This window comes from Paenibacillus sp. FW507-14B1B (genome assembly GCF_058781425.1).
In genome coordinates, this window is the sequence record NZ_JBYSWS010000008.1 from 1 (window position 1) to 55906 (window position 55906).

At 44.6% G+C, this 55906-nt stretch carries 68 protein-coding genes, 1 rRNA gene, 1 pseudogene and 1 other annotated feature (1 of these 71 cut by a window edge); of the genes and pseudogenes, 68 read left to right on the forward strand and 2 right to left on the reverse strand.

Annotated elements, in window-relative coordinates:
* A 5S ribosomal RNA gene (gene rrf / locus AC3WJJ_RS24295) occupies positions 1 to 77 on the forward strand; the annotation flags it as partial.
* A 73-nt stretch (positions 78 to 150) separates the two neighbouring features.
* On the opposite strand, the gene AC3WJJ_RS24300 is transcribed toward rrf, so the two are convergent.
* On the reverse strand, positions 151 to 966 hold the full coding sequence (locus AC3WJJ_RS24300; protein WP_492544620.1) for a DUF4362 domain-containing protein: 816 nt from the start codon (positions 964 to 966) through the stop codon (positions 151 to 153).
* A 343-nt stretch (positions 967 to 1309) separates the two neighbouring features.
* On the opposite strand from AC3WJJ_RS24300, the gene AC3WJJ_RS24305 reads away from it, so the two are divergent.
* From AC3WJJ_RS24305 to pssA, 12 genes are all read left to right on the forward strand, one after another.
* Entirely contained in the window at positions 1310 to 2257 is a 948-nt protein-coding gene (locus AC3WJJ_RS24305; RefSeq protein ID WP_492544622.1) for an ABC transporter ATP-binding protein, read from the forward strand.
* Complete coding sequence (locus AC3WJJ_RS24310) at positions 2250 to 3011, forward strand: DUF2705 family protein (protein ID WP_492544624.1); 762 nt, start codon at positions 2250 to 2252, stop codon at positions 3009 to 3011. Before AC3WJJ_RS24305 ends, AC3WJJ_RS24310 begins: the two co-directional genes overlap by 8 nt.
* 53 nt (positions 3012 to 3064) lie before the next feature.
* The gene (locus tag AC3WJJ_RS24315) at positions 3065 to 3448 is read left to right on the forward strand and encodes a GntR family transcriptional regulator (protein WP_492544626.1); all 384 of its coding nucleotides are present in this window, start codon (positions 3065 to 3067) and stop codon (positions 3446 to 3448) included.
* A gap of 17 nt (positions 3449 to 3465) precedes the next feature.
* The gene (locus AC3WJJ_RS24320; RefSeq protein ID WP_492544628.1) at positions 3466 to 4164 is read left to right on the forward strand and encodes an ABC transporter ATP-binding protein; all 699 of its coding nucleotides are present in this window, start codon (positions 3466 to 3468) and stop codon (positions 4162 to 4164) included.
* Positions 4164 to 4907: a hypothetical protein gene (locus tag AC3WJJ_RS24325; protein WP_492544630.1), complete on the forward strand. Its 744-nt coding sequence runs from the start codon at positions 4164 to 4166 to the stop codon at positions 4905 to 4907. The genes AC3WJJ_RS24320 and AC3WJJ_RS24325 overlap by 1 nt, the downstream gene beginning before the upstream one ends.
* Positions 4908 to 5200: 293 nt before the next feature.
* Positions 5201 to 5662, forward strand: coding sequence for a CtsR family transcriptional regulator (locus AC3WJJ_RS24330; RefSeq protein ID WP_422658486.1), 462 nt, complete (start codon positions 5201 to 5203; stop codon positions 5660 to 5662).
* 27 nt (positions 5663 to 5689) lie between these two features.
* A complete protein-coding gene (gene mcsA / locus AC3WJJ_RS24335; RefSeq protein ID WP_422658485.1) occupies positions 5690 to 6208 on the forward strand; it encodes a protein-arginine kinase activator protein McsA in 519 nt (172 codons plus the stop codon).
* A 69-nt stretch (positions 6209 to 6277) separates the two neighbouring features.
* A complete protein-coding gene (mcsB, locus tag AC3WJJ_RS24340; RefSeq protein WP_492544633.1) occupies positions 6278 to 7345 on the forward strand; it encodes a protein-arginine kinase McsB in 1068 nt (355 codons plus the stop codon).
* 169 nt (positions 7346 to 7514) lie between these two features.
* The gene (gene clpC / locus AC3WJJ_RS24345; protein ID WP_492544635.1) at positions 7515 to 9965 is read left to right on the forward strand and encodes an ATP-dependent protease ATP-binding subunit ClpC; all 2451 of its coding nucleotides are present in this window, start codon (positions 7515 to 7517) and stop codon (positions 9963 to 9965) included.
* A gap of 205 nt (positions 9966 to 10170) precedes the next feature.
* The gene (gene radA / locus AC3WJJ_RS24350) at positions 10171 to 11538 is read left to right on the forward strand and encodes a DNA repair protein RadA (protein WP_422658482.1); all 1368 of its coding nucleotides are present in this window, start codon (positions 10171 to 10173) and stop codon (positions 11536 to 11538) included.
* Positions 11539 to 11551: 13 nt separating this feature from the next.
* Positions 11552 to 12628, forward strand: coding sequence for a DNA integrity scanning diadenylate cyclase DisA (gene disA / locus AC3WJJ_RS24355; RefSeq protein WP_422658481.1), 1077 nt, complete (start codon positions 11552 to 11554; stop codon positions 12626 to 12628).
* A 52-nt stretch (positions 12629 to 12680) separates the two neighbouring features.
* Positions 12681 to 13409, forward strand: coding sequence for a CDP-diacylglycerol--serine O-phosphatidyltransferase (gene pssA / locus AC3WJJ_RS24360; RefSeq protein WP_492544638.1), 729 nt, complete (start codon positions 12681 to 12683; stop codon positions 13407 to 13409).
* A gap of 209 nt (positions 13410 to 13618) precedes the next feature.
* Here the strand turns inward: pssA and AC3WJJ_RS24365 are convergent, their stop codons facing one another.
* Complete coding sequence (locus AC3WJJ_RS24365) at positions 13619 to 14014, reverse strand: nucleoside triphosphate pyrophosphohydrolase family protein (RefSeq protein ID WP_422658479.1); 396 nt, start codon at positions 14012 to 14014, stop codon at positions 13619 to 13621.
* Between the two features lie 292 nt (positions 14015 to 14306).
* Here AC3WJJ_RS24365 and AC3WJJ_RS24370 point away from each other — a divergent pair, with 292 nt between their 5' ends.
* The 55 genes and pseudogenes from AC3WJJ_RS24370 to rpsK all read left to right on the forward strand — a co-directional run.
* Entirely contained in the window at positions 14307 to 15395 is a 1089-nt protein-coding gene (locus AC3WJJ_RS24370) for a PIN/TRAM domain-containing protein (protein WP_492544640.1), read from the forward strand.
* Positions 15396 to 15477: 82 nt separating this feature from the next.
* On the forward strand, positions 15478 to 16164 hold the full coding sequence (ispD, locus tag AC3WJJ_RS24375; RefSeq protein WP_422658477.1) for a 2-C-methyl-D-erythritol 4-phosphate cytidylyltransferase: 687 nt from the start codon (positions 15478 to 15480) through the stop codon (positions 16162 to 16164).
* Positions 16165 to 16265: 101 nt separating this feature from the next.
* Positions 16266 to 16754 (forward strand): 2-C-methyl-D-erythritol 2,4-cyclodiphosphate synthase, encoded by a 489-nt coding sequence (gene ispF, locus AC3WJJ_RS24380; RefSeq protein ID WP_422658476.1) that lies wholly within the window; start codon positions 16266 to 16268, stop codon positions 16752 to 16754.
* Positions 16755 to 16791: 37 nt separating this feature from the next.
* Positions 16792 to 18255: a glutamate--tRNA ligase gene (gene gltX / locus AC3WJJ_RS24385; RefSeq protein WP_492544643.1), complete on the forward strand. Its 1464-nt coding sequence runs from the start codon at positions 16792 to 16794 to the stop codon at positions 18253 to 18255.
* Between the two features lie 429 nt (positions 18256 to 18684).
* Positions 18685 to 19383, forward strand: coding sequence for a serine O-acetyltransferase (cysE, locus tag AC3WJJ_RS24390; protein WP_422658474.1), 699 nt, complete (start codon positions 18685 to 18687; stop codon positions 19381 to 19383).
* Positions 19384 to 19406: 23 nt separating this feature from the next.
* Positions 19407 to 20813 (forward strand): cysteine--tRNA ligase, encoded by a 1407-nt coding sequence (gene cysS, locus AC3WJJ_RS24395; protein ID WP_492544697.1) that lies wholly within the window; start codon positions 19407 to 19409, stop codon positions 20811 to 20813.
* A complete protein-coding gene (locus AC3WJJ_RS24400; protein ID WP_422658473.1) occupies positions 20810 to 21253 on the forward strand; it encodes a Mini-ribonuclease 3 in 444 nt (147 codons plus the stop codon). Before cysS ends, AC3WJJ_RS24400 begins: the two co-directional genes overlap by 4 nt.
* 89 nt (positions 21254 to 21342) lie before the next feature.
* Positions 21343 to 22092, forward strand: a complete 750-nt coding sequence (gene rlmB / locus AC3WJJ_RS24405; protein ID WP_422658472.1) for a 23S rRNA (guanosine(2251)-2'-O)-methyltransferase RlmB — start codon at positions 21343 to 21345, stop codon at positions 22090 to 22092.
* A 5-nt stretch (positions 22093 to 22097) separates the two neighbouring features.
* Complete coding sequence (locus AC3WJJ_RS24410; protein WP_492544646.1) at positions 22098 to 22619, forward strand: NYN domain-containing protein; 522 nt, start codon at positions 22098 to 22100, stop codon at positions 22617 to 22619.
* A 162-nt stretch (positions 22620 to 22781) separates the two neighbouring features.
* A complete protein-coding gene (sigH, locus tag AC3WJJ_RS24415) occupies positions 22782 to 23426 on the forward strand; it encodes an RNA polymerase sporulation sigma factor SigH (RefSeq protein ID WP_422658470.1) in 645 nt (214 codons plus the stop codon).
* Between the two features lie 338 nt (positions 23427 to 23764).
* Complete coding sequence (gene rpmG, locus AC3WJJ_RS24420) at positions 23765 to 23914, forward strand: 50S ribosomal protein L33 (protein ID WP_006212941.1); 150 nt, start codon at positions 23765 to 23767, stop codon at positions 23912 to 23914.
* A gap of 20 nt (positions 23915 to 23934) precedes the next feature.
* A complete protein-coding gene (secE, locus tag AC3WJJ_RS24425) occupies positions 23935 to 24126 on the forward strand; it encodes a preprotein translocase subunit SecE (RefSeq protein WP_013312170.1) in 192 nt (63 codons plus the stop codon).
* Positions 24127 to 24147: 21 nt separating this feature from the next.
* Positions 24148 to 24681 (forward strand): transcription termination/antitermination protein NusG, encoded by a 534-nt coding sequence (nusG, locus tag AC3WJJ_RS24430; protein WP_492544649.1) that lies wholly within the window; start codon positions 24148 to 24150, stop codon positions 24679 to 24681.
* A 67-nt stretch (positions 24682 to 24748) separates the two neighbouring features.
* Positions 24749 to 25174, forward strand: coding sequence for a 50S ribosomal protein L11 (gene rplK / locus AC3WJJ_RS24435; RefSeq protein ID WP_208917593.1), 426 nt, complete (start codon positions 24749 to 24751; stop codon positions 25172 to 25174).
* Positions 25175 to 25247: 73 nt separating this feature from the next.
* Entirely contained in the window at positions 25248 to 25940 is a 693-nt protein-coding gene (gene rplA, locus AC3WJJ_RS24440; protein ID WP_422658468.1) for a 50S ribosomal protein L1, read from the forward strand.
* 69 nt (positions 25941 to 26009) lie between these two features.
* Positions 26010 to 26167, forward strand: a sequence feature (ribosomal protein L10 leader region).
* A 53-nt stretch (positions 26168 to 26220) separates the two neighbouring features.
* Entirely contained in the window at positions 26221 to 26724 is a 504-nt protein-coding gene (rplJ, locus tag AC3WJJ_RS24445; protein ID WP_422658467.1) for a 50S ribosomal protein L10, read from the forward strand.
* Positions 26725 to 26789: 65 nt separating this feature from the next.
* Positions 26790 to 27155 carry a 50S ribosomal protein L7/L12 gene (rplL, locus tag AC3WJJ_RS24450; RefSeq protein ID WP_422658466.1) on the forward strand — a complete coding sequence of 122 codons (366 nt, stop codon included), beginning with the start codon at positions 26790 to 26792 and terminating at the stop codon, positions 27153 to 27155.
* 166 nt (positions 27156 to 27321) lie between these two features.
* On the forward strand, positions 27322 to 27930 hold the full coding sequence (locus tag AC3WJJ_RS24455) for a class I SAM-dependent methyltransferase (RefSeq protein WP_492544652.1): 609 nt from the start codon (positions 27322 to 27324) through the stop codon (positions 27928 to 27930).
* Positions 27931 to 28275: 345 nt separating this feature from the next.
* Positions 28276 to 31821, forward strand: coding sequence for a DNA-directed RNA polymerase subunit beta (rpoB, locus tag AC3WJJ_RS24460; RefSeq protein ID WP_492544654.1), 3546 nt, complete (start codon positions 28276 to 28278; stop codon positions 31819 to 31821).
* A gap of 89 nt (positions 31822 to 31910) precedes the next feature.
* Positions 31911 to 35525 (forward strand): DNA-directed RNA polymerase subunit beta', encoded by a 3615-nt coding sequence (gene rpoC / locus AC3WJJ_RS24465; protein WP_492544656.1) that lies wholly within the window; start codon positions 31911 to 31913, stop codon positions 35523 to 35525.
* A gap of 169 nt (positions 35526 to 35694) precedes the next feature.
* Positions 35695 to 35946, forward strand: coding sequence for a ribosomal L7Ae/L30e/S12e/Gadd45 family protein (locus AC3WJJ_RS24470; RefSeq protein WP_422658462.1), 252 nt, complete (start codon positions 35695 to 35697; stop codon positions 35944 to 35946).
* Positions 35947 to 36079: 133 nt separating this feature from the next.
* A complete protein-coding gene (gene rpsL / locus AC3WJJ_RS24475) occupies positions 36080 to 36499 on the forward strand; it encodes a 30S ribosomal protein S12 (protein WP_422658461.1) in 420 nt (139 codons plus the stop codon).
* Positions 36500 to 36547: 48 nt separating this feature from the next.
* Positions 36548 to 37018, forward strand: coding sequence for a 30S ribosomal protein S7 (gene rpsG, locus AC3WJJ_RS24480; protein ID WP_422658460.1), 471 nt, complete (start codon positions 36548 to 36550; stop codon positions 37016 to 37018).
* 44 nt (positions 37019 to 37062) lie between these two features.
* The gene (fusA, locus tag AC3WJJ_RS24485; RefSeq protein WP_492544659.1) at positions 37063 to 39144 is read left to right on the forward strand and encodes an elongation factor G; all 2082 of its coding nucleotides are present in this window, start codon (positions 37063 to 37065) and stop codon (positions 39142 to 39144) included.
* A gap of 95 nt (positions 39145 to 39239) precedes the next feature.
* The gene (gene tuf, locus AC3WJJ_RS24490) at positions 39240 to 40430 is read left to right on the forward strand and encodes an elongation factor Tu (protein WP_492544661.1); all 1191 of its coding nucleotides are present in this window, start codon (positions 39240 to 39242) and stop codon (positions 40428 to 40430) included.
* A 260-nt stretch (positions 40431 to 40690) separates the two neighbouring features.
* Positions 40691 to 42031 (forward strand): protoglobin domain-containing protein, encoded by a 1341-nt coding sequence (locus AC3WJJ_RS24495; protein ID WP_492544663.1) that lies wholly within the window; start codon positions 40691 to 40693, stop codon positions 42029 to 42031.
* Positions 42032 to 42288: 257 nt separating this feature from the next.
* The gene (gene rpsJ, locus AC3WJJ_RS24500; RefSeq protein WP_006037947.1) at positions 42289 to 42597 is read left to right on the forward strand and encodes a 30S ribosomal protein S10; all 309 of its coding nucleotides are present in this window, start codon (positions 42289 to 42291) and stop codon (positions 42595 to 42597) included.
* Between the two features lie 42 nt (positions 42598 to 42639).
* Positions 42640 to 43263, forward strand: coding sequence for a 50S ribosomal protein L3 (rplC, locus tag AC3WJJ_RS24505; protein ID WP_492544666.1), 624 nt, complete (start codon positions 42640 to 42642; stop codon positions 43261 to 43263).
* A 26-nt stretch (positions 43264 to 43289) separates the two neighbouring features.
* Positions 43290 to 43913 (forward strand): 50S ribosomal protein L4, encoded by a 624-nt coding sequence (rplD, locus tag AC3WJJ_RS24510; protein WP_379244034.1) that lies wholly within the window; start codon positions 43290 to 43292, stop codon positions 43911 to 43913.
* On the forward strand, positions 43913 to 44206 hold the full coding sequence (gene rplW / locus AC3WJJ_RS24515; protein WP_208917606.1) for a 50S ribosomal protein L23: 294 nt from the start codon (positions 43913 to 43915) through the stop codon (positions 44204 to 44206). Before rplD ends, rplW begins: the two co-directional genes overlap by 1 nt.
* 29 nt (positions 44207 to 44235) lie before the next feature.
* Complete coding sequence (rplB, locus tag AC3WJJ_RS24520; RefSeq protein WP_422658455.1) at positions 44236 to 45066, forward strand: 50S ribosomal protein L2; 831 nt, start codon at positions 44236 to 44238, stop codon at positions 45064 to 45066.
* A gap of 69 nt (positions 45067 to 45135) precedes the next feature.
* On the forward strand, positions 45136 to 45411 hold the full coding sequence (gene rpsS, locus AC3WJJ_RS24525; RefSeq protein WP_208917608.1) for a 30S ribosomal protein S19: 276 nt from the start codon (positions 45136 to 45138) through the stop codon (positions 45409 to 45411).
* Between the two features lie 35 nt (positions 45412 to 45446).
* Positions 45447 to 45779, forward strand: a complete 333-nt coding sequence (gene rplV / locus AC3WJJ_RS24530; RefSeq protein ID WP_379244026.1) for a 50S ribosomal protein L22 — start codon at positions 45447 to 45449, stop codon at positions 45777 to 45779.
* Between the two features lie 13 nt (positions 45780 to 45792).
* A complete protein-coding gene (rpsC, locus tag AC3WJJ_RS24535) occupies positions 45793 to 46458 on the forward strand; it encodes a 30S ribosomal protein S3 (protein WP_422658453.1) in 666 nt (221 codons plus the stop codon).
* 2 nt (positions 46459 to 46460) lie between these two features.
* Complete coding sequence (rplP, locus tag AC3WJJ_RS24540; protein ID WP_379244024.1) at positions 46461 to 46895, forward strand: 50S ribosomal protein L16; 435 nt, start codon at positions 46461 to 46463, stop codon at positions 46893 to 46895.
* Positions 46885 to 47082, forward strand: coding sequence for a 50S ribosomal protein L29 (gene rpmC, locus AC3WJJ_RS24545; protein WP_007132561.1), 198 nt, complete (start codon positions 46885 to 46887; stop codon positions 47080 to 47082). Before rplP ends, rpmC begins: the two co-directional genes overlap by 11 nt.
* A gap of 44 nt (positions 47083 to 47126) precedes the next feature.
* Positions 47127 to 47393: a 30S ribosomal protein S17 gene (rpsQ, locus tag AC3WJJ_RS24550; protein WP_036589437.1), complete on the forward strand. Its 267-nt coding sequence runs from the start codon at positions 47127 to 47129 to the stop codon at positions 47391 to 47393.
* 36 nt (positions 47394 to 47429) lie between these two features.
* Positions 47430 to 47798, forward strand: a complete 369-nt coding sequence (gene rplN / locus AC3WJJ_RS24555; protein ID WP_422658452.1) for a 50S ribosomal protein L14 — start codon at positions 47430 to 47432, stop codon at positions 47796 to 47798.
* A gap of 56 nt (positions 47799 to 47854) precedes the next feature.
* Entirely contained in the window at positions 47855 to 48208 is a 354-nt protein-coding gene (gene rplX, locus AC3WJJ_RS24560) for a 50S ribosomal protein L24 (RefSeq protein WP_492544671.1), read from the forward strand.
* Positions 48209 to 48238: 30 nt separating this feature from the next.
* Positions 48239 to 48781 carry a 50S ribosomal protein L5 gene (gene rplE, locus AC3WJJ_RS24565; RefSeq protein WP_422658450.1) on the forward strand — a complete coding sequence of 181 codons (543 nt, stop codon included), beginning with the start codon at positions 48239 to 48241 and terminating at the stop codon, positions 48779 to 48781.
* Between the two features lie 39 nt (positions 48782 to 48820).
* A complete protein-coding gene (locus AC3WJJ_RS24570) occupies positions 48821 to 49006 on the forward strand; it encodes a type Z 30S ribosomal protein S14 (protein ID WP_013312154.1) in 186 nt (61 codons plus the stop codon).
* A 33-nt stretch (positions 49007 to 49039) separates the two neighbouring features.
* Complete coding sequence (rpsH, locus tag AC3WJJ_RS24575) at positions 49040 to 49438, forward strand: 30S ribosomal protein S8 (RefSeq protein ID WP_007132557.1); 399 nt, start codon at positions 49040 to 49042, stop codon at positions 49436 to 49438.
* A gap of 29 nt (positions 49439 to 49467) precedes the next feature.
* The gene (gene rplF, locus AC3WJJ_RS24580; RefSeq protein WP_422658449.1) at positions 49468 to 50010 is read left to right on the forward strand and encodes a 50S ribosomal protein L6; all 543 of its coding nucleotides are present in this window, start codon (positions 49468 to 49470) and stop codon (positions 50008 to 50010) included.
* Positions 50011 to 50123: 113 nt separating this feature from the next.
* The gene (rplR, locus tag AC3WJJ_RS24585) at positions 50124 to 50492 is read left to right on the forward strand and encodes a 50S ribosomal protein L18 (protein WP_422658448.1); all 369 of its coding nucleotides are present in this window, start codon (positions 50124 to 50126) and stop codon (positions 50490 to 50492) included.
* 26 nt (positions 50493 to 50518) lie between these two features.
* Positions 50519 to 51016: a 30S ribosomal protein S5 gene (rpsE, locus tag AC3WJJ_RS24590; RefSeq protein ID WP_422658447.1), complete on the forward strand. Its 498-nt coding sequence runs from the start codon at positions 50519 to 50521 to the stop codon at positions 51014 to 51016.
* 12 nt (positions 51017 to 51028) lie between these two features.
* Positions 51029 to 51214 carry a 50S ribosomal protein L30 gene (rpmD, locus tag AC3WJJ_RS24595; RefSeq protein ID WP_422658446.1) on the forward strand — a complete coding sequence of 62 codons (186 nt, stop codon included), beginning with the start codon at positions 51029 to 51031 and terminating at the stop codon, positions 51212 to 51214.
* Between the two features lie 42 nt (positions 51215 to 51256).
* Positions 51257 to 51697: a 50S ribosomal protein L15 gene (gene rplO, locus AC3WJJ_RS24600; RefSeq protein ID WP_422658445.1), complete on the forward strand. Its 441-nt coding sequence runs from the start codon at positions 51257 to 51259 to the stop codon at positions 51695 to 51697.
* Positions 51697 to 52995: a preprotein translocase subunit SecY gene (gene secY, locus AC3WJJ_RS24605; protein WP_422658444.1), complete on the forward strand. Its 1299-nt coding sequence runs from the start codon at positions 51697 to 51699 to the stop codon at positions 52993 to 52995. Before rplO ends, secY begins: the two co-directional genes overlap by 1 nt.
* A gap of 82 nt (positions 52996 to 53077) precedes the next feature.
* The gene (locus AC3WJJ_RS24610; RefSeq protein ID WP_422658443.1) at positions 53078 to 53722 is read left to right on the forward strand and encodes an adenylate kinase; all 645 of its coding nucleotides are present in this window, start codon (positions 53078 to 53080) and stop codon (positions 53720 to 53722) included.
* Between the two features lie 5 nt (positions 53723 to 53727).
* Entirely contained in the window at positions 53728 to 54480 is a 753-nt protein-coding gene (gene map / locus AC3WJJ_RS24615) for a type I methionyl aminopeptidase (RefSeq protein ID WP_422658442.1), read from the forward strand.
* A 9-nt stretch (positions 54481 to 54489) separates the two neighbouring features.
* Positions 54490 to 54796 (forward strand): annotated as a pseudogene (locus tag AC3WJJ_RS24620) (KOW motif-containing protein).
* A gap of 2 nt (positions 54797 to 54798) precedes the next feature.
* A complete protein-coding gene (infA, locus tag AC3WJJ_RS24625; protein ID WP_028559500.1) occupies positions 54799 to 55014 on the forward strand; it encodes a translation initiation factor IF-1 in 216 nt (71 codons plus the stop codon).
* Between the two features lie 154 nt (positions 55015 to 55168).
* Positions 55169 to 55282: a 50S ribosomal protein L36 gene (gene rpmJ / locus AC3WJJ_RS24630; RefSeq protein ID WP_003333770.1), complete on the forward strand. Its 114-nt coding sequence runs from the start codon at positions 55169 to 55171 to the stop codon at positions 55280 to 55282.
* An 18-nt stretch (positions 55283 to 55300) separates the two neighbouring features.
* The gene (gene rpsM, locus AC3WJJ_RS24635; protein WP_054956044.1) at positions 55301 to 55669 is read left to right on the forward strand and encodes a 30S ribosomal protein S13; all 369 of its coding nucleotides are present in this window, start codon (positions 55301 to 55303) and stop codon (positions 55667 to 55669) included.
* Positions 55670 to 55688: 19 nt separating this feature from the next.
* Positions 55689 to 55906: the 5' portion of a 30S ribosomal protein S11 gene (gene rpsK, locus AC3WJJ_RS24640; RefSeq protein ID WP_054956043.1), read on the forward strand. It continues 178 nt past the right edge of the window; the window shows 218 of its 396 coding nt (coding positions 1-218); it begins with the start codon at positions 55689 to 55691; the stop codon falls past the right edge of the window.

Here is a 55906-nt window from a genome sequence, read left to right on the forward strand (position 1 = left end):
CGAACACGACCGTTAAGCCTTCCAGCGCCGATGGTACTTGGACCGAAGGGTCCCGGGAGAGTAGGACGTCGCCAAGCACAATGAAAGCCATTGTTGAGTAATCAACAATGGCTTTTTTTATTTGTTTATTCAACATCTTCTGGAATATTTCTATTCATAGCCTCCTTTAACTGGAGGCAATTGCTTGTAAATGTCTTTATCTCTGACGATATCGATGATTTTATTGATGAGTGAAGTCATTTGCTGCCCATCTTTACTCTTATCGCATTCCGACCATTCGTAATGAAGAACTCGATTACCAGAATAAACAGTGAGGTCGTATGCGATATGAGGTTTTTTGTTACAGGATGTAGTTAATTGCTTTTCTTCCATGTAGTTGGCAAGCACCATATTCTTATATATGGACTGACGTTCTTCTGAACTGAATTGGAAATCAGAGACTTCTACGGTTTCGCCGTTCTGTAGATCTTTAGTCAACGTCTTCTTTAGTGTGTTGATTTGATTGCCTAAATGCACTCCATATTTCAAAACAAAATCAAAGGAGTCTATCTCCTTCACATCATAAGGAATCTTAAGTATCTGGATATCGTCTTCCTTACCGTTACATCCTGTGAGTACATATTCTAAGTAGGTATCTTCTTCGTTTCTTTGTAGCCTGTCACAGGTGAACTTGGAAACCATCGGTGTGCTGTAATCGTCCTGGGTGTTGTCATACTTCATTTGAATCTGATTTCCTTGATACTTTAATACATAAAAAATGGGATCACCTTCAATTGTATAATGTACGACCTGCAGGTTTTCTCTATTTTTTTCTATAAAAGCGTTTAGATTATCAATGTTCTTTATATCTCCGTGTCTATTGATGACATCCTCTTCTTCATTAACCTCAGAACCAGAACATCCAGTCAGTATAAATAGCAGTATTAGAATGGAGTGAACGAGCCCTTGGATACGCAATTTATACAAATATAAGCCCCCTTTTGATATTTAATGTTTCATTATTTCTATAGACGACAACAATTGGATTAAAGTTACAGTTAATAAATTATAAGGGTCAAACTACATGACAATAAAGATCACGAATACATCTCTGTGAAAAGCGTCCATGACTTTTTAATAAGATTTCTGTACAGAAGTATCGACGGTTTTCCTTCTGAGCCAAGGGAACTGTATTAATTCAGCGTGCTTAATTGCACCAGTTCTCAATAATAAACCTCCATGTATGAAAAAAACAGCTCACTACACTTTACAACAACACTATCCTAGTGTACTATTTAACTATAACACTAATGCAAAAGGGAGTGTAGCAATGAGTTTAAACAAAGATAAGCCAAATTCAGTGGTTCTAAGTGCAGATCATATCACTAAGACAATCGGAGCTAAGAACATTGTAGATAATTTATCTTTTGATATACAACAAGGTGAAATTGTTGGTCTTCTAGGACCGAACGGAGCAGGGAAGACGACAACCATACGAATGATTGTTGGTCTTATAAAAATGTCTCAAGGGGATGTCATTGTGCGTGGGCACAGTGTTAGACACCAGTTTGTGAAAGCGATACGTCATATCGGTGGGATTATCGAAAATCCAGAGTTTTATCCGTATATGAGTGGATACGATAATCTGAAGCAGTATCAGCGAATGGCTGAAGGAATTAAAGAGTCAAGAATTCATGAGGTCATCAAGCTGGTGGGATTACAGGATGCTATTCACAAGAAAGTTCGGGCCTATTCCCTAGGAATGCGGCAAAGACTTGGTATTGCCCAAGCACTTCTTCATGAGCCATCTATTCTTATCTTGGATGAGCCAACGAACGGATTGGATCCAGCAGGTATTCGGGAAATGCGGGATTACTTGAAACTGATTGCCAGAGAAGAAGGGATCGCCATTCTGGTCTCAAGTCACTTGTTATCTGAAATGGAGCTTATGTGCAGCAGGGTGATCGTGATACAAGAAGGTAAGCTTGTAACGGAGCGTCCGATTGGTAGTGAGCCGCAGAATGATCTCGTTACCGTTAACTTCCGAGTCAGTAGTACACAGGATGTTCTGGAAGCAGTACACACACTGGATGAGGTTAGAGTGATTGGTGTTGAGCCGAATCGAAGTGAAGTCACCCTCCAGTTGAAAGATGAAAATATACCTCAGATCATCAAGATTTTGGGTGATGCAGAAGTGTCGATATACCGGATTGAGGAAACTAAGCAATCATTGGAAGAAGAATTTTTGAAATGGACAGGAGGCAATCGGATTGCGTAGCTTTGGAAATCTTGTTACTAATGAATGGTTGAAGATGTTCAAAAAGAAAAGCTTTTTCATTCCTTATGCTTTAGTGGCTGCGATGATTATTTTTGTAGCTTATATGTTAAAGTCGTTCTCAGGTGGAGATGCCGGCACAGGATATGAATTTGCCAAAATGGTTGTTGCTTCTAAAGGAATGGGTCAAGTATTAACGATGCTAGCAATTGTTGTGACCGCTGGATCGGTAGCTAAGGAACATAGCTTTGGAACAATTAAGCTTCTACTGATTCGTGCACAAAGCCGAACCAAAATTCTTGCGTCGAAGTATGTCGTTATCTTGCTATATATTATTTCACTTATAGCATTTGCGCTTGTTGTCGGGCTTACCACTGGCACATTGATGTTCGGTACAGGTGAAGGATCAACGAATTTACAGGATGTGTTTATAGCAGCAGGATATGGTTTCGTATATACCCTCATGTACGTCTCATTTACATTCGCTGTTGGGATTGTAACGAGGTCAACTGGACCGGCAATTGGGATTGGGATGTTCATGGTTGTTATTGAAAGTCTAGTAACTCAATTGCTTGCAGGGTATTCATGGGCGAAGTACTTACCATTCTTGAACGTAGATCTCTCGATTTATAATGATGGTTTAGGTTCCTTGCTTCCCGGCATGTCGCTGACGTTCTCTGCCATCGTACTTGCTGTGTATCTCCTCTTGTTTCTTGTCACGGGCTTTGTTACGTTTAAAAAACGGGATGTCGCTTGATGAACTGAAAACAACTAATTAGAGGAGAGCGGCGGAAAGGAGCAAAACCGATAGTGAGCATAGAATTTGACAATAATCTGCCGATCTATTTACAAATTATGAATTATTTAAAAAGAGAAATCGTAAGAGGAGGGCTAAAGCCTGGCGATAAGATTCCATCCGTCCGGGAACTGGCAGCCGACCTTCAGATTAACCCCAATACGGTGCAACGCACCTTTCAGGAACTAGAACGAGAAGGTATTGTTGAGACTAGGCGCGGATTGGGCAGATACGTGACGAGTGAGGGATCTAAGATCATGACGATAAAAAAAGAAATGGCCAGTGAGCTGCTGGAGCATTTTATCCGTGGTATGCAGGAATTGGGCTTTAAAGAGCAAGATATTATGTCTATTGTGGCTGAGGCTGTTAAGGAAGACGTTAATCAGGAATCTAGATAGGAAGGAGGAGAATTTAAATGGAGAGTCTAATTCAATTTCATAATGTATCTAAGAATTACGGTGGCAAAATAGCATTACACAATGTAACTATCGACATTACTGAGGGTAAAATTATCGGTCTACTTGGAACGAATGGCAGTGGTAAGAGTACGATGATGAAAATTGCGGCAGGACTTGTTCATCCCTCAGCCGGAAAAGTGACTATTAAGGGTAAACCCGTTGGATTGGAGACGAAATCGTTGGTTTCTTTCATGCCAGATCGTCCGCTCACAGAATCATGGATGAAAGTATCTGATGCGATCAAGTTTTTTCAGGACTTCTATGCTGATTTTGATGTAGAGAAGGCACATAATATGTTGAAATTCATGAACTTGAATTTAAACGATAAGATCAGCTCATTATCCAAAGGAATGAATGAACGACTCCAGCTGACACTGGCACTTTCACGCAATGCTTACGTGTATATGCTGGATGAGCCGATTGGAGGCGTTGACCCTGTCGCACGTGGCAAAATCCTCAATGCGATTGTGGAGTTCTATAATGAGAACAGCAGTATCATCATATCAACACATCTAGTGAGAGACATTGAGCGTATTTTTGATGAAGTGGTCTTTATACGGAACGGTGAGATCGTTATGCACGAGGAAGTAGAGAATATTCGTCTAGAGCATGGTAAAAGCATTGATGAAATGTTCAAAGAGGTGTTCGCAGAATGATGAAACTGTTGAAATACGACTGGAAACGAAATTCGAATGTAATTCTTGGTCTTATGACCGTTCTGTTGATCTCAGAAACACTGTTTACATCGATCGGTTATATACGAGGATGGGAATTATGGCTCTTGGTGCCCTTGAGCATGCTAGCTTATGGTATAGTGAGTACGATCCTACTGGTAATTATCTGCAGAACATTTGATCAGAATATTAAGTTATATAATCGCCGCCTCTTACCTATTCGATCTATATGGACTATCGTATCGTCGTTAATACAGACCTGGATCAGTACAGTGATTGTTATGATATTGGTGATTATTCACTTATGGATATTCTGGAACATAGGAAGCATAGGTGAAATAATAAACCTCCCCCGTTTAATTACTTCGGATTATGTATTAATGGCATTGGGTGGCGGCTGGAAATATACATTTGTTATGATAACTATCTTTTTCTCGATCGTAGTAGCTCGTGCAATTCGCAAGCAGTGGGGGTTATGGTTCAGCATCGTGCTCTTTTTTGTCATTCAAAATGTAATACAGTGGATGGAGTACAAAATCTTCACTTCAGATAGTGGATGGGTGGGTCAAACATTCTCCATTCGAATTGAAGAGGGAGGGACTGGAACTCCAATTACCAATGAGACTTTTCAAATCCCATGGGGACCGTTTATATTTGAAATACTTCTCGCCGGAGTACTTATATATGCTATGGTTAAACTGATCGATCGTAAGGTGGAAGTATAATATTCATCATCATATGTAAGACCTTGCTAGAATAATGGCGGGGTCTTTTTATTTTGGTTGATGGAGTGGTATGCGGAATATTTTCACTTTTTAACGGTTAGACTGAAAGAGAAGCCCCCTTGGCAAAATAAAAAATTGTGTTATAATAAATTTAAAGTCAAAGAAAGTCAAAGTCAGCAATAAAGGATTCAATGAAGCGCCAAGTTGGTTAAAATTAAAGTATCGGCAAGACTCTGTGAGGACGTGTAAGATCAATACGGCTTAGCGTTTCAAGCAGTGGAGGATGAATAATCATGCGTAATATCTCTGATATTATCGAACAATATTTGAAGGGTATTTTGCAAGAAAGCTCGGAGGGTACAATTGAGATCCAGCGTAATGATCTTGCGGAGAAATTCTCATGCGTTCCTTCCCAGATTAATTATGTTATTAGTACCCGTTTTACATTAGAGAAGGGGTATTTGGTGGAAAGTAAACGTGGCGGAGGAGGCTATATACGTATTCAGCGTATTGAGTTGCCGAAGCATACAGCTCTTCACCATCACTTGCATCATTCGATAGGAAATCTCATTGATCAGACAGTAGCAGAGGGGCTGATTTACCAGCTCGAAGAATCACGGTTTTTGACGATGCGTGAAGCTTGCCTCATGCGGGCAGCAATCTCAAGGGAATGTCTGAACGTTAAACTTCCTTACCGAGATGAGCTTCGTGCCAGAATTATGAAGGCGATGCTTGTTTCTTTGTTGGGTAAATGAGTCTTTGTTAAAAGGAGGGTCATGAATATGGTGTGTCAAGAATGCGGTAAACGGCCGGCGACGCTCCATTTCACCAAGATTGTAAACGGAGAGAAGACGGAATTCCATTTCTGTGAAACTTGTGCCCGTGAAAAAGGGGAATTGATCCCTGGGACGTCGAATGGTTTCTCTATTCACAGTCTTTTGTCAGGTCTGCTTGATCTCGATCCTACGGGAAAAGGTCAAACTCAGGGTTCTAGGGGACCTCAAGCACCCCGTTGTGAGGAATGCGGTATGACCTATTCACAATTCAGTAAGCTTGGCCGTTTTGGCTGCAGCTCTTGTTACAAATATTTCTCTGATCGCTTGGATCCACTTTTCAAAAGGGTTCACGGTAATACCACACATGTAGGTAAGATCCCCAAACGAAGTGGTGGTAAGATCCAAGTGAAACGTAAAATTGATGAGCTTAAGAAGGAACTGCAGTATAAAATCCTTCAAGAGGAGTTTGAAGAAGCTGCTGAAATCCGTGATCAGATCCGTGAGCTCGAGAAGAGTATGGCTTAAGTCTATGGACTACAATACTGCACTTGAAGCGAGCATTTTGCAAAATGCTGAAGGTAGGAGGAATGCGTGATGTCGAATCTTCGGTTTACCGAACAAGCGCTGAGCGAATGGATGCGCGGAAACGGTCAGGATTCTGATATAGTCATCAGCACCCGGGTTCGGGTGGCGCGCAATTTGCAGCATCTTCCTTTTCCGCTGCTTGCGACAGGCGAGCAGTCGGGAGAAGTGCTTGAGCGCCTGACAGGTGTTTTAAAGGATCAGGAAGAATTACAAGATCTGGGTCCTTTTCATACCATTCGTTTAGATGAGATTGATGGATTGGATAAGAGAGTGTTGGTTGAGAAGCGACTCATTAGTCCAAGTCTCGCTGATGAATCGAGAAATGGAGCGGTGATACTTACGGAAGATGAATCGGTAAGTATCATGATTAATGAAGAGGATCACCTACGAATCCAGTGCTTGTATCCGGGCTTCCAAGTGCATGAGGCTTGGGAGAGAGCAACGAAGCTAGATGATTTGTTCGAAGCCAAAGTTGATTATGCTTTTGACGACAAAAGAGGGTATCTTACAAGCTGCCCTACAAATGTCGGAACAGGGCTTCGTGCTTCTGTCATGATGCATCTGCCTGCGCTTGTGATGACTCAGCAGATCAACCGCATTTTGTCAGCTGTCTCTCAGGTGGGACTGACGGTACGTGGCATCTATGGTGAGGGCAGTGAGGCTGTAGGGAATTTATTTCAGATTTCCAATCAGATTACACTAGGGCAGACTGAGTCTGAAATTATAGAGAATCTGCACAGTGTCGCAATGCAAATCATAGAACATGAGAAGAATGCTCGTGAGCGATTAATTAGCGAATCGAAACTTCGGATTACCGATCGCGTGATGCGATCATACGGTATATTATCTTATGCTGAGGTTATGGAGTCGAAAGAAGCAGCGCAGCGATTATCTGATGTAAGGCTTGGCGTTGATCTCGGTCTACTTAATGGCCCACCAAGTTCAGTTATGAATGAACTTAATGTCATGACCCAGCCTGGTTTTTTACAGAAAAAATTTGGTGAAACGATGAATCATAATGAACGTGATGTATACCGTGCAAAACTGATTCGCGAAACCCTTAGTAAGGAACAATGAAACATATCATAGATGGAAATTTTGCAAAAATCGAAGAAGCGGTTTAAAATCAACGATATATAGATTGGTAAGATTTATCACGAACTATATATTGCATTCTAGAGCGTTTTGAAAATCGATTTTTCATTATTCCGAGAAATAAAACAATCATTCGTGGAGGTGCAATACTATGATGTTTGGCAGATTTACGGAACGTGCGCAAAAAGTGCTTGCATTAGCTCAAGAAGAAGCTGTGCGTTTGGGGCACAACAACATAGGCACAGAACATATCCTGCTGGGACTCATCCGTGAAGGAGACGGCATTGCCGCTAAAGCGCTGATTGGTCTTGGCTTAGGGCTTGAGAAGATACAGGATGAAGTAGAGACATTAATCGGTCGCGGACAAGAGCAACCGACGAATATTGCATATACCCCAAGAGCAAAGAAAGTAATTGAACTCTCAATGGATGAAGCTCGTAAGCTTGGCCATACGTATGTTGGTACAGAGCATATTTTGCTAGGTCTGATTCGGGAAGGTGAAGGTGTTGCAGCGAGAGTACTGAACAATCTGGGTATTAGCTTGAACAAAGCTCGCCAGCAGGTTCTTCAACTACTTGGAAGCAGCGAAGCGGTATCAAGTCATCATGGGCAGCCGCAAAATGTAAACACTCCAACGCTGGACAGTCTTGCTCGTGATCTGACTGCCATTGCAAAAGAAGGCAACCTTGATCCGGTCATTGGTCGGAGCAAGGAGATCGAGCGAGTGATTCAGGTACTCAGTCGTCGTACGAAGAACAATCCGGTTCTGATCGGTGAGCCTGGTGTAGGTAAGACGGCAATTGCTGAGGGTCTTGCTCAAAAGATTATCAATAACGAAATCCCAGAAACACTTCGTGATAAGCGGGTAATGACGCTGGATATGGGATCAGTTGTTGCAGGAACAAAGTATCGTGGTGAGTTTGAGGATCGCCTGAAGAAGATCATGGATGAAATTCGTCAAGCGGGAAATATCATTCTGTTCATTGATGAGCTTCATACTTTGATCGGTGCTGGTGGCGCTGAAGGAGCTATTGATGCTTCTAATATCTTGAAGCCGTCTCTTGCACGGGGCGAGTTGCAATGTATCGGAGCTACTACGCTGGATGAATATCGTAAATATATCGAGAAGGATGCAGCTCTGGAGCGCCGGTTCCAACCAATTACGGTGGATCAGCCTTCTCCAGAGGAAGCTATTCAGATCCTGTATGGACTGCGTGATCGTTATGAAGCCCATCACCGGGTGAAGATTACCGACGAGGCGATTGAACAGGCTGTAAAATTGTCTGACCGTTATATTACGGATCGCTTCTTACCGGATAAAGCGATTGATCTAATTGATGAAGCGGGTTCTAAGGTAAGACTTCATACGTATACGATTCCGCCGAACCTGAAGGATCAAGAATCTCATCTGGAGGATATCCGCAAGGAGAAAGATGCAGCTGTTCAGAGCCAGGAATTTGAGAAAGCAGCGGCATTGCGGGATACCGAACAGAAGCTAAGAGAAGAGCTTGAAATCACGAAGAATCAATGGAAAGAAAAACAAGGTCGGACTGATTCTGAGGTTACTCCAGAAGATATCGCAGACGTGGTTGCGAACTGGACTGGTATCCCTGTGAATAAACTCAGAGAGGAAGAAACCGAACGCCTGCTCAATATGGAAGAACTACTTCATAACCGTGTGATTGGTCAGGATGAAGCAGTTAAGGCAGTGAGCCGGGCAGTTCGCCGGGCACGCGCTGGACTTAAAGATCCAAAACGTCCAATGGGCTCGTTCATTTTCCTTGGACCAACAGGTGTAGGTAAGACTGAGCTAGCAAGAGCATTGGCTGAATCGATGTTTGGTGATGAGAATGCTGTAGTTCGTATCGATATGTCGGAATACATGGAGAAACACTCCACATCCCGTCTCGTTGGGGCGCCTCCAGGATATGTTGGATACGAAGAAGGTGGGCAGCTCACTGAGAAAGTTCGCCGTAAGCCATACTCTGTCGTTCTTCTCGATGAGATCGAGAAAGCGCACCCGGAAGTATTTAATATCCTGCTTCAAGTATTGGAAGATGGACGTCTTACTGACTCCAAAGGCCGTGTGGTTGATTTCCGTAATACGTTGATTATCCTGACTTCCAATGTAGGGGCAGAAGCGATTAAACGTAACTCTACATTAGGATTTACAGCTGCAACCGATGCAGGTAGAGATTACAACAACATGAAGGATAAAGTGATGGATGAGTTGAAGAAGAGCTTCCGTCCTGAGTTCCTGAACCGAATTGATGAAATTATCGTATTCCACTCCCTAGAAGAGAAGCATATCGCTGAGATTGTATCGTTGATGTCCGATGAGCTTCGCAAGCGTCTGCGTGAATTTGAAGTAGAATTCGAGCTGACGGATAAAGCGAAAGCATTCCTTGCTAAGGAAGGATATGATCCGGCATTCGGGGCTCGTCCGCTGCGTAGAGCTATTCAGAAGCACATTGAAGACCGCTTATCTGAGGAACTCTTGAAAGGAAATGTCTCGAAGGGCGATGAGTTGCTTATCGATGAGGAGAACGGTGAATTAACCGTCAAGAAGACGAAGCAATCTGCAACTGCTAAATCTGAATAAATAAGATTTTATAGAGTACCCCGCTGGTTTACTGCCTGCGGGGTCTCTTTTTATAGAGTTATCCTGAATTGGCCTGACTTTTATGGGGAAACTTTTTGATTATTCTTTACGATGAATTAGAATAAATGGTAAACTTTGATTAATGCCTGATTTTGCAGGGTTTTGACGAATATAGGCAAAGGATGCGCATCATAAAGGAGAGGTCATGGCAAAAACAAAAACAAAATTTTTCTGTACTGATTGTGGTTATGAATCACCGAAATGGTACGGGAAATGTCCCGGCTGTCAAGCCTGGAATTCAATGGTGGAAGAAACAGAGACAGTCATCAAGACACAGGGGATGAATTCTCCTCTTTTTCATAGTAAAGAAAAGCCCGTTTCGATCATAAATATAGAAAGTGGTAAGGAACCGAGGATCGAGACCGGTATTGCTGAATTAAACCGTGTGCTTGGTGGGGGGCTTGTCCCTGGTTCACTTGTGCTGGTAGGCGGCGATCCCGGAATTGGGAAGTCAACTCTGCTGCTCCAAACGTCTAATCAATTGGCAAGAAACGGACTTCGAGTATTGTACATTTCCGGCGAAGAATCGGTGCGTCAGACCAAGCTACGTGCAGACCGTCTTGGTGCACTGTCATCAGAGCTATTCGTCCTGTGTGAAACGAATCTGGAGACAATTGAAGAAGCGATCGAGAACGTGCAGCCTCAATTTGTTGTAATTGACTCGATCCAGACGGTTTATCAGCCTGATGTATCCAGTGCGCCTGGAAGTGTTGCTCAAGTTCGTGAGTGTACAACAAGGTTTATGCGTCTGGCTAAGGTCAAAGGGATTGCTACCGTGCTTGTAGGGCATGTGACGAAGGAAGGCGCCATAGCTGGTCCAAGATTGCTTGAGCACATGGTAGACTGTGTATTATATTTTGAAGGGGAACGGCATCATACGTATAGACTCCTTCGGGCGGTGAAGAACCGCTTTGGGTCAACGAATGAAATTGGTATTTTTGAGATGGGAGAAGAAGGCTTACGTGAAGTCGGTAATCCCTCAGAGTTGTTCCTGTCAGAACGTCCACTAGGAGTGGCTGGTTCAACGGTAGTTGCAAGCATGGAAGGCACAAGACCCGTATTGGTCGAACTTCAAGCTCTCATCTCTTCAACGCACTTCCCTTCACCGCGAAGAATGGGGACTGGTGTCGATCATCACCGAATGAACTTAATTATAGCTGTGCTGGAAAAACGGATGGGAATGTTCTTACAAAACCAAGATGCATATTTGAATGTTGCTGGTGGGGTTAAACTAGATGAGCCTGCGGTGGATTTAGCGATAGCCGTTAGTATCGCATCAAGCTTCCGGGATATGGCGACCAAGCCGTATGATGTTTTCTTTGGAGAGGTTGGTTTAACAGGTGAAGTCCGTGCCGTTTCAAGAGCGGAGCAGCGAGTGAAGGAAGCAGAAAAGCTTGGATTCAAAAGAGTGATTATGCCTGAGAAAAGCCTAAAGGGCTGGAAGCATCCAAAAGGCATACAAATTATTGGAGTCAATACCGTGGCAGATGCACTAGCGGTTGCGTTAGATTAGGGGGCATACTAAAGTGAAAGAAACGAGCCAACTGGACAAAATGAATGATCTGCTGAAGCTAGTGGCGCCGGGGACGCCATTCAGAGATGGGCTTGAGAATGTACTGCGGGCTAAGACCGGCGCGCTGCTCGTCGTCGGTTACAGTCCTGAAGTTATGGAGGTCGTCGACGGTGGCTTCTCCATCAATTGCGACTTCTCACCTAACTATCTGTATGAGCTTGCGAAGATGGATGGGGCAATTATTTTAAGTGAAGATCTTAAGCGGATTTTATATGCCAACACGCAGCTTATCCCGGATTCTTCGATCTCCTCTTCTGAGACGGGAATCAGGCACCGGACTGCAGAGCGGGTGGCAAAACAAACCGGGAAATTGGTTGTTTCCATCTCACAGCGTCGAAATATTATTACATTGTATCAAGGGTCATTACGATATGCCCTGAAGGAAATTGGCGTTATTTTGACCAAAGCAAACCAAGCTATTCAGACTCTTGAAAGATACGGCGTGGTTCTTAATCAGTCATTAACAAATCTCTCCGCTTCTGAGTTTGAAGAACTGGTCACCATTCCTGAGATCGTAAATGTTATTCAGCGTGTGGAGATGGTGCTACGCATTAAGAAGGAGATTAAGCGCTATATCAATGAGCTGGGGAATGAAGGCCGTCTGATTAGTATGCAGATGGATGAGCTTGTTAGTAACATTGAAGAAGAAGCTTGGTTGCTTTACTCTGATTACGCTCGTGAGTATAGTGAAGATAAAATCCGTGAGATTATTCTGTCTCTGAAACGTCTGACGGATGATGAGCTTCTCGATATTCATCATATTATTAAAATTTTAGGATATCCTTCCTCGGCAGCTGCTTCTGAAGAAGAGATCATGCCACGTGGGTATCGTATTCTAAACAAAATCCCACGTCTCCCCAATGTTATCATTCGTAATTTAGTGGATCGGTTTGAAGATTTACCAAGTATCATGGCCGCGACAATTGACGAATTGGATGAAGTTGATGGTATCGGTGAGGTTCGTGCGCGTACTATTAAGGATGGATTGAAGAGATTGCAAGAGCAAGTATTCATTGACAGACAAATGTAAATCTCATACAATCGATGAATGTGATGTAAAATTTAACGAGGTGAATATACAAATGACGAAGTCAATTCCGAACATGTTTACTCTAGGTAACCTGTTTCTCGGAATGATTGGCATTATCTTGGCGACGAATGGCAAGACCAGTATGGCCGCCATCATGATAATTATTGCCATGCTTCTCGACGGTTTGGATGGCCGCGTTGCTCGTGCACTGAATGCGCAGAGTGAATTCGGTAAAGAGCTTGATTCTTTATCTGATGTGATCTCTTTTGGTGTTGCGCCTGCGCTTATCATGTACACGGTTGCTCTGTCGGATATGAACAATGCATTTGCGTGGACAGTCACAGCCATCTTCCCGATGTGCGGTGCTCTGCGTTTAGCTCGATTTAACGTTCGTCCAGGAATTCCTGGGTATTTTATCGGCTTGCCAATTCCAGCAGCTGGTGGTGTACTTGCAACGCTGGCTCTGTTTCATGAAGAGATTACAGCTCCTTATATGATCATTGCAATGTTACTGCTTTCTTATCTCATGATCAGCGGTGTCAAGTATCCAAACTTCAAGAAAATTGGGCTTCCGAGAAAAGCGATCAAATATACTCCCCTAGTGATTATTGCTGCGGTTATGGTGGCTGTGTTCCTTCCAGAACAAACCTCCAAGTTGATTTTTGTTCCGCTTGTTATCTATGCGGGTTACGGTTTGAAACAGAATTTCCGTAAACTTAGCCGTAAACATCGTGAAGAAGAACGTAAATCGGATGAGGCCTATCATTCCTCAGATCGTTAATGAATACACAGAGTGAAGCAGACTCTTATGTTATCGAGAATGTTTCGGTTTAGTAGAAAAGTGGCCCAAGAATGGGCCGCTTTTTTTATATGGTAAGGTAATTCATCTATAAAAAAAGCATTTAAATCGCTGCTAAAGAGCAGAGATCTAAATGCTTTTTTTTGTTATATAGTTGGTGAAATCCTAAATTTACAAAATCCTCAAGAAGATCAAGACAAGTTAAACAAGCCTAGAGTTGAGCACTTCTGAGACTCTTTAATAACCACTTCATCTAGCTGAATATCCAGCAGATTAGCCATAGCTGACATATAGAACAAATTACGGCCTAGCTCAGAACTAATGGCTTCACGACAATTCTCACACAACTGGCCATCAACATGAGTACCTGCGAGTTCTTTGGCTTGTTCGAGATCTGCACCCATATCGAAGGTTTGCTTCGTGGCGTGAAGTTCGATACAACCGCATTCCGTAATAGCTTTGGTTACAGCACGATTAACGGAAGCATTGCTTTGACCGGTTTTAGACAGGACATCCAAAAGACTGCGGTGACGTAGCAACAATTCGGAAACTTGATCCTGAAAAGCCTGTAAGCTAGGAGCGCTCATGATTATTATCCACCTCGATATCGATATTATGAATTGTGTTCATTATATTCCAGCCGTTCAGGGAATTTCAACCGATAACAGAGCACTGGAGAGGCTAGAATGGTTGATATTCTCGTACATACAGCTTAACACACACTCTCTTGAATGCATCCCATTTTTTCTTTTATTCCAAAAAATTATTCTTACTAGCTTTAATTTTAGAAAAATAACTTTATCACGATTACGGCTTGGCAAATTGGACCATACTGGAAATTATACAATGAATAATTTTAATAAGGAGGTGCGGGAACCCATGTTAAAAAAAGCTATCTTAGCATTTACAGTACTGTGTGGAGCATGGTGCGGGTATACGTTATATCATATGGTGGAAAGGTCGTTCCCCGAACTATTCTCGGTTTTCGGTCAAGGTGTTTTTGCTGGAGGGAGCAGCGTCTCTGCACTGCTTGGAGGACTGCTATTCGGTATGATTGCTATGCTTGTAGCTGACAAATTTGACGGCAGGCTACAAAATGTCATTTCCTCTTTCTCACGTATACCGATGACGGATCTAGCAGCAGGCACGATAGGACTACTTGGAGGTTTGCTGTTGTCTCTGTTGTTATCGCCTAGTCTTACTTGGCTTGGGCAAGCGGGACGCTTGCTTCAGGTTGGCATTACGCTGCTTGGGGGATATGTGGGTCTACGTATTGGGCTCGAAAAGAAGGAGGAGCTTGCTTCGCTCTGGATGTCAGGGAAATGGAGCCAAGCTAACGAACCGGAAGGTCGAGGAATTGAAGAGCATAAGATATTGGATACCAGTGTGATTATTGACGGCCGAATTGCTGATATTTGCAAAACAGGATTTATCGAAGGAACGATTGTCATTCCAGAATTTGTGCTTGAAGAATTGCAGCATATCGCTGATTCCTCGGACCTGCTAAAGCGTAATCGTGGACGACGAGGATTGGATATTTTGAATAAAATTCAGAAAGAGTTGGATGTAAAAGTCCTTATTTATGAAGGAGACTTCGAGGAGATTTCAGAGGTGGACAGCAAGCTGGTTAAATTGGCGAAAGTACTTCAGGGAAAAGTTGTTACTAACGATTTTAATCTGAACAAAGTATGTGAGCTACAAGGGGTATCTGTACTCAACATCAACGATTTAGCTAATGCGGTCAAACCAGTCGTACTGCCAGGAGAAGAGATCTTGGTACAGATCATCAAGGATGGGAAGGAACACGGTCAGGGTGTAGCCTATCTGGATGACGGAACGATGATCGTAGTTGAAGGTGGAAGAGAATATATAGGGGCGATGATGGAAGTACTCGTTACGAGTGTACTGCAGACTTCAGCGGGCCGAATGATCTTTGCAAAACCGAAACTGTTGGAAAAAGCCCAGTAAACGGGGTATGATGGAGTATGTACATATCCGTTCCCGGCTGTAGCGATAGGTACAGTTGTTGGGTAGAGACAGGAGTTTTGGTATGAGTAAGAGCTTTGGTGTTGTCATCGTGGCAGCAGGAAAAGGTTCACGAATGGGGACCAGAGAGAGCAAGCAGTTCTTGCAGATCGAAGGTAGACCAATCGTTGTGCATACGATGGATATTTTTAACCAAGTGCCGTGGTTGCAGGAGATCATTCTGGTCACCGGACGTGATGATGTCAGTCGATGTAAGGCGTGGGTGAAGGAATATAGCTTGGACAAGGTGTCAGCAGTCATCCCGGGTGGAAGTGAGCGTCAGGAGTCCGTTTACCAAGGGATCAAGCAAATGAATACAGAATGGGTAATGATACATGATGGCGTTAGACCGTTTGTTACCCGTGAGGAGATCGATAACTGCCGGGATGTCGCACTTCGGGAAGGTGCTGCAGTTCTCGGCGTTCCTGTAAAGGATACGATCAAACAGGTGAACGAACAGGGGCTGATTACAGCTACTCCTGATCGTCATAGTCTGTGGGCTGTTCAAACCCCACAGGCTTTTCGTCTTTGTGACTTGCTGGCAGCCCATGAGTCCGCAGAGCGAGAGGGATACTCCGGGACTGATGACGCGATGCTGCTGGAAAGAGCAGGGCTACCTGTGGCAATTGCGGAAGGCAAATATACAAACATTAAGATTACAACGCCCGAAGACTTGGAGTATGCCGCATTTTTAAAATATAAGAAAGTATAAGCTAGGGGCTTATACTTTCTTATATTTCTCGTAGAATGGCTGCGAACTATACTAGATAAAGCCGTTTCTACTTGAAGAACACTTAAAGGAGAGATACAAAGATGATACGAGTAGGTCAAGGATTTGATGTACATCAGCTCGTGGAAGGAAGGCCGTGCATTATTGGCGGTGTTACCATTCCGTACGAAAAGGGTCTGGTAGGGCACTCTGATGCTGACGTGCTTCTTCATGCGATTACAGATGCTATTCTTGGTGCTCTGGGTCTCGGAGACATTGGTCGTCACTTTCCAGATACAGATCCGTTGTTTAAGGATGCAGACAGCCTGAAACTTTTGGAGCAAGTGTGGGAGATGGCGAAAGAAAAAGGTTACCGTCTTGGGAATGTGGATAGTACTATCATTGCTCAAAAACCAAAGATGGCACCGCATATTCCGGAGATGACTAAGATTATCGCGAAGGCACTTGAAGCAGACGAAGCACAAGTGAATGTTAAGGCAACAACAACGGAGCAATTAGGTTTTACAGGTCGAGGCGAAGGGATCGCTGCTCAATCTATTGTATGCCTTGTTCAAGGTATGCTATCATCTTGAAAGAATCTTTGAGAGAAGCAAAACGGAGGGGTTAGAAATGACCGAAGAAGTCCGTGTGCGCTATGCACCGAGTCCAACGGGACATTTACATATCGGCAATGCCAGAACGGCATTATTTAATTATTTGTACGCACGCAAACACAATGGTAAATTTATTATCCGTATCGAAGATACAGATGTGAAACGCAATGTAGCAGGCGGAGAAGAAAGTCAGTTGAAATATCTGAAGTGGCTTGGCATGGAATGGGATGAAAGTGTGGATGTTGGGGGCGAGTATGGCCCTTATCGTCAGACAGAGCGCCTCGATATTTACCGTAAATATTGGCAGGATCTTTTGGACCGTGGACTTGCTTATCGGTGCTACTGCACAGAAGAAGAGCTAGAGAAGGAGCGGGAGGAACAGACTGCACGTGGAGAAACCCCGCGCTATTCTGGTAAACACCGTGATTTGACAGAAGAACAGCGTCAAGCTTTTGAAGCAGAAGGCCGAGTTGCTAGCATTCGTTTCCGGGTTCCAGAAGATAAAGTATATACCTTTGATGATATGGTTAAAGGTACGATCTCCTTCAACACGAAGGAAACGGGTGACTTTGTCATTGTTAAGAAAGATGGTATTCCGACATACAACTTTGCGGTTGCTATTGATGATAACCTGATGAAAATTACCCACGTACTGCGTGGTGAAGACCATATCTCCAATACACCTCGTCAGCTCATGATTTATGAAGCGCTTGGTATGGAGCCTCCACGCTTTGGTCATATGACCTTGATCGTTGGAGAGAACCATAAAAAATTGAGCAAACGTGATGAATCGATCATTCAGTTTATCGAGCAGTATGATCAGCTTGGTTATTTGCCGGAAGCTTTGTTCAATTTCATCGCTCTGCTCGGTTGGTCTCCAGAGGGAGAGGAAGAAATTTTCTCTAAAGAACAGCTGATTGAAGTCTTTGATTCGAATCGCCTCTCGAAGAGTCCAGCAGTATTTGATACGAATAAGCTTGCTTATTTGAATAATACCTACATCAAGCAGGCAGATCCGAACCGTATTGCAGATTTGGCGATTCCACATCTTCAGCGCGCTTCACGTTTACCAGCAGACCTGTCACCAGAGCAGGATGCTTGGGCTCGTGCGTTGGTCGCTCTTTATCAAGAGCAGATGACATCGGCTTCTGAGATTGTTGAATTGTCTGCAATGTTCTTCCGTACTCACCTTGAGTTGGATGAGGAAGCTACTGCTATTCTTTCTGAAGAACAGGTTCCAACAGTCCTTTCGGCATTCCTGGCAAAATTGGAAGGCTCTGAGGAGTTTACAGCAACCAAGATTGCAGCTTTGATTAAAGAAGTACAGAAGGAAACGGGTTTCAAAGGTAAAGGACTCTTTATGCCAATCCGAGTAGCTCTTACAGGGCAAACCCATGGTCGTGACTTGAATCAGACGATTTGGCTACTAGGCAAAGACCGTGTGCTCGATCGTTTGCGTGCTCAGATCAAAGGCGCTTAGCAGAGTCAGACCTCTGTCTGATATTTTCTTGTCAGGAAACGGTCTTTTGGGTAATATATAAGAAAGTACAAATTGAAAAGCTAGGATCAGGAGAAGTACGTGTAATGTAAGGCACGATCCAGAGAGGATAACCGGGAGAGGACAAGGTCACTTGATTCTTCCAGGCTGTGAGTTATCCCGTTGCCGAAAGCGGAAATGCGCCTGTGAGCTGTATGGTTGAAGCGGTCATATACCGTTAGATCATGCCGGCCGTCACCGTTAAAGACTTGAAGTTGAACCGTGCTATCTGTCCCTTATCCATGGGAGGAGTTTGCCGGTTTTAAGCAGAGTGGAACCGCGTGTTTGACGCCTCTGCAGCGAGAGCTGCAGGGGCGTTTTTTATTATTGTAATGGATCTATGATGGGGCGAACTGGGGAGGGGGATCGTTCATGTTCAAGCAAATGAAGTCGGATATACGGACTGTGTTCGAGAATGATCCGGCTGCCCGAGGACTTTTTGAAGTTGTGTTTACGTATTCGGGCCTACATGCTTTGTGGGCTCACCGAATTGCCCATGCTTTGTTCAAACGGCGTTGGTACTCTTTAGCCCGTATTATTTCACAGTTTAGCCGGTTTATGACGGGCATCGAAATACATCCAGGAGCTCGGATCGGGAAGCGACTTTTTATTGATCATGGTATGGGTGTTGTTATTGGTGAGACATGTGAAATTGGTGATGATGTTGTTATCTACCAAGGTGTAACGCTTGGGGGTACTGGTAAGGAAAAAGGCAAGCGTCACCCTACCATCGGTAGTAATGTAGTCGTTGGGTCGGGAGCTAAAGTTCTTGGATCTTTCACCATTGGTGAGAATAGCAACATTGGTTCTAATGCGGTGGTGCTTCGAGAAGTTCCTCCGAATAGCACCGTTGTTGGTAATCCGGGAAAAGTGGTCAAACAGAATGGTGAGCGTGTACGTGACCGTCTTGATCATACGAATCTCCCGGATCCGATCGTTGATACACTGCGCAGTATGCAGAAGGAAATTGATGAACTGCGCAAAGAATTGACAACACAGAAAGAGCAACTAGCGAGCCCAGAGTTGAATCGCTCAGATGTTCCCATGCATAGAGATTTACAAAAGCGATAAGAGAAAGGATCGTGACCATACAAATGGCACTTCAAATTTACAACACGTTAACCCGTATGAAGGAGACATTTACCGCACAGGAGCCGGGTAAAGTAAGTATGTACGTGTGTGGCCCGACTGTTTACGACTATATTCATATCGGAAATGCACGTCCAATGATCTTTTTCGATGTGGTACGTACTTATTTTGAACAACAAGGTAATCAGGTCAATTATGTCGTTAACTTTACGGATGTAGATGACAAAATGATCCGTAAAGCAGAACAGACTGGAACCACAGTTCCAGAAGTGGCTGATCAATTTATCTCTGCTTATTTTGAGGATCTAGATGGACTCGGAATTCCTCGTGCCACAATGAATCCGCGTGTTACTGAGAACATGGATGATATTATTGAATTCATTCGTGAACTCATGGATAGAGATTTTGCATATGAGAATGGTGGCGATGTCTTCTATCGCACTCGTAAGTTTGATGATTATGGAAAGCTCTCACAGCAGAAACTCGATGAGCTTCAGTTCGGTATCCGAATTGAAGTCGATCAGCGTAAGGAGAATCCAGAGGACTTCGTCTTATGGAAAGCAGCAAAGCCAGGAGAGATATACTGGGAAAGCCCTTGGGGGAACGGACGTCCGGGTTGGCATATCGAATGCTCTGCGATGGCTCGTCGCTACCTTGGGGATACATTAGACATTCACGGCGGTGGACAGGATCTGCAGTTCCCTCATCATGAGTGTGAGGTAGCTCAGTCCGAGGCGTTAACAGGTAAACCACTTGCGAATTATTGGATGCACAACGGTTACATTCGTATAAATAATGAGAAGATGTCTAAGTCCCTTGGAAACGGGGTATTAGTTAAGGATCTGCGTGCACAGTATACAAAAGAGGCTGTCCGTTATTTTATGCTATCGACTCATTATCGCAATCCACTCAATTTCAGTGATGAAGTGATGGATCAAGCGCAGAATAGTATTGATCGTATTGCGAATGCAGCTGGTAACGTCCGTCATCGTCTTGAAACGGCAGTAGGGGCACCGGAAGGTAAGACAGGAGCAGAAGTTGCCGCTAAAATGGATGATGTTCTTGCTGAATTCCATAGCAAAATGCAAGATGATTTCAATACACCGGATGCAATTACGGCTATGTTCCAGTGGGCAACGGAAGCGAATCATATTCTCCAAAAGGCATCTGTACCAGCAGAAGACCTCCAGAAGGTGCTGACTGCCTTTGAAGAAATGAACGGTGTATTGCGAATTGTAAATTCGTCAGCAGAGGAACTTCTAGATGAAGAAATCGAACGCTTGATCGCTGAGCGAGTAGAGGCCCGTAGCAATAAGGATTGGGCACGTGCTGATGAGATTCGTGACCGTTTATCGGCAGAAGGTATCTTGCTTGAGGATACAGCGCAAGGTATGCGCTGGCGGCGCAAATGAGCGGTTTAGATCCTAAGGAAATGGGAGGGAGCTGGTTTCCGTTCCCTCCTTCCAAACCCGTCCGACTTATACCGCCGATCGTACTTGCTTACATTGGAGACTCAATTTATGAAATTGCGGTCCGTCAGTATTTAATATCGCTGCAGAATCTTCGTCCTCACCATTTACACCGTACGGCAACAAGTTTTGTCTCTGCGAAAGCACAGAGCCGCATTCTTGCGTTCCTTGATCCGGTACTGACGGAGGAGGAGCGGGATGTGGTACGTCAGGGTCGTAACGCTAAATCAGGCAGTATTCCAAAGAATGCTGATGTTTTGGAGTATCGACACGCGACGGCATTTGAGTGTCTGGTAGGCTATCTATATTACGCTGGGCATCATGAACGACTTCAGGAATTAATAAAGCAATCTATCGAGTTTATAGCAGATCCAGCTGAATAATAGCAGTAGATGGAGATAGAATAAAACTTAACCGCTAAGGCCTAATGGAGAATTACGGTCTTAGCAGGTATCGCAGGAGGAAGAAAGACATGCAAGAAGAAGAAGTAATCGCCGGTAAACATTCCGTAACAGAGGCGCTCCGTTCCGGACGCACAATCAATAAAATTTGGATAGCGGATAACGCGCAAAAGCATTTGATTATGCCAATTGTTGCTGAGGCCAGAAAGCTCGGCATCGTGATTCAGAATGTCGATAAACGTAAGTTGGATCAACTCGTTCCCGGTGTTCAGCATCAAGGTGTTGTTGCTCAGGCTGCACCGCATGCTTATGTAGAGGTGGATGATATTTTAAAGATTGCCGAAGATAAGGGAGAGGCTCCGTTCCTACTTATCCTTGATGAGATTGAGGATCCTCACAATTTGGGATCGATACTCAGAACAGCCGATTGCACGGGTGCACACGGTGTTATTTTGCCCAAACGTCGCTCGGCCCAGATAACTGCAACGGTGTCCAAGACCTCAGCTGGAGCTGTTGAATATGTTCCGGTGGCTAGAGTAACCAACCTTGCACAGACGATAGAGCAGTTGAAAGAAATGGGAGTATGGGTTGTAGGAACGGTTGTTGATGCAACGGAAGATATCTATGACACGAATGTGTTTAATGGACCCGTTGCGATCGTAATCGGTAATGAGAGTAAGGGAATGGGCAGATTGATCCGTGAAAAATGCGATGTTCTTGTTAAGCTCCCGATGAATGGTCAGATTAATTCACTGAATGCTTCGGTGGCTGCCGGTGTCGTCATGTATGAAGTACTCCGCCGTCGCCATCTTCAAGGTTAGATAAGATGGCCGATTGGCGGGATGTGCTGCTGGTCGATGGATATAACATGATCGGCGGCTGGCCGTTTCTCGCGGAGCTTGCTAACATCGGCATGCAGGAGGCAAGGGATGCTCTTCTTGAAAAGCTGGCTGACTACCAAGCGTTCTCTGGTCTTCGGGTTATTGCGGTTTTTGATGCTTACCGGGTTCCGGGTCTCGGCAAATCTTTTACCCAAGGGAAGGTGCAGGTATACTTCACGAAGGAAAAAGAAACTGCTGATGAGTGCATTGAGCGTCTTGTTGTCGATTTCAGCCACCGCCGGCGTAAAATTTATGTCGCTACGAGTGACTTGATGGAACAGCATATTATATTTGCTCTCGGGGCTCTGCGCATCTCAGCTAGGGAACTACTTACTCAAGTAGAGCAGAGTGAACGAGAGGTATCTCGCAAAATTAAAGAGGATCAGGCCAAGTCCAAGAGGAATACCATAGACAATAAATTGTCGCCTGATGTTCGGCTCATGTTTGAACGTTGGCGAAGAGAATGATTTTTTGAAATAATGACACCCCAAAGAAAACCCTTACATTTCTTCTATGATCGGTTTAAATTAGTCATGACGTGGTTGACGGTCTTATATACATCATATATACTTGACATATATTTCAAGCGAGTGACGGGGTACCGTGCGTTCCGGGCCGGAGGGATTCTATTGAGTGTCGACCTCAAGGAAATCATGATGTCGGGGTATGATTTGATAAGTGATGAAGACATTGTCGAGGCGGTCCGTGAAGGTGACAGCGGGGCGCTTGAATTTTTGATCAACAAGTACCGGAACTTCGTACGTGCTAAGGCTCGATCTTACTTCTTAATTGGTGCAGATCGTGAGGATATCGTACAGGAGGGCATGATCGGCCTTTATAAGGCGATTCGTGATTTCAAAGGGGACAAGCTCTCATCGTTTAAAGCTTTTGCTGAACTATGCATAACAAGGCAGATCATTACAGCAATTAAGACAGCCACGAGACAGAAGCACATTCCATTGAATTCCTATGTATCGTTGGACAAGCCGATTTATGATGAAGATTCAGACCGAACACTGCTAGATGTTATATGTGGTACGGCTGTAAGTGATCCGGAAGAATTACTTATTAATCAAGAAGAGTTTGTTGGCTTGGAAGATAAGATGTCCGAGATCCTAAGTGATTTGGAACGGAAGGTGCTGATGCTTTATTTGGACGGACGTTCCTATCAAGAGATCGCTGTGGATTTAAGACGTCATGTTAAATCGATTGATAATGCTCTCCAGCGGGTAAAGCGAAAGCTTGAACGTTATTTGGAGATTCGGGATAATTAGACTGATGTAGATGTGTGAAAGGCTCAGATCGGGCCTTTTTTTACTTCTTTTAAATATTCCATTGTTTCATTTGTCTGAAGTATGACCATAATGGTAAGTAAATGCAGCCTGCTTTCAGAGAGAAAAAGGCTTGAAAAGGCGTCAACCATGTGATAAAGTGTTTTAGGTAGGCCTAAATTCGCGTGTTTTATGAATGGAACGTTGTTACAGCATTGGAACAACGCTTTTGTTCATCTCGCAGGAATTTCAAAATGTCTGTTACAGGACAGGACGAATTTTCTACTAGGATTAATATCGGTTCTTCTGATGAAGAAGGACGTCTTCGGGAGGTGCAAATCATGCGGGTAATTATCACTTTGGCTTGTACAAGCTGCAAACAAAGAAACTACACAACCACAAAGAACAAGCGAAATCACCCCGACCGCATGGAGATGAAGAAATTTTGCAAGTTCTGTAACGAGCAAACTCCTCATCGCGAAACCAGATAGTTTTTGGAGGTGTAGTCGGCGTGAAACGTAGTTTCAAGTCTCTGTTTTCCTTTTTCTCTGAAAGCTGGGCGGAACTTAAAAAAGTTCGCTGGCCCAATCGTAAAGAACTGACGAACTATACTCTCATCGTTATCGGCACCATTGCGTTTGTCACAATTTATTTTTGGGTTTTAGACATCGGTATTTCCGCTGTGATCGAAGCGATAATTTAGAAGGGTCCCAGGTGGCTTGATATGGAAAAAAGATGGTATGTAGTTCATACCTATTCTGGGTATGAGAATAAAGTCAAAGCCAATTTGGAAAAACGTGTCGAGTCCATGGGCATGGAGGACAAAATATTCCGAGTTCTTGTTCCTATGGAAGAAGAAATTGTAAACAAAGACGGTAAGAAAAAGACCGTCATGCGTAAAGTTTACCCGGGATACGTCTTGGTCGAAATGATTCAAACCGATGATTCTTGGTATGTTGTTCGCAATACACCAGGGGTTACGGGCTTTGTCGGTTCGACAGGCTCCGGTTCAAAACCCACGCCTTTGCTTCCAGAAGAAGTTGAACAGATTCTGAAGCATATGGGTATGGATGAACCGAAACCGAAGATTGAATTCGACATCAAGGAATCAGTTCGTATCAAGGTTGGTCCTTTTGCGAATTTCGTGGGCTCCGTGGAAGAAATTTTGGCTGAAAAAAGTAAGCTTAAGGTTCACGTCAACATGTTTGGACGGGAAACCCCGCTGGAGTTGGATTATACTCAAGTTGAGAAGCTTTAAGCTTCGGGTTTCTTGTGGGAGGGCGTAAAGCGTCCGCTACCACTATTGATGCAAGGAGGTGTCTTACATGGCGAAGAAAATTATCAAGATGGTAAAACTGCAAATTCCTGCAGGTAAAGCAAATCCGGCTCCTCCAGTAGGTCCAGCATTGGGTCAAGCAGGTGTCAACATCATGGCATTCTGTAAAGAATTCAACGCTCGTACTGCTGATCAAGCTGGTTTGATTATTCCGGTTGAAATTTCGGTGTTTGAGGATCGTTCCTTTACTTTCATCACCAAAACTCCACCGGCTGCTGTTCTGCTTCGTGTGGCTGCCAAGATCGAAAAAGGATCCGGCGAACCTAACAAGAAGAAGGTAGCAACTGTTAAACGTGATGCGGTTCGTCAAATCGCAGAACAAAAAATGCCTGACCTTAACGCTGCAACTGTTGAAGCTGCAATGTTGATGGTTGAAGGTACTGCTCGTAGCATGGGTATCACAATCGAAGACTAATAGTCTTTAGACCGGGCTTGACCCGGAATATGTGGGAGGAAATTCCGCTAATACCACAAAGGAGGAAACAATCATGGCTAAACACGGTAAGAAATACCTTGAAGCTGCTAAGCTTATTGATAGCGAAGCGACTTATGAGCCTTTGGAAGCTGTAGAGCTTGTGAAGAAGGCTGCAGTTGCCAAGTTCGACGAAACTGTTGAAGTGGCAGTGCGTTTGGGTGTAGACCCACGTAAACAAGACCAGGCTGTTCGTGGTGTAGTAGTACTACCTCACGGTACAGGTAAAACGCAACGCGTTCTGGTATTTGCAAAAGGTGAAAAAGCGAAGGAAGCTGAAGCGGCTGGCGCTGATTTTGTTGGCGATCAAGACATGATCAACAAAATTCAACAGGGCTGGTTCGAATTCGACGTCTGCGTAGCAACACCTGACATGATGAGTGAAGTCGGTAAATTGGGTCGTTTGCTTGGTGGTAAAGGTCTTATGCCTAACCCTAAAGCTGGCACAGTTACATTCGATGTTTCCAAAGCTGTTCAAGAAATTAAAGCTGGTAAAATCGAATACCGTCTTGACAAAGCAGGTCAAATTCACGCTCCAATCGGTAAGGCATCCTTTGATGCGGCTAAACTCAATGAGAACCTTAAGGCTCTCTTGGATGCATTGAACCGCGCGAAGCCAGCTGCTGCTAAAGGTGTATACCTTAAAGGCATCGCTGTATCTTCGACAATGGGTCCTAGCGCTCGCGTGAACACAGCTGCTTACAAATAATATTTACCATTGACTTGCTTGTCTTGGTTTGATATTATGTAACAGTTGTGAGTCCATGTGACTGACCATTAAAGTTGAATATGCTTACCGTAGACAGTAGGTGCCGTTAGCTGGCTTAATTTCCTACCGAGGTGTTATGATAGAACGTCAGCAGTATGATCGGGCAACCGGCATAATGATGATTCATCAGGCCTTCGTGATTCTACGGAGGCTTTTTTAGTGCCCGTAGGATGGTGGCCTTACAGGTCCCAGCTAACCATACAATCAGGAGGTGTAGACATTGGCAAACGTAAAAGTGATTCAAGCTAAACAAGATGCGGTTGACGTTATTACTTCTAAGTTTCGCGAAAGCGCAACTGTAGTTGTAGCTGACTATCGTGGATTGAACGTTGCTCAAGTAACAGAACTGCGTAAGCAGCTTCGTGAAGCTGGCATCGAATTTCAAGTATTGAAAAACTCCCTGCTTCGTCGTGCGACAGCAGCTGCAGAGCTGACTGAGTTGGATGAAGCGTTGACGGGTCCAACGGCTGTAGCTTTCAGTACTGAGGATGTTGTTGCTCCTGCGAAAATCTTGAACGATTTCGCTAAGAAGAATGACGCTTTGGAATTGAAAGGCGCAGTAGTAGAAGGCCGTGTCATCGGAGTGGACGAAATCAAGGCGCTTGCGGAACTTCCGTCCCGCGATGGTCTGTTGTCCATGCTCCTCAGCGTGCTTCAAGCTCCAGTGCGGAACTTCGCGCTTGCAGTTAAAGCTGTTGCTGAGAAAGAAGAACAAGGCGCGTAAGCACCTTATTCACCAAGCAGTATAAAACAATAAAATCTTAAATATAAAATGGAGGTTCAACCCAAATGAGCAAAGAGCAAATCTTGGAAGCAATCAAAGGCATGTCCGTTCTGGAACTGAACGATCTCGTTAAAGCAATCGAAGAAGAATTCGGCGTAACTGCTGCAGCTCCAGTAGCTGTTGCAGGTGCAGGCGCTGGCGCAGCTGCTGAAGCTGAGCAAACTGAATTCGACGTAATCCTGAATGGTGCAGGCGCGTCCAAAATCAACGTTATCAAAGTTGTTCGTGAAATCACAGGCCTTGGCTTGAAAGAAGCGAAAGAACTCGTTGACAACGCTCCAAAACCATTGAAAGAAAAAGTATCTAAAGAAGATGCTGAAGCTGTTAAAGCTAAATTGGAAGAAGCAGGCGCATCCGTAGAAGTGAAGTAATTCCTTCTTAAATTGCAGCATGAAACAAACCCCTTGAATAATTGTTCAAGGGGTTTGTTATTGTAATGGACTGTTTTTTCGATTAGGCGGTTATACTAGAGTTAGAGGATAGTAGTTACATGATGCCGTACAAGCGGCATTCGATTTTTGCATTACGGAGGTTGGTATGCCGAATCAGCATTATTATTCTAACCAACCGGTGACTGGCCATGATAGGCGGGAGCTGGAAACAGTGCTGCGTGGCAGCAAGTTTAAGTTCATTAGTGACGCAGGTGTTTTTTCCAAGAGTGGTGTGGATTATGGAAGTAAGGTGTTAATCGAAGCGCTGGAGATTCCAAGTCAGTCCGCTGTGCTGGATGTCGGTTGTGGTTATGGCCCTATCGGGCTCTCGGTTGCAAGACTTGCAATGGAAGGCCATGTAACGATGATAGATATAAACAGCCGTGCGGTAGAGTTGGCTAAAGAAAATGCGAAGTTAAATGGCATAAGTAATGTCACTATTTTACAAAGTGATCTATTTGAAGGTGTGCAAGGCAAAATGTTTGATATCGTTATAACCAACCCACCGATTCGGGCAGGGAAAGAAACGGTACACAAGATCTTTGAACAAGCCTATGAGCATCTGAATGATCGGGGTCAGCTATGGATTGTTATTCAAAAAAAACAAGGCTCCCCATCGGCCAAAGCCAAACTGGAAAGCCTGTTCTCTCGAGTAGAGGAAGTAACGAAAGATAAGGGATATCGTATATTTAAAGCGATAAAAACTTCTTCTTGAATCAGCAAATAGGCTATTGACTCGGAATTCTGGCTGTGGTATTATTATAAAATGTCAGTATTAGGATGGTCTCCTTGTCTTTAGTTTGCTGAAATGTCAAGACTTAATGTGGGCATCATTGCATAAAGTCAGTCATATTGACGTATAATATGTACATTTTGGGCAAATCTACTGGATATGAGAGGATTATCATAACCATGGATAAGCTGCTCTTTTTTCGAAAGATATTCGATAAGGGCTTTTCTCTATTTATGGGAGTTTCCTCTGTACGTTCCATTATAGTGTTACAAACAGAGGTTCGCAATGAATTTTTAAAAGTGAGTAGACATGAGGGGTGAGTTTAAGTTGGCAGGACATCTTGTTCAATATGGTCGACGCACTCGGCGAAGTTATGCACGTATTAATGAGGTACTCGAAGTTCCGAACCTGATTGAAATCCAACAAAAATCTTATGAGTGGTTTTTGGAGGAAGGACTCCGCGAAATGTTCCAAGACATCTCGCCGATCCAAGATTTCACAGGTAACTTGGTGCTGGAGTTTATCGACTACAGCCTTGGAGAACCGAAATACACCGTCGATGACGCGAAAGAACGCGACGTAACTTATGCGGCGCCGCTCCGTGTAAAAGTCCGGCTCATTAACAAAGAGACTGGAGAAGTCAAGGAGCAAGAAGTGTTCATGGGAGACTTTCCGTTAATGACGGAAACCGGAACATTTATCATTAATGGTGCCGAACGGGTCATTGTCAGCCAGTTGGTTCGCTCTCCCAGCGTCTATTTCAGCACTAAAGTTGATAAAAACGGCAAGAAAACATACACTGCGACGGTTATCCCGAATCGCGGCGCATGGCTGGAGCTGGAGACGGATGCTAAGGATATTGTATATGTGCGGATCGATCGGACACGTAAAATACCTGTAACCGTACTGCTGCGTGCGCTTGGTTTTGGTACGGATGCAGAAATCTTGGAGTTGCTGGGCGATGACGAATATATTCGTAACACCCTGGACAAAGACAACACTGACTCGACTGAGAAGGCTCTAATTGAGATTTACGAACGCCTTCGTCCGGGCGAGCCACCAACTTTGGATAATGCGAAGAGCCTCTTGGTTGCTCGTTTCTTCGATCCGAAGCGTTATGATCTGGCGAATGTAGGTCGCTATAAGATCAACAAGAAACTTCACATTAAGAACCGTCTCTTCAACCAACGCTTGGCTGAGAGTCTTATTGATGTGGAGACTGGTGAGATCATTGCAGAAGCTGGTCAAACAGTGGATCGTCGTCTTTTGGACGAAATTATGCCTTACCTTGAGAAGAGTGTTGGCTACAAGACTTATCATGTTGCTGGCGGCGTTCAAGATGGTGAGGATATCACACTACAAACGATCGATGTGTTCTCTCCGATTGAAGATGGTAAAGTCGTTAAGATTATCGCTAACGGCAATATCGATAAGTCAGTGAAACATATTACGCAGGCAGACATTATTTCGTCTATCAGCTATTTCATTGATTTGCTTCACGGCATCGGTAACACAGATGATATTGACCATTTGGGTAACCGTCGTCTGCGTTCCGTGGGTGAACTTCTGCAGAACCAATTCCGTATTGGTTTGTCCCGTATGGAACGTGTTGTTCGGGAAAGAATGTCCATTCAGGATGCGAGTGTAATTACTCCGCAGGCTCTGATCAATATTCGTCCGGTAATTGCATCAATAAAAGAGTTCTTTGGTAGCTCTCAGTTGTCGCAGTTTATGGATCAAACGAACCCGCTTGCTGAATTGACGCATAAACGTCGTCTTTCTGCACTCGGACCTGGTGGTTTGACGCGTGAACGCGCGGGCTTTGAAGTTCGAGACGTTCACCACAGTCACTATGGCCGTATGTGTCCGATTGAGACGCCAGAGGGACCGAATATCGGTTTGATTAACTCCTTGTCGACATTTGCTCGTATTAACGAATACGGCTTTATCGAAGCGCCTTATCGCTGGGTTGATCCGAAGACAGGTCAAGTTACAGAGCAGATTGATTATCTGACTGCTGATGAAGAAGATAACTATGTTGTAGCTCAGGCGAACGCGAGTTTGACAGAAGACAGCAAGTTTGCGGACGATATGGTAATCGTACGTTATAACAAACAAGCTGATAACATTTTGCCAATGCCTAAAGATCGCGTGGACTACATGGACGTATCTCCTAAGCAGGTAGTATCCGTAGCAACGGCTCTGATTCCGTTCCTTGAGAACGATGACTCTAACCGTGCTCTCATGGGATCTAACATGCAACGTCAGGCGGTTCCGCTTCTTATTCCTAAGGCTCCACTTGTAGGAACAGGGATGGAGCATAAATCCGCTAAGGACTCAGGTGTATGTATTGTGTCCAAACATGACGGAATTATTGAGCGTTCGACTGCTAATGAGATCTGGGTTCGCCGCATTGAAACTGTGGATGGACAAGAAGTTAAAGGCGATCTCGTTAAACATAAATTACACAAATTTATGCGTTCGAACCAAGGTACCTGTATTAACCAACGTCCAATCGTTCAACGTGGTGATGTTATTAAAAAAGGTGACATCCTTGCGGATGGTCCTTCCACAGAGATGGGCGAGTTGGCGCTTGGACGCAACGTAGTCGTGGCTTTCATGACTTGGGAAGGTTATAACTACGAGGATGCGATTCTACTTTCTGAGAAGCTTGTTAAAGAAGATGTGTACACTTCGATTCATATCGAGGAGTACGAATCTGAAGCGCGTGATACAAAGCTCGGACCTGAGGAAATCACTCGTGATATTCCGAATGTCGGTGAAGAAGCGCTTAAGAATCTTGATGAGCGCGGTATTATCCGCATCGGTGCTGAGATCAGTGCTGGAGATATCCTTGTTGGTAAAGTAACGCCTAAGGGTGTGACTGAGCTGACAGCGGAAGAGCGTCTCTTGCACGCAATCTTTGGTGAAAAAGCTCGTGAAGTACGTGATACATCCCTGCGTGTTCCTCACGGTAGTGACGGTATCATCGTTGATGTGAAGGTGTTTACACGTGAGAACGGTGACGAATTGCCACCGGGCGTTAACCAATTGGTTCGTGTGTACATCGCTCAGAAACGTAAAATCTCTGAAGGTGACAAAATGGCAGGACGTCACGGTAACAAAGGTGTCGTTGCCCGTATTTTGCCTGAAGAAGATATGCCGTTCTTGCCAGATGGCACTCCGGTGCAGGTTGTTCTTAACCCGCTCGGCGTACCTTCACGGATGAACATTGGTCAGGTTCTGGAAGTTCACTTGGGTATGGCTGCTTTGCAGCTCGGTATCCATGTGGCTACGCCAGTATTTGATGGTGCAAGTGAGTATGACGTGTTTGACACAATGGAAGAAGCAGGCATGCAGCGCAATGGTAAGACTGTTCTGTATGACGGCCGTACGGGTGAGCGTTTTGAACGTGAGGTTACCGTTGGTGTCATGCACATGATCAAGCTCGCGCACATGGTTGACGATAAAATCCATGCTCGTTCCACTGGACCATACTCTCTCGTTACACAACAACCGCTCGGTGGTAAAGCACAGTTCGGTGGACAACGTTTCGGTGAGATGGAAGTATGGGCGCTTGAAGCATACGGCGCTGCATATACATTGCAAGAAATCCTTACGGTTAAGTCTGATGACGTGGTCGGCCGGGTGAAAACCTACGAATCCATTGTTAAAGGCGAGAATGTTCCGGAACCAGGTGTACCAGAATCATTCAAAGTATTGATTAAAGAACTCCAATCACTCGGTATGGACGTTAAGATCCTTAGCGAGAACGAAGAGGAAATCGAGATGAAAGAACTCGATGATGAAGATGATGCGGCAGGCGATAAATTGAGCCTTAACTTGGAAGGCACTGAAGTCGGAGTGGAATAACGGTCAATAATCACCCCGCCGGTTAACAGCCGGCGGTGGTGTTATGATCGGAAGCACATAATTAGGACTAGGTTGAGGAGGGTTGCTCCTTGTTGGACGTTAACAATTTTGAGTATATGAAAATCGGTCTCGCTTCCCCAGAGAAGATTCGTTCTTGGTCTCGTGGAGAAGTTAAGAAGCCGGAAACGATTAACTACCGTACATTGAAGCCTGAGAAGGAAGGTCTTTTCTGCGAACGTATCTTTGGACCGCAAAAAGACTGGGAATGCCATTGTGGTAAATACAAGCGTGTTCGTTATAAAGGCGTAGTCTGCGATCGCTGCGGCGTTGAAGTTACACGCGCTAAAGTACGTCGTGAACGTATGGGCCACATTGAACTAGCTGCTCCTGTATCCCATATCTGGTATTTCAAAGGTATCCCAAGCCGTATGGGTCTGGCTTTGGATATGTCACCAAGATCTCTTGAAGAGATCATCTATTTTGCATCTTATGTCGTGACGGATCCAGGCGATACGCCACTTGAGAAGAAACAGCTTTTGTCTGAGAAGGAATATCGTAGCTACCGTGAAAAGTACGGATACGGATTCCAAGCAGGTATGGGTGCTGAAGCTGTGAAGAAGCTTCTTCAAGATCTTGACGTCGAGAAAGAACTTGATTTCTTGAAAGAAGAACTGCGTACAGCTCAAGGACAACGCCGTAATCGTGCAATTAAGCGTCTAGAGGTTATCGAGGCATTCCGTAACTCTGGTAACAAACCAGAGTGGATGGTTATGGATGTTTTGCCTGTTATACCTCCAGAACTTCGTCCAATGGTTCAATTGGATGGTGGACGTTTTGCTACATCCGACTTGAACGATTTGTACCGTCGTGTAATTAACCGGAACAACCGTCTGAAAAGACTGCTTGATCTCGGTGCGCCAGATATTATTGTTCAGAACGAAAAGCGGATGCTTCAAGAAGCCGTAGATGCTTTGATCGATAATGGACGTCGTGGACGCCCTGTAACAGGACCTGGTAATCGTCCTTTGAAGTCCCTCAGCCACATGCTGAAAGGTAAACAAGGACGTTTCCGTCAGAACTTGCTCGGTAAACGTGTTGACTATTCTGGTCGTTCCGTTATCGTTGTAGGTCCATATTTGAAAATGTATCAGTGCGGTTTGCCTAAGAAAATGGCACTGGAATTGTTTAAGCCTTTTGTTATGAAAGAACTGGTCAATAAAGGCCTAGCTCATAATATCAAGAGCGCAAAACGTAAAGTGGAACGCGTAAGTCCAGAAGTATGGGATGTACTTGAAGAAGTAATTAAAGAGCATCCGGTCCTTCTGAACCGTGCCCCTACCCTCCACAGACTTGGTATTCAAGCATTTGAACCGATTCTGGTAGAAGGTCACGCGATCCGTTTGCACCCACTCGTATGTACAGCTTACAACGCTGACTTTGACGGTGACCAAATGGCCGTTCACGTACCGTTGTCCGCTGAGGCTCAAGCAGAAGCACGTCTCTTGATGCTTGCATCTGGAAACATCTTGAACCCTAAAGACGGTAAGCCTGTCGTAACACCATCACAGGATATGGTTCTCGGTTCCTTCTATCTGACTATGGATAACAAGGAAGAAAAGGGAACAGGTATGATTCTGGGTAGTGTTAACGAAGCTGTGTCTGCATACCAACGTGGAGCTGCAGGTTTGCATGCTCGTGTTGCGATTCCAGTTAAAGCTCTTGGTAAAACGGTCTTTAACGAACAGCAACAAAAAGCGATGCTGGTAACGACTATTGGACGGATCATCTTCAACGAGATTTTCCCTGCCACCTTCCCATACATTAACGAAGCAACACGTGTAAACCTATTCCAAGGTACGCCGGAGAAATACTTCGTTTATGAAAAGGGTGCTAATATCCAAGAAGTTATTCAAAGTCTTCCAATCAGCGGCGCTGTCGGTAAAGAATACTTGGGTCAAATTATTGCACGCTGCTTTGAAACGTATCACACAACAGAAACTTCAGTTATTCTGGATAAAATCAAGCAGCTTGGCTTCACATACTCCACACGTGCTGGTGTAACAGTTGCGGTATCTGACGTTATCGTTCCGCCTGAAAAGGCTGGAATCCTTAAAGAGTCCGATGAGAAAGTTAGCGTCGTAATGAACCAATATCGTCGTGGATTGATTACGAATGAAGAACGCTATGACCGCGTAATTGACATTTGGTCCAAAGCGAAAGATGATCTTACTGATGTGCTTATGAAGTCGATGGATCGTTTTAACTCCATCATGCTCATGGTAGACTCCAAAGCGCGGGGTAACAAATCTCAGATTACTCAGCTTGGCGGTATGCGTGGTCTGATGGCCAACCCGTCTGGTCGAATTATCGAGATGCCTATTAAATCGAACTTCCGTGAAGGTCTGACAGTACTCGAGTACTTCCTATCCACGCACGGTGCTCGTAAAGGTCTTGCTGATACAGCTCTTCGTACCGCTGACTCCGGTTACTTGACACGTCGTCTGGTTGACGTAGCACAGGATGTCATCGTACGCGAAGATGAGTGTAGTACAGATAAGGGCTTCACTGTTAGCCGGATTCAAGATGGTAAGGAAGTTATCGAGGATCTTTATGACCGTATTGAAGGACGTTATGCATTTGAAACAGTCCGTCATCCGGAGACTAAAGAGATTATCGTTAACCGTAACGAATTGATCGATTCAGATAAAGCTGACGAAATCGTTAAAGCTGGTATCGAGAAACTGCAGATTCGTTCCATTCTTAGCTGCCGCGCACGTTATGGTGTCTGCAAGAAGTGTTACGGACGTAACCTGGCAACAGGTAAGTTTGTCGAAATCGGTGAAGCGGTTGGTATTATCGCTGCTCAATCGATCGGTGAACCGGGAACACAGCTCACCATGCGTACGTTCCATACCGGGGGCGTTGCGGGTGATGACATCACCCAAGGTTTGCCGCGTATTCAGGAACTCTTTGAAGCCCGTAATCCTAAAGGTCAAGCAACGATCAGTGAGATTGACGGAGTTGTTAAAGAGATTCGCGAAACGAAAGATCGTCGTGAAATTGAAATCCAAGGTGAAGCGGAAACGAAAACGTATGCCGTTACGTATGGCTCCCGTCTGCGCGTAAGCGAAGGCAAGCACATCGAAGCCGGGGATGAATTGACTGACGGTTCGATCGACCCTAAAGAAATGCTTCGCATCAAGGGTATCCGTGGCGTGCAGAACTATATCCTTCAGGAAGTTCAGCGTGTATACCGTAACCAAGGTGTAGAAATCAATGATAAACACGTCGAAGTTATGATTCGTCAGATGCTTCGCAAAATCCGCATCGTCGATGCTGGAGATACCAATCTGTTGCCAGGTTCCTTCGTGGATATTCACGAATACGAAACGGCTAACAAAGAGGCAATTCTCTCAGGAAAAGAACCAGCGGTCGCTAAGCCGGTTCTGCTCGGTATTACAAAAGCATCCCTTGAGACTGATTCATTCCTATCGGCTGCCTCCTTCCAGGAGACAACACGCGTACTGACTGACGCCGCTATTAAAGGTAAAGTCGATCAGTTGCTTGGTCTGAAAGAGAATGTAATTATCGGTAAACTGATCCCTGCAGGTACGGGTATGAACCGTTACCGTAGTGTGAAGTTCGAGGGTCAAGATGATGTAAATGGCGAGAACAAGGAACTGGAAACAGCTAACGTAGAATAATAAAGAATGATAGGGAATTAGAGAGTTAGCACGGTGATTGCTGAACTAACTCTCTCCCAATATTCTTTTTCTACCTTGATAAATTGCTTGACATCATTTAATGCAGATGCTAATATAGCAAAGGTGCGTGAGTAGTAGCTTTATCCCTGTTCTTTTGGAGGAATTTCCAATGTCTAATGATAAAGGATTACAGGATGCTCATGTTAAGATTGGCACCAAACAAACAATGAAGGCCGTTGAAATCGGTCAGGCTACTGAGGTTTATGTAGCTGAAGATTGCGACCAGCGTTTGACTTCCAGAATCGTAACCCTGTGCGCTAAGCACGGTGTAGATATTACGTATGTGCCTACAATGAGGACACTCGGAGAGGCCTGCGGCATCGAAGTCGGTGCAGCAATGGTAGCAGTCTTAAAACAGTGAGTACGAACTGTTTTTGTTGGAGGAGGCTTCTTCTCTCGGCAAAGACTTTTCATTTGTCTTTTTATGAACCGCCTGGGTCTGTGGACTTAAAAAGTTCATAAGAGGATGAGAAATATAGGAAGGGGGTGGCAGCATGCCAACAATTAACCAACTGGTTCGTAAGGGCCGTCAAGCTAAAGTTTACAAATCGAAGTCACCGGCACTGCAAAAAGGATTCAACGCTTTGAAACGTGAGGATACTAACCTCAGTGCTCCGCAAAAACGCGGTGTGTGTACTCGTGTAGGTACAATGACTCCACGTAAACCGAACTCAGCGCTTCGTAAATACGCTCGTGTTCGTTTGACAAACCGCATCGAGGTTACAGCTTATATCCCAGGTATCGGACATAACTTGCAAGAGCACAGTGTTGTTTTGATCCGTGGTGGTAAAGTAAAAGACCTTGCGGGAGTACGTTATCACATCGTTCGTGGTGCACTTGATACCGCTGGTGTGAACAATCGTATGCAAGCTCGTTCTAAATACGGCGCTAAGCGTCCAAAAGTGAAGAGCTAATTTTATAGTACATGTTGAAACAACATGATTGAAGAAAGGGGGATATCCATGCCACGCAAAGGTCCAGTTACTAAAAGAGACGTGCTGCCGGATCCGGTGTATAACAGCAAGCTCGTTACACGTCTGATCAACCGCATCATGCTGGATGGTAAGAGAGGTGTTGCTCAAAGCATTCTCTATAACGCATTCAAAATTATCCAAGAACGTACGGGCAATGACCCAATGGAAGTATTTGAAGCAGCCATCAAGAACATCATGCCGGTTCTGGAAGTTAAAGCTCGTCGTGTCGGCGGTGCAAACTACCAAGTGCCAATCGAAGTAAAACCAGAGAGACGTACATCCCTAGGATTACGTTGGCTCGTAAACTACTCCCGTAACCGCGGTGAGAAGACTATGGAAGAGCGTTTGGCGGCTGAGATTATCGATGCTTCCAACAACACAGGCGCTTCCGTTAAGAAACGTGAAGACACTCACAAAATGGCTGAAGCGAACAAAGCGTTTGCTCACTACCGTTGGTAGGATTCAGCAACTAATATATTTTATTTTGAAGGGAGACTATTCGCATGGCGACAAGAGAGTTCTCCTTGAAAAATACACGTAATATCGGGATCATGGCGCATATTGACGCTGGTAAAACGACCACTACAGAGCGGATTTTGTTCTACACAGGCCGTACTCATAAGATTGGTGAAACCCATGAGGGTTCTGCTACTATGGACTGGATGGAACAAGAACAGGAGCGCGGGATTACGATTACATCCGCTGCGACTACCGCTTCTTGGAAGGGTCATCGCGTTAATATTATCGACACCCCGGGGCACGTTGACTTCACAGTAGAAGTTGAACGTTCCCTTCGTGTATTGGATGGGGCAGTAGGTGTATTTAGTGCGAAAGAGGGCGTTGAGCCTCAATCGGAAACTGTTTGGAGACAAGCAGACCGTTACGGTGTACCTCGTATCGCATACGTAAATAAAATGGACATTATCGGTGCTGATTACCTGAATGTTGTTAAAGACATGAAGGAGCGCTTGCAAGCTAATGCGGTAGCTATTCAGCTTCCAATTGGTGCTGAAGCAGACTTCCTTGGAATCATCGATATTATTGCTGAGAAAGCATATATGTACAAGGATGACCTTGGACAAAATATCGAAGAAACCGAAATTCCAGCAGAATACAAAGATCAAGTTGAAGAACTTCGCAATGAGTTGATCGAGAAGGTAGCAGAACTTGACGAAGAATTAACAATGAAATATCTTGAAGGTGAAGAGATCACAGTTGATGAGATCAAATCAGCACTTCGTAAAGGTGTTATCGAAGTTAAGATCTTCCCAGTTATTTGCGGATCTTCTTATCGTAACAAAGGGGTTCAACTTATGTTGGACGCTGTTATCGATTTCTTGCCAGCACCAACAGACGTACCAAGCATTCAAGGTCACTTGGAAGATGGTACAGAAGTTGAACGTCACTCTTCTGATGAAGAGCCGTTTTCAGCTCTTGCATTCAAAATCATGACAGACCCTTATGTTGGTAAACTTACGTTCTTCCGTGTGTACTCCGGTGTTCTTCAATCGGGTTCATACGTGCTAAATGCAACGAAAAACAAACGCGAACGTATCGGACGTATCCTTCAGATGCACGCGAACAGCCGTCAAGAAATCACTGAAGTTTTCGCAGGTGATATCGCAGCAGCTGTTGGTTTGAAAGATACGGGTACAGGTGATACACTATGTGATGAGAAGCATCCAGTTATTCTCGAGTCCATGAACTTCCCTGATCCGGTTATCGAAATCGCAGTTGAACCAAAAACCAAAGCTGACCAAGATAAAATGGGTGTGGCTCTCGGTAAGTTGACAGAAGAGGATCCAACTCTTCGTGCGCATACTGACGAGGAAACTGGCCAAACGATCTTGGCAGGTATGGGTGAGCTTCACTTGGACGTTATCATCGACCGTATGCGTCGTGAGTTTAAGGTTGAAACCAATGTGGGTAAACCACAGGTAGCATACCGTGAAACTTTCCGTACTGCAGCTCGCGTTGAGGGTAAATTCGTTCGTCAATCCGGTGGTCGTGGTCAATACGGTCACGTATGGGTTGAGTTCGAACCATTGGAAGCAGGTAGCGGTAACCAATTCGAGAGCAAGGTTGTCGGTGGTTCCGTACCTAGAGAATACATTGGACCGGCTCAACAAGGTATTGAAGAGCAAATGAAGAACGGTGTTCTTGCCGGCTTCCCGCTTGTTGACGTTAAAGCTACAATCGTCGACGGTTCATACCATGATGTCGATTCCAACGAAATGGCGTTTAAAATCGCTGGTTCGATGGCTCTTAAAGCAGCTAAGGAGAAATGTAAGCCTGTCCTGCTTGAGCCAATCATGAAAGTAGAAGTTACTGTCCCTGAGGAATACATGGGTGACGTAATGGGTATGTTGAACTCCCGTCGTGGACGTATCGAAGGTATGGACTCCCGTGGTGGTACTCAAATTATCCGTTCCAAAGTGCCTCTTTCCGAAATGTTCGGTTACTCTACTACACTTCGCTCCGGTACACAAGGACGCGGTGTGTTCTCCATGGAACTCTCCCACTATGAAGAAGTTCCTAAGAACATCTCCGAAGAAATCGTGTCTAAGGTTAAAGGCGGAGAGTAATAACATTTTACCTGCTGGGCTTGTGGCGGGATGAAAGTCCCGATCACCACAGTCTGGCCTAAACATATATATCCCCTTAAGGAGGAATTGTTCAAATGGCAAAGGCTAAATACGAACGTACGAAACCACACGTTAACATCGGTACTATCGGTCACGTTGACCATGGTAAAACTACTTTGACTGCAGCAATCACAAGTGTATTGTCCAAAACTTATGGTGGTGCAGCAATGTCTTTCGACCAAATCGATAAAGCTCCAGAAGAGCGCGAACGCGGTATCACAATCTCTACTTCCCACGTAGAGTACGAAACTGACGCTCGTCACTATGCTCACGTTGACTGCCCAGGTCACGCTGACTATGTTAAAAACATGATCACTGGTGCTGCTCAAATGGACGGCGCAATCTTGGTTGTATCCGCAGCTGACGGCCCAATGCCGCAAACTCGTGAGCACATCCTGTTGTCCCGTCAAGTAGGTGTTCCTTACATCGTTGTATTCTTGAACAAATGCGACATGGTTGAAGACGAAGAGCTCTTGGAATTGGTTGAAATGGAAGTTCGTGACCTTCTGAGCGAGTATGACTTCCCAGGCGATGACACTCCGATCACTCGTGGTTCCGCTCGTGAAGCTCTACAAAACCCAGATGGCGAATGGGCACAAAAAATCGTTGAAATGTTCAAAACTATCGACGAGTACATCCCATTGCCAGAGCGCGACACTGACAAGCCTTTCTTGATGCCTGTTGAGGACGTATTCTCCATCACTGGTCGTGGTACTGTTGCTACAGGTCGTGTAGAGCGTGGTACTATCAAAGTTGGTGAAGAAATCGAAATCGTTGGTATCGCTGAAGAAACTAAGAAATCCGTTGTTACGGGCGTGGAAATGTTCCGTAAATTGCTGGATTCCGCTCAAGCTGGTGACAACATCGGAGCATTGCTTCGTGGTGTAGACCGTACACAAATCGAGCGTGGACAAGTATTGTCCAAGCCAGGTTCTGTTAAACCTCACACAGAATTTACTGCTCAAGTATACGTACTGAGCAAAGAAGAAGGCGGACGTCATAAGCCATTCTTCACTGGCTACCGTCCACAGTTCTACTTCCGTACTACGGACGTAACTGGTGTAATCAACCTTCCAGAAGGTTCTGAAATGGTTATGCCTGGTGATAACATCACTGTTACTGTTAGCCTGATTTCCCCTATCGCGATCGAAGAAGGAACTAAGTTCTCTATTCGTGAAGGTGGCCGTACAGTAGGTGCTGGTTCCGTAGCAACAATCATTAAGTAATTTAAGGCTAACTAAGCCTCGAATATAGCAACAATGTACTGTAACGAGCAACAATGTGCTGTAAATGTTGACAAAGCCCGATCCCATTGGATCGGGCTTTGTCTTTTTTTATTTATATATATGGACGTAAGTTAGACACAAAAAAATGACGGAACTATGATGAATACTTTACTTTCCTTTTTTTAGTTAGTACAATCATGTATATACTTTGTATAACATTAGAAGGTGGCACATAGTCACTTAGGGAGAGACAAGAGACGATGAAATGTCCTTTTTCATTCTTAAAGAAAACAGGAGACTCGGCTGTTAAGGAAACAGACTCGTCTTCCACAATTGCGAATGTGATGAACTCAGGGTTAGACAAACAGTATATTCAACTGGAGAACGTAAATGAATTAAATGAACAAATGAGAATGATTGGTCTGACTGAAGCAGATCTGTTTCTTTTACGAAAAATACGTCCTCGGATGGAAGCGAATATGGATTCGATAACAGAAGCGTTTTATCAATCTGTGGTCGATGTGGATAAGTTGAGAGAGTTAATTGTACAGCATAGTACGATAGAACGTTTGAAGCGAACACTCAGAGATCATTTACTCGAAATATTTAATGGTGAGATTAATGAAGCGTATGTATCCAAGAGGTTAAGAATTGCTCAGGTCCACAAATCTGTAGGACTTGAACCCAAATGGTATTTATCTGCATTTCAAAACCTCCAAAATGAGTTCGTGAGAGTAATTTATCATGAAACTGATCAAGAAGAAGAACGTCTCATGGTTGTTAGAACAGTAACAAAGTTACTGAGTTTGGAACAACAACTGGTTTTGGATGCTTATGAAAAGGAAAATATGAAAGAAAAGCAGCAACAATATGAGATCGTTAAGAACGAATTGAAACATAATATTTCATTATTCGTAGAAGAATTAGCTGATTTAAATATGAATATAAATGATGCGGTGGAAAAACTGATAAGTAGCGGTGGAGAAGTTGGTCATATGTTTGAGCGAACTACTAAAACTGCACTGGGATCTATGAGTTTTGCTAAAGCTGGTGAAGAAGGAATGACTGATCTTGCCACACGTATTAATCAAATAGATGAAAGTACTACTGAAATGCAGATTGCTGTGCAAGAGTTGAATGATTCTTCTCAACATATTAGTATTATTGTAGAAAGTGTTCAGGAAATTGCATCCCAGATTAAGCTGTTATCTTTGAATGCTACTATAGAAGCTGCACGTGCAGGTGAGCATGGAAGAGGATTTGCTGTAGTTGCAACAGAGGTGAGTCGACTATCTGAGGATACTCGAAATACGGTAGTCCGAATTTCTGATTTTGTTAGCAGGTCAAGAGAACTTACTTCAAGAGTTGTAGAATCTATCAAGCATGTACAATCTCTAGCACATCAAGGGCGTGAGCAATCAGCAGAGACAAGTGCATTGTTTGCAGACATTTTACAGTCCGTAAAGGTTAGCACCGATGAGATGATAAATGCTGAAAAAGAAATGCGGAACCTTACCATGAATATTGAAGCAATTGGTGAAGCCACATCAGAGGCGGCAGCATCCGCGGATAATTTTAAATCTGTAACTGAAAAGATGTAATATAAAACTGTTCTTAAAGTGCATTCATGTATGAATAGACCGATTTTTGATCTTCAAAAATTTGTGAAAATATGTTTTATGATTAAATGCTTGCAATGCGCCTATCTTTTCTATATAATAATGAATGTTGTTCTGCGACGTTGCGATGATGTGAGAGGTTACTGACACACCCGGCCCCTTTGCCATGAGGCAGGTGTCCAGAAAATTTTCACGGAGTATGTCCGATACCAAATTGGGCGATAGAAGGAGGGAATAAAATGGCAAAGCAAAAAATTCGTATTCGCTTGAAAGCATACGACCACAGAATTCTTGATCAATCCGCTGAGAAAATTGTTGAAACAGCAAAACGTTCGGGTGCTGGTGTATCCGGTCCGATCCCGCTGCCAACTGAAAAGCAAATCATTACAGTTCTCCGTGCGGTACACAAGTATAAGGATTCTCGGGAGCAGTTCGAAATGCGTACACATAAACGCTTGATCGACATCGTTAACCCGACTCCACAGACTGTGGATGCCTTGATGCGCTTGGACCTGCCGTCCGGTGTAGATATCGAAATTAAATTGTAAGATTAGAAATAACGAATTATTGAAGAGAAAAGAGGTGTCAACATGAAAGGTATCTTAGGGAGAAAGCTCGGAATGACTCAAGTATTTACCGCTGAAGGTGATGTGATTCCTGTAACGGTTATCGAAGCAGGTCCTTGTGTTGTTTTGCAAAAGAAAGATCTAGAGAACGATGGTTACGAAGCTGTACAAATCGGTTTCTCTGACAAGAAAGAAAAGAACGCTACTAAGCCAGAAGCAGGACATGCGAAAAAAGCAAACACTGCACCTAAGCGCTACGTTCGAGAAATTCGCGGTGTTGACCTCGCGAGTGTCGAGGTTGGACAAGAAGTGAAGGCTGATATCTTCGCTGAAGGCGAATATGTTGACGTAACTGGTATTTCTAAAGGTAAAGGATTCCAGGGCGTAATCAAGCGTTGGGGACAAAGCCGCGGACCAATGTCTCACGGTTCTCGTTACCACCGTCGTCCGGGTTCCATGGGTTCGATCCAAGCTAACCGCGTTCCTAAAGGAAAGCGTCTGCCGGGTCACATGGGTCACAAGACGGTTACAATCCAGAAGCTTGAGATCGTTAAAGTGGACGTTGAACGCAACGTGTTGCTTGTAAAAGGATCTATTCCTGGACCTAAAAAAGGCCTAGTGCAAATTAAAGAAACGGTGAAAAAATAATCACCTAAAGAAAGGAGGAACAATCAATGCCTAAAGTAGCACTTTTAAATATCGACGGTAGCCAAGTTGGCGAAGTTGAATTGAACGATGCGGTATTTGGCATCGAGCCGAATGAGCATGTTCTGCATAGCGCAGTATTGTTACAACGCGCTTCTCTGCGTCGTGGTACTCATAAAGTCAAAGGACGTTCTGAAGTACGCGGCGGCGGACGTAAGCCTTGGAAACAAAAAGGTACAGGTCGTGCCCGTCAAGGTTCGATCCGTTCACCACAATGGAAAGGCGGCGGCGTAGTATTTGGACCAACTCCACGTAGCTACTCCATCAAACTGCCTAAGAAAGTTCGTCGTTTGGCGATCAAATCCGCTTTGTCTTCCAAAGTGATTGATAATGCGATTATCGTATTGGATCAATTGACGCTAAATGCTCCGAAAACGAAAGAGTTCGCTAACATCTTGAGTAACCTTAAAGTTGGACGCAAAGCTCTGATCGTTGCTCCTAGCTATGATGATAATGTAGCCCTTTCCGCTCGTAATATTCCTGGAGTGAAATTCGTAGCGGCAGACGGCATTAATGTTCTTGACGTACTGACGTACGATCAACTGATCATTACGAAGGAAGCAGTTCAGAAGGTAGAGGAGGTGCTCGCGTAATGAAGGATCCTCGCGATATAATCAAGCGCCCAGTGATCACGGAACGTACGGCTGACTACATGGCGGAACTGAAATATGCTTTCGAAGTAGACATTCGTGCTAACAAAACCGAGATTAAACAAGCGGTTGAATCCATTTTTAAAGTTAAAGTATCGAACGTGAATACAATGCGTGTTCCTGCGAAGCCGAAACGTTACGGCCGCCACTCTGGTTACACTACAGAATGGAAGAAAGCTATCGTAACTTTGACAGCTGACAGCAAACCGCTTGAGTTCTTTGAATCGGTTGAATAAGAAATTTCTGAGTAAGGAGGGAAAATTCAGTGCCTATTAAAAAGTATAAACCGACATCCCCGGCTCGACGTAACATGTCCGTGTCGACTTTCGAAGAAATCACCACGAACCAGCCGGAGAAATCGTTGCTTGCGCCGCTGAGCAAAACAGCTGGACGTAACAACCAAGGTAAAATTACGGTTCGTCACCATGGCGGCGGACACAAGCGTAAATACCGTATTATCGACTTCAAACGTACGAAAGATGGCATTCCAGGTCGCGTTGCTACGATCGAGTATGACCCGAACCGTACTTCTAACATCGCTCTGATCCACTATGCGGATGGCGAGAAGCGTTATATTATCGCACCTAAAGGACTGAAAGTTGGAGACCAAGTTGTTTCTGGTGTAGGTTCTGACATTAAAATTGGTAATGCTCTTCCTTTGGAGAACATTCCAGTAGGTACAGTTATCCACAACATTGAATTGCAACCAGGTAAAGGTGGCCAATTGGTACGTGCTGCTGGTACAGAAGCGCAACTTCTCGGTAAGGAAGAAAAGTATGTAACAGTACGTTTGTCTTCTGGTGAAGTTCGTCACATTCTGAAAACTTGCCGTGCTACTATCGGTTCTGTAGGTAACGGAGACCATGAGCTTATCAAGATCGGTAAAGCTGGTCGTAACCGTTGGCTCGGCAAACGTCCTGAAGTACGTGGTGTGGTAATGAACCCTAACGATCACCCTCACGGTGGTGGTGAAGGTCGCGCTCCTATCGGACGTAAATCACCTATGTCTCCTTGGGGTAAACCAACCCTTGGTGCTAAGACTCGTAAAAAAGGAAAAGCTTCTGACAAATATATCGTTCGCCGTCGCACGAAGTAATACACACTGTGCATAACTTCGTGTGAGGTTGCGAGATACGAGACAATTTGGTGAAGGGAGGATTACAATATGAGCCGTAGTTTGAAAAAAGGACCTTTTATCGATGGATATCTGCTTAAAAAAGTGGAGGACATGAACGAATCCAGCAAAAAAGCTGTGATCAAAACTTGGTCCCGTCGTTCCACGATTTTCCCGCAATTTATCGGTCACACATTCGGCGTATACGATGGCCGTAAGCACGTGCCTGTATATGTAACGGAAGACATGGTGGGTCACAAGTTGGGCGAATTCGCGCCAACGCGTACTTACAAAGGTCACGAAGACGACAAGAAAACAAGACGTTAATTAATACAGCTCTTTGTTTGAGAGGAGGTTAAACAATGGAAGCAAAAGCACATGCAAGATCGATTCGGATTGCTCCTCGTAAAGCTCAACTGGTAGTTGACTTGATCCGCGGTAAGCAAGTTGGTGAAGCGATCGCGATTCTTCGTCACACTCCGAAAGCTGCATCTCCAGTTGTTGAGAAGCTGCTGAACTCAGCAATCGCAAATGCTGAGCATAACTACTCTATGGATGTTAGTAAATTGGTCGTGAGCCAAGTTTACGTCAACCAAGGTCCGACGATGAAACGTTTCCGCCCTCGTGCGATGGGACGTGCAAGCCGGATTAACAAACGCACCAGCCACATTACTTTGGTGGTAGCTGAAAAATAAGGAGGGAAAACGTGTGGGCCAAAAGGTAAATCCAATAGGACTCCGTATCGGTATTATCCGTGACTGGGAATCCAAATGGTATGCAGGCAAAGATTTCGGTGATCTTTTGCTGGAAGACGTTAAAATCCGTGAATACCTGAAAAATAAATTGAAAGACTCCGCTGTATCCCGTATTGAAATCGAGAGAGCGGCTAATCGTGTGAACGTGACGATCCACACTGCGAAACCAGGTATGGTTATCGGTAAAGGTGGTTCGGAAGTTGAAGTACTGCGTGGTCAAGTGACTAAAATCGCAGGCGGCAAGAAGGTTCACATCAACATCTCTGAAATTAAGAACCCTGAGTTGGACGCTATTCTTGTAGCTGAAAGCATTGCACAACAATTGGAACGTCGTGTTTCTTTCCGTCGTGCTTTGAAACAAGCAATTCAAAGAACTATGCGCTCTGGAGCGAAAGGGATCAAAACATCCGTTAGCGGACGTCTTGGCGGTGCTGAGATCGCTCGTACGGAAGGCTACAGCGAAGGAACTGTTCCACTTCATACGCTTCGTGCAGACATCGACTATGGTACAGCAGAAGCGCATACGACTTACGGCCGTATCGGCGTGAAAGTATGGATCTATCGTGGAGAGGTTCTTCCTACGGCTAAGAAACAAGCTGCTCAGGAAGGAGGCAACTAATCATGTTGGTACCAAAACGTGTAAAACACCGCAAACAACAGCGCGGCCATATGAAAGGTCGGGCAAAAGGCGGTACTGAACTGAACTTCGGCGAATTCGGCCTGCAAGCAATGGAACCAGGTTGGATCACGAACCGTCAGATCGAAGCTGCGCGTATCGCGATGACTCGTTATATCCGTCGTGGTGGTAAAGTTTGGATCAAAATCTTCCCAGACAAGCCGATTACTCAAAAGCCTCTCGAAGTGCGTATGGGTAGTGGTAAAGGTAATGTCGAGAAGTGGGTTGCAGTTGTAAAACCAGGCAAGATTATGTTTGAACTTGGAGGCGTGTCTGAGGAAATCGCCCGCGAAGCGATGCGTCTCGCCGCTCACAAGCTGCCTGTTAAAACGAAGTTTGTGAAACGTGAAGAAGTGGGTGGTGAAGCAAATGAAAGCTAATGAACTGCGCAACTTAACCACTGCAGAAATCGAGCAAAAAATCGCCGGATTTAAAGAAGAACTCTTTAATCTCCGTTTTCAATTGGCTACAGGCCAGCTTGATAATCCGACCCGGATTCGTGACGTGCGCAAAGAAATAGCTCGTGCTAAAACCGTTATCCGTGAAAGAGAACTTGGGATTAGTTAATGAAGCAGACGTTGCCGTCTGAATTCAGGAAGGAGGCCAACACAATGAGCGAAGAACGCAATGCTCGTAAAGTGCAAATTGGTAAAGTTGTCAGCGACAAAATGGATAAAACCATCGTTGTAGCTGTTGAAACCTATAAGAAGCATAACTTGTATCACAAGCGCATTAAGTACACGAAAAAATTTAAAGCGCATGATGAGAACAACACGGCTCAAATCGGAGATACCGTTAAAATCATGGAAACTCGTCCGCTCTCCAAAGACAAACGCTGGAGACTGGTTGAAGTTGTAGAGAAAGCGGTAATCATCTAAAGATGTAATCAGTTTTCCCGAAAGGAGGAAATTTCAATGATTCAACCATTTACTCGTTTGGCTGTTGCCGACAACTCCGGTGCGAAGGAACTGATGTGTATCCGCGTATTGGGTGGTACAGGTCGCCGTACAGCACAGATCGGTGATTTGATCGTATGCTCCGTCAAACAAGCAACACCAGGCGGCGTTGTCAAAAAAGGTGATGTAGTTAAAGCGGTTGTCGTTCGTACGAAGCGTTCCGTTCGTCGTAAAGACGGATCTTACATTGCATTTGACGAAAACGCAGCGGTAGTTGTTAAAGAAGACAGAAGCCCACGTGGAACTCGTATTTTCGGACCAGTTGCTCGCGAACTTCGCGAGAGAGACTTCATGAAAATCGTTTCCTTGGCTCCGGAAGTAATCTAATCGGTATGATTGAGATAAGTTATGCTTGCCCAGTCAAGCCCCAGGAGGTGTAACGAATGCCTAGAGTGAAAAAAGTTCTGGAATCCCACAACAATAAACTGCACGTTAAAAAAGACGATACAGTTATTGTGATCAGCGGTAAAGACAAAGGCAAAAAAGGCCGTGTCATCGCAGCATATCCTCGTGAGAACCGCGTTTTGGTGGAAGGTGTAAACATGATCAAGAAGCATCAGAAGCCTAACCAACAAAACCCGCAAGGCGGTATCATCGAGCAAGAAGCTCCGATTCATGTTTCGAACGTGATGCACGTTGATCCTAAGAGCGGAAATGTAACCCGTATCGGTTACAAAGTGCTGGACAACGGTAAGAAAGTCCGTATCGCTAAGAAATCCGGAGAATCAATCGATTAATAAGAAGTGTAGAAAGGAGGTCCTTGAATCATGGCAATCAGAATGAAAGAACGTTTTCTTAACGAAGTCACTCCTGCCTTGATGCAGAAGTTCAACTATAAGACGGTTATGCAAGTTCCTAAAATTGAGAAAGTTGTCATCAACATGGGTGTAGGTGACGCAGTAGCTAACTCAAAAGTACTTGATTCCGCTGTGAGCGACATGCAATTGATCGCTGGTCAAAAACCAGTTATCACCCGTGCGAAGAAATCCATCGCCGGATTCAAACTACGTGAGAATATGCCAATCGGCGTTAAGGTAACACTGCGCGGTGAGCGTATGTATTACTTCCTCGATAAGTTGTTCAACGTTACGCTTCCACGCGTACGCGACTTCCATGGCGTATCTACAAAAGCTTTCGACGGACGTGGTAACTATACCCTCGGTTTGAAAGAGCAACTCATTTTCCCTGAGATTGAGTACGATCAAGTAGATAAAGTTCGTGGTATGGATATCGTTATCGTTACAACGGCTAAAACTGACGAAGAGTCCCGTGAATTGCTTACTCAATTGGGTATGCCTTTCGCGAAATAAGACGGTTTCTCCGAAACTATTTAGGAGGTGTCAGGCTAAGTGGCAAAAACTTCGATGAAAGTTAAACAACAACGCACACCTAAGTTTAAGGTACGGGCATATACCCGTTGCGAGCGTTGTGGTCGTCCACATTCGGTACTGCAGAAGTTTAAAATTTGCAGAATTTGTTTCCGTGAATTAGCTTATAAAGGCCAGATTCCTGGCGTGAAAAAAGCAAGCTGGTAAGAAGTTTATAACCGGGAAGGAGGTTTACCACACATGACTATGTCCGATCCAATTGCAGATATGCTTACTCGTATTCGTAACGCTAACACAGTGCGTCACGAGACAGTAGAAATGCCTGCTTCGACGATTAAGAAACAAATCGCTGATATCTTGAAGCGTGAAGGTTTCATCCGTGATGCGGAATTTGTGGAAGATAACAAACAAGGAATCATTCGTGTTTTCTTGAAATATGGTTCCAACAACGAACGCGTCATTACAGGTCTGAAAAGAATTAGTAAACCAGGTCTACGCGTGTACACGAAGAGTAATGAAGTACCTCGTGTTCTCGGCGGACTGGGTATCGCGATTATCTCCACATCTAAGGGAGTTATGACCGACAAAGAAGCTCGTCAAGCCAAAGCCGGCGGAGAAGTTCTCTGCTACGTATGGTAATAAACGTCACAAGATAGGAGGTGCAATGAATGTCCCGTATTGGTCGTAAACCAATTGCTATCCCAAGCGGTGTGGATGTCACACTGGATAACACTGTTATCACGGTAAAAGGACCTAAAGGTACCTTGACTCGTGAACTGCATAAAGACATGCAGATTACAGTAGAAAACAACGAAATCACTGTTGTTCGGCCTTCCGACAACAAAACTCATCGTTCTCTTCACGGCACGACCCGCAGCGTTGTCTCGAACATGGTAAGCGGCGTGACTGAAGGATTCGCGAAAAACCTTGAACTGGTTGGTGTCGGATACCGTGCAAGTAAATCCGGAGATAAAATCGTTCTGAACGTGGGTTACTCCCACCCAGTTGAAATTACTCCTGAGCCAGGAATCGAGTTTGAAGTACCTTCCAACACGAAGATCACTGTAAGAGGAATCGATAAAGAGCGCGTAGGTGCATACGCTGCTAAAATCCGTTCCGTACGTGAGCCTGAGCCGTATAAAGGTAAAGGTATTAAGTACGAAGGTGAACGCATTATCCGTAAGGAAGGTAAGGCCGGTAAGAAGAAATAAGGTAGCGGTTCTCGGGGCAGCCCGGGAGGCTTGCTAACCTGTTTGTCCTTACTTACCCCATGAGTCTTAAAGTGAAGCTGTTAAGGCAAAACTGAAGGGAGTGAAAGGGAAGCATGATCACGAAACAAGACAAAAACAAAGCTCGTTTGAAAAGACACCTGCGTGTGCGTAAGAAAATTCAAGGCACTGCAGAACGTCCACGTCTGAATGTGTTCCGTTCTTCGAAACACATTTACGCTCAACTGATCGATGACGTGGCCGGCGTGACTTTGGCATCGGCTTCTACATTGGATAAAGATTTGAGCAGCGACATCAAGAACGGCGGAAGCGTTGAGTCCGCTCGTAAAGTCGGAGAGCTCGTTGCAAAACGTGCAGTAGACAAAGGTTATAAATCGATCGTATTCGATCGTGGTGGATACTTGTATCACGGACGTATTCAAGCACTGGCTGAAGCAGCTCGCGAAGCAGGCCTTGAATTCTAAGACATTTTCAAAAGGAGGTAAACGACTTGCGTGTAGATCCTAACACTTTAGAACTGACTGAAAAAGTTGTAAATATTAACCGCGTTGCTAAGGTTGTAAAAGGCGGACGCCGTTTCAGCTTTAGCGCACTGGTAGTTGTCGGTGATGGCAAAGGTTGGGTTGGAGCAGGTATTGGTAAAGCTGGCGAAGTACCGGATGCAATCCGCAAAGCCATCGAAGATGCTAAGAAAAACCTGATTCATGTTCCTTTGGTTGGAACAACAATTCCTCACCTCGTTACAGGTCACTTTGGTGCAGGCCGAGTTCTTTTGAAGCCAGCATCAGAAGGTACCGGAGTAATTGCCGGCGGACCAGTTCGTGCAGTACTTGAACTGGCTGGCGTAGGCGACATTTTGACAAAATCCCTAGGTTCTTCGAACTCCATGAATATGGTCAATGCGACTTTAGAAGGGTTGTCCCGTCTGAAACGTATTGAAGAAGTTGCCAAGCTTCGCGGCAAATCCGTCGAAGAGCTGTTGGGTTAAGGAGGGAATCTCATGGCTAAACTTGAAATCACCCTCGTGCGCAGCGTGATCGGACGTCCGGAAGATCAGCGTGTGACCGTGAAAACACTTGGATTGCGTAAAATCAACCATTCTGTGGTTCATAATGACGATCCAGCCATTCGCGGTATGATCAAGAAGGTAAATCACCTGGTTTCTGTTCAAGAAATCGAAGGTTAGTCCCGGGATTACCCCGGATACATTAAGGAGGTGCAACGAACGATGAAGTTACATGAGCTGAGCCCAGCCCCAGGATCCCGTAAAGAGCGCAAACGCGTTGGTCGCGGACCAAGTAGTGGTACGGGTAAAACATCAGGTCGAGGTCACAAAGGACAAAACTCCCGTTCAGGCGGTGGTGTACGTCCAGGCTTCGAAGGCGGTCAAAACCCGCTGTATCGTCGTCTGCCTAAACGCGGTTTTGTGAATCCAACTCGTAAAGAGTACGCGATTGTGAACATCGAAGAACTGAACAGCTTTGCAGAAGGTACTGAAGTAACTCCAGAAGTTTTGGTCGAGAGCGGAATCGTAAACAATACGAAGAGCGGCATCAAAATTCTTGGCAACGGTGAAGTAACCGTGAAATTGTCTGTAAAAGCTAATAAGTTCTCTCAATCTGCGGTAGAGAAGATCGAGGCTGCCGGCGGTAAAACCGAGGTGATCTAATGTTTAAGACCCTGAAAAATATATGGCGTGTCGATGATCTTCGTAAGCGAATTTTGTTCACCCTGTTTGTATTGATTATTTTTCGTATCGGATCGTTCGTACCAGTTCCTGGTGTGAACAAAGATGTGTTTACTCAATCGAATCAAGCAGGTAACGAATTGTTCGGTCTACTCAACACGTTTTCGGGGGGCGCACTTCAGCAATTCTCGATTTTCGCCCTCTCGATATTTCCATATATTACATCGTCCATTATCGTACAGTTACTGTCGATGGACGTCATTCCGAAATTTGCGGAATGGGCCAAACAAGGGGAACACGGTAAAAAGCAGTTGGCTCAAATCACCCGTTATGGTACGGTAGTGTTGGGCTTGATTCAGGCCTTCGGTATGTCAATCGGATTTAACCGTCTATACGGTACCGAAATGATCCCGAATGCTACCTTCGTTGATTACCTCGTTATCGCGATCGTTTTGACAGCTGGTACATCATTCTTGATGTGGCTGGGTGAACAGATCACGGAACGCGGAATCGGTAACGGTATCTCAATTATTATCTTTGCAGGTATCGCTGCGGGAATTCCAATGCATATCCGTACAACAGTTGAGTCGAATTTCATTCAAGACAGTCAGACTTTCTTGAATATTCTGAAGGCTATTATTATCCTTCTGGTACTCGTCTTGATCGTAGTCGGTGTTGTGTTTATCCAGCAAGGTATTCGCAAAATCCCGGTTCAATATGCTAAACGTGTTGTAGGTAACAAGATGTATGGTGGACAGAACACACACATTCCACTGAAAATCAATGGCGCTGGCGTCATTCCGGTTATCTTTGCAATGTCTCTGCTTCAGTTCCCTGTTATTCTTGCAAGCTTCTGGTCTACACACGCATGGGCAAAGTGGGTAACCACTAACCTTGCATATGATAAACCACTGGGTATGGTCCTCTATGTAGTTATGATCATTGGTTTCACCTTCTTCTACACATTTGTGCAGATGAATCCAAACCAGATGGCTGACAACATGAAGAAGAATGGCGGCTATGTACCAGGTATTCGTCCAGGTAAAGCTACCGAGAAGTATCTGACTCGAGTTATGACTCGTTTGACAATGACAGGAGCTATTTTCCTGGCTGTTATCTCAGTGCTTCCAGTATTCTTCGGAGCGCTTGCTGGCCTTCCGCGTACGGTTCAAATCGGTGGTACATCCTTGCTGATCGTAGTCGGTGTTGCACTGGATACGATGAAGCAGATCGAAAGCCAATTGATCAAACGCCATTACAAAGGATTTATTAATAAATAGTCGATAGGTTCCGGTTAGTGGTCAATTCTGCTTCCGGCACCTATTGTGCTGTTCTTACTATAAGACAGGAGGAGGGACTAAGGTGAACATCTTATTCATGGGCCCTCCTGGGGCAGGTAAAGGAACACAAGCAGAAACCATTGTCAATGAATTCAGCATTCCTCATATTTCTACAGGCGACGCGTTTCGTTTGGCGATTAAACAAGGAACTCCTATTGGGATTAAAGCAAAAGAATTCATGGATCAAGGTCTGTTGGTACCAGATGATGTGACAATTGGTATTGTGGCTGAAAGACTGCAGCAGTCCGATTGCGAAAAAGGTTTTTTATTGGACGGTTTTCCAAGAACCCTTTCGCAAGCGGAAGCGCTGGATGACATTCTAGCCCGCTTGAATACTCGTCTTGATCATGTCATCAACCTGAAAGTTGACCGTGAGAAACTGATGGCTCGTCTTACTGGACGACGGATCTGTAAGAACTGCGGCGCAACTTATCATGTGATCTTTAATCCGCCTAAACAGGAAGGCATTTGTGATAAATGCGGCGGTGAATTGTATCAACGCTCCGACGACAACGAAGAGAGCGTAGGCATTCGCTTGGACGAATATATCAACAAAACTGCACCACTCCTCACGTTTTATGAGAAACAAGGTCTTCTGCGTCAAATTGATGGTGATCAGGAAATCGGCGCGGTTTCCGCTGAAATTGCGTCCGTACTGCGAGGTTAAGTGTAATGATCATTTGTAAATCCGATAAGGAACTGGGCTTGATGAGAGAAGCAGGTAGGATTGTGGCCGAGTGTCATAAACTCCTTTCTGCACACATTGAACCCGGCATTACAACCGGGGAACTCGATCATATGGCCGACCGTTTCATTCGCAGCCAAGGCGCTTTGCCGTCTTTCAAAGGCTACAACGGATTTCCTTCCAGCATTTGCGCATCAGTTAATGAAGAATTGGTGCATGGATTTCCAAGCAAACGCAAATTAATCGAAGGCGATATCGTTACGTTTGATATCGGTGCACAGTATCAGGGTTACCACGGTGACTCGGCATGGACCTACCCTGTAGGGAAGATTACCGATGAAGCTCAGCGATTGCTGGATGTAACAGAAGGTTCTCTCTTTGCCGGACTTGCGCTAATCAAACCCGATGTCCGCTTGTTTACAATCTCTCATGCCATTCAACGTCATATCGAAGATGCAGGATTCTCTGTTGTCCGAGAATATGTGGGGCATGGTGTGGGCACCGATCTGCATGAAGATCCGCAAATTCCGAACTATGGCATTCCTGACCGAGGACCTAGACTCAAACCAGGTATGGTACTGGCGATAGAGCCAATGGTTAACGCCGGTAAGCGCAATGTTAAGACGCTGGAAGACAATTGGACAGTCGTTACGGTCGATGGTTCACTATGTGCTCACTTCGAGCATACGGTAGCGGTGACCGAAGACGGTATGGAAATTTTGACGAAGCTGGCTGATTAGGTGATTGATTTGAATAAACCAAACACAATTGAGATTGGTCAGGTCGTTAAGATATTGAGAGGCAGAGATGCTGATCAGTACGCCATTGTCGTTTCGATAGAAGACAGCAAGTTTGTTAATATTGCGGATGGGAACAAACGTAAGTTTGATCAGGCGAAGAAGAAGAGCCTTCTTCACCTGCAACCCCAACCATTCATTAGTAGTGAGGTTGTAAACAGTTTGCAAGAAAGCGGTCGGGTAACAAATGGAAAGCTGCGGTTCGCCGTAGCCAAGTTTTTATCCGACGAATCCAAGTGTTGATCAGAAAGGAGAATAACTGTGGCCAAGGAAGATGTCATTGAAGTTGAAGGTACGGTTATCGAACCGTTGCCGAATGCAACATTTAAAGTCGAGCTTGAGAATGGTCATCAAATTCTCGCTCACGTTTCCGGGAAATTGCGGATGCACTTTATCCGCATCCTTACAGGTGACAAAGTGGTCATACAATTATCACCATACGATTTGACCAAAGGTCGTATCACGTACCGTAAATAGTATATCGTTCCCCTGGGGAATAAAGGAAAGCTGCGAAGCGGTTTTACTGAAGTAAAACTCAGCAGCGGTTACGAACAGTTTTGCTGCTAGCAAAACAAAAGTCTAGTTTTCGAAGCTGGTTTTACACACGTAAAACTTTGAGGAGGTAATTAACATGAAGGTGAGACCTTCTGTGAAGCCTATTTGCGAAAAATGCAAAGTCATTCGCCGCAAAGGGAATGTAATGGTTATCTGTGAAAATCCGAAACACAAACAAAAACAAGGTTAAAGAAGGGGGTGTAGCGTAATGGCTCGTATAGCTGGTGTGGATTTGCCACGTGACAAACGCGTTGAGATCGCCTTGACTTACATTTTCGGAATCGGTAAAACGACTTCCCAGAAAATTATCAAAGAAGCAGGCATCAATCCGGACACTCGTGTTCGTGATCTGACGGAAGATGAAGTTGGTAAATTGCGTGAAACGATCGACAAAATGGTTAAGGTAGAAGGCGACCTGCGTCGTGAAATTTCCTTGAATATTAAACGTTTGACTGAGATTGGCTGCTATCGTGGTGTTCGTCACCGTCGTGGCTTGCCAGTTCGTGGACAACGTACTAAAACTAATGCTCGTACACGGAAAGGTCCTCGTCGTACGGTAGCGAACAAGAAGAAATAGGAAAGGGGGATAACAAACAATGGCTAAACCAAAAAAAGTCGTACGTACTAAACGTCGTGACCGCAAAAATATCGAATCTGGCGTGGCTCATATTCGTTCCACGTTCAACAATACGATCGTAACCATTACGGATCCCCACGGAAATGCTATTTCTTGGGCGAGCTCCGGCGGCATGGGATTCAAAGGTTCCCGTAAGTCTACTCCATTTGCTGCACAAATGGCTGCTGAAACAGCTGC

What these genes read in the sequence shown, in the direction of transcription:
- AC3WJJ_RS24305 (WP_492544622.1), top strand. Translation starts at nt 1,310, where the DNA reads ATGAGTTTAAACAAAGATAAGCCAAATTCAGTGGTTCTAAGTGCAGAT.
- AC3WJJ_RS24320 (WP_492544628.1), top strand. Translation starts at nt 3,466, where the DNA reads ATGGAGAGTCTAATTCAATTTCATAATGTATCTAAGAATTACGGTGGC.
- AC3WJJ_RS24325 (WP_492544630.1), top strand. Translation starts at nt 4,164, where the DNA reads ATGAAACTGTTGAAATACGACTGGAAACGAAATTCGAATGTAATTCTT.
- AC3WJJ_RS24330 (WP_422658486.1), top strand. Translation starts at nt 5,201, where the DNA reads ATGCGTAATATCTCTGATATTATCGAACAATATTTGAAGGGTATTTTG.
- mcsA (WP_422658485.1), top strand. Translation starts at nt 5,690, where the DNA reads ATGGTGTGTCAAGAATGCGGTAAACGGCCGGCGACGCTCCATTTCACC.
- mcsB (WP_492544633.1), top strand. Translation starts at nt 6,278, where the DNA reads ATGTCGAATCTTCGGTTTACCGAACAAGCGCTGAGCGAATGGATGCGC.
- clpC (WP_492544635.1), top strand. Translation starts at nt 7,515, where the DNA reads ATGATGTTTGGCAGATTTACGGAACGTGCGCAAAAAGTGCTTGCATTA.
- radA (WP_422658482.1), top strand. Translation starts at nt 10,171, where the DNA reads ATGGCAAAAACAAAAACAAAATTTTTCTGTACTGATTGTGGTTATGAA.
- pssA (WP_492544638.1), top strand. Translation starts at nt 12,681, where the DNA reads ATGACGAAGTCAATTCCGAACATGTTTACTCTAGGTAACCTGTTTCTC.
- AC3WJJ_RS24365 (WP_422658479.1), bottom strand. Translation starts at nt 14,014, where the DNA reads ATGAGCGCTCCTAGCTTACAGGCTTTTCAGGATCAAGTTTCCGAATTG.
- AC3WJJ_RS24370 (WP_492544640.1), top strand. Translation starts at nt 14,307, where the DNA reads ATGTTAAAAAAAGCTATCTTAGCATTTACAGTACTGTGTGGAGCATGG.
- ispD (WP_422658477.1), top strand. Translation starts at nt 15,478, where the DNA reads ATGAGTAAGAGCTTTGGTGTTGTCATCGTGGCAGCAGGAAAAGGTTCA.
- ispF (WP_422658476.1), top strand. Translation starts at nt 16,266, where the DNA reads ATGATACGAGTAGGTCAAGGATTTGATGTACATCAGCTCGTGGAAGGA.
- gltX (WP_492544643.1), top strand. Translation starts at nt 16,792, where the DNA reads ATGACCGAAGAAGTCCGTGTGCGCTATGCACCGAGTCCAACGGGACAT.
- cysE (WP_422658474.1), top strand. Translation starts at nt 18,685, where the DNA reads ATGTTCAAGCAAATGAAGTCGGATATACGGACTGTGTTCGAGAATGAT.
- cysS (WP_492544697.1), top strand. Translation starts at nt 19,407, where the DNA reads ATGGCACTTCAAATTTACAACACGTTAACCCGTATGAAGGAGACATTT.
- AC3WJJ_RS24400 (WP_422658473.1), top strand. Translation starts at nt 20,810, where the DNA reads ATGAGCGGTTTAGATCCTAAGGAAATGGGAGGGAGCTGGTTTCCGTTC.
- rlmB (WP_422658472.1), top strand. Translation starts at nt 21,343, where the DNA reads ATGCAAGAAGAAGAAGTAATCGCCGGTAAACATTCCGTAACAGAGGCG.
- AC3WJJ_RS24410 (WP_492544646.1), top strand. Translation starts at nt 22,098, where the DNA reads ATGGCCGATTGGCGGGATGTGCTGCTGGTCGATGGATATAACATGATC.
- rpmG (WP_006212941.1), top strand. Translation starts at nt 23,765, where the DNA reads ATGCGGGTAATTATCACTTTGGCTTGTACAAGCTGCAAACAAAGAAAC.
- nusG (WP_492544649.1), top strand. Translation starts at nt 24,148, where the DNA reads ATGGAAAAAAGATGGTATGTAGTTCATACCTATTCTGGGTATGAGAAT.
- rplK (WP_208917593.1), top strand. Translation starts at nt 24,749, where the DNA reads ATGGCGAAGAAAATTATCAAGATGGTAAAACTGCAAATTCCTGCAGGT.
- rplA (WP_422658468.1), top strand. Translation starts at nt 25,248, where the DNA reads ATGGCTAAACACGGTAAGAAATACCTTGAAGCTGCTAAGCTTATTGAT.
- rplL (WP_422658466.1), top strand. Translation starts at nt 26,790, where the DNA reads ATGAGCAAAGAGCAAATCTTGGAAGCAATCAAAGGCATGTCCGTTCTG.
- AC3WJJ_RS24455 (WP_492544652.1), top strand. Translation starts at nt 27,322, where the DNA reads ATGCCGAATCAGCATTATTATTCTAACCAACCGGTGACTGGCCATGAT.
- AC3WJJ_RS24470 (WP_422658462.1), top strand. Translation starts at nt 35,695, where the DNA reads ATGTCTAATGATAAAGGATTACAGGATGCTCATGTTAAGATTGGCACC.
- rpsL (WP_422658461.1), top strand. Translation starts at nt 36,080, where the DNA reads ATGCCAACAATTAACCAACTGGTTCGTAAGGGCCGTCAAGCTAAAGTT.
- rpsG (WP_422658460.1), top strand. Translation starts at nt 36,548, where the DNA reads ATGCCACGCAAAGGTCCAGTTACTAAAAGAGACGTGCTGCCGGATCCG.
- fusA (WP_492544659.1), top strand. Translation starts at nt 37,063, where the DNA reads ATGGCGACAAGAGAGTTCTCCTTGAAAAATACACGTAATATCGGGATC.
- tuf (WP_492544661.1), top strand. Translation starts at nt 39,240, where the DNA reads ATGGCAAAGGCTAAATACGAACGTACGAAACCACACGTTAACATCGGT.
- AC3WJJ_RS24495 (WP_492544663.1), top strand. Translation starts at nt 40,691, where the DNA reads ATGAAATGTCCTTTTTCATTCTTAAAGAAAACAGGAGACTCGGCTGTT.
- rpsJ (WP_006037947.1), top strand. Translation starts at nt 42,289, where the DNA reads ATGGCAAAGCAAAAAATTCGTATTCGCTTGAAAGCATACGACCACAGA.
- rplC (WP_492544666.1), top strand. Translation starts at nt 42,640, where the DNA reads ATGAAAGGTATCTTAGGGAGAAAGCTCGGAATGACTCAAGTATTTACC.
- rplD (WP_379244034.1), top strand. Translation starts at nt 43,290, where the DNA reads ATGCCTAAAGTAGCACTTTTAAATATCGACGGTAGCCAAGTTGGCGAA.
- rplW (WP_208917606.1), top strand. Translation starts at nt 43,913, where the DNA reads ATGAAGGATCCTCGCGATATAATCAAGCGCCCAGTGATCACGGAACGT.
- rpsS (WP_208917608.1), top strand. Translation starts at nt 45,136, where the DNA reads ATGAGCCGTAGTTTGAAAAAAGGACCTTTTATCGATGGATATCTGCTT.
- rplV (WP_379244026.1), top strand. Translation starts at nt 45,447, where the DNA reads ATGGAAGCAAAAGCACATGCAAGATCGATTCGGATTGCTCCTCGTAAA.
- rplP (WP_379244024.1), top strand. Translation starts at nt 46,461, where the DNA reads ATGTTGGTACCAAAACGTGTAAAACACCGCAAACAACAGCGCGGCCAT.
- rpmC (WP_007132561.1), top strand. Translation starts at nt 46,885, where the DNA reads ATGAAAGCTAATGAACTGCGCAACTTAACCACTGCAGAAATCGAGCAA.
- rpsQ (WP_036589437.1), top strand. Translation starts at nt 47,127, where the DNA reads ATGAGCGAAGAACGCAATGCTCGTAAAGTGCAAATTGGTAAAGTTGTC.
- rplN (WP_422658452.1), top strand. Translation starts at nt 47,430, where the DNA reads ATGATTCAACCATTTACTCGTTTGGCTGTTGCCGACAACTCCGGTGCG.
- rplX (WP_492544671.1), top strand. Translation starts at nt 47,855, where the DNA reads ATGCCTAGAGTGAAAAAAGTTCTGGAATCCCACAACAATAAACTGCAC.
- rplE (WP_422658450.1), top strand. Translation starts at nt 48,239, where the DNA reads ATGGCAATCAGAATGAAAGAACGTTTTCTTAACGAAGTCACTCCTGCC.
- rpsH (WP_007132557.1), top strand. Translation starts at nt 49,040, where the DNA reads ATGACTATGTCCGATCCAATTGCAGATATGCTTACTCGTATTCGTAAC.
- rplF (WP_422658449.1), top strand. Translation starts at nt 49,468, where the DNA reads ATGTCCCGTATTGGTCGTAAACCAATTGCTATCCCAAGCGGTGTGGAT.
- rplR (WP_422658448.1), top strand. Translation starts at nt 50,124, where the DNA reads ATGATCACGAAACAAGACAAAAACAAAGCTCGTTTGAAAAGACACCTG.
- rpmD (WP_422658446.1), top strand. Translation starts at nt 51,029, where the DNA reads ATGGCTAAACTTGAAATCACCCTCGTGCGCAGCGTGATCGGACGTCCG.
- rplO (WP_422658445.1), top strand. Translation starts at nt 51,257, where the DNA reads ATGAAGTTACATGAGCTGAGCCCAGCCCCAGGATCCCGTAAAGAGCGC.
- secY (WP_422658444.1), top strand. Translation starts at nt 51,697, where the DNA reads ATGTTTAAGACCCTGAAAAATATATGGCGTGTCGATGATCTTCGTAAG.
- map (WP_422658442.1), top strand. Translation starts at nt 53,728, where the DNA reads ATGATCATTTGTAAATCCGATAAGGAACTGGGCTTGATGAGAGAAGCA.
- rpmJ (WP_003333770.1), top strand. Translation starts at nt 55,169, where the DNA reads ATGAAGGTGAGACCTTCTGTGAAGCCTATTTGCGAAAAATGCAAAGTC.
- rpsM (WP_054956044.1), top strand. Translation starts at nt 55,301, where the DNA reads ATGGCTCGTATAGCTGGTGTGGATTTGCCACGTGACAAACGCGTTGAG.